Origin of the sequence: Tabrizicola sp. (genome assembly GCF_016793705.1) — a bacterium.
Lineage (GTDB): Bacteria > Pseudomonadota > Alphaproteobacteria > Rhodobacterales > Rhodobacteraceae > Tabrizicola.
Genome location: NZ_JAEULO010000001.1, coordinates 54,515 through 110,543, shown reverse-complemented (window position 1 = coordinate 110,543; position 56,029 = coordinate 54,515). Strand labels below are relative to the sequence as shown.

The 56,029-nt window shown below is 65.8% G+C and carries 54 protein-coding genes (2 of these 54 cut by a window edge); 33 read left to right on the top strand and 21 right to left on the bottom strand.

Annotated elements, in window-relative coordinates; genetic code table 11:
• Together JNJ68_RS00580 and JNJ68_RS00575 are read right to left on the bottom strand one after the other, a co-directional pair.
• On the bottom strand, positions 1-492 hold the 5' portion of the coding sequence (locus JNJ68_RS00580) for a PfkB family carbohydrate kinase (RefSeq protein ID WP_294977713.1). 12 nt of this gene lie to the left of the window's left edge; only the first 492 of its 504 coding nucleotides appear in the window; its start codon is at positions 490-492; the stop codon falls past the left edge of the window.
• Between the two features lie 102 nt (positions 493-594).
• Entirely contained in the window at positions 595-1,167 is a 573-nt protein-coding gene (locus JNJ68_RS00575) for a cupin domain-containing protein (RefSeq protein WP_294977711.1), read from the bottom strand.
• A gap of 164 nt (positions 1,168-1,331) precedes the next feature.
• Between JNJ68_RS00575 and JNJ68_RS00570 the strand changes: the two genes are divergently transcribed.
• From JNJ68_RS00570 to JNJ68_RS00550, 5 genes are all read left to right on the top strand, one after another.
• Positions 1,332-1,673 carry a cupin domain-containing protein gene (locus JNJ68_RS00570; RefSeq protein ID WP_294977709.1) on the top strand — a complete coding sequence of 114 codons (342 nt, stop codon included), beginning with the start codon at positions 1,332-1,334 and terminating at the stop codon, positions 1,671-1,673.
• 1 nt (position 1,674) lies between these two features.
• Complete coding sequence (locus JNJ68_RS00565) at positions 1,675-3,594, top strand: FAD-dependent oxidoreductase (RefSeq protein ID WP_294977708.1); 1,920 nt, start codon at positions 1,675-1,677, stop codon at positions 3,592-3,594.
• Positions 3,595-3,719: 125 nt separating this feature from the next.
• Positions 3,720-4,538, top strand: coding sequence for an enoyl-CoA hydratase-related protein (locus tag JNJ68_RS00560; protein ID WP_294977706.1), 819 nt, complete (start codon positions 3,720-3,722; stop codon positions 4,536-4,538).
• Positions 4,535-6,562: an acetate--CoA ligase family protein gene (locus tag JNJ68_RS00555; protein WP_294977704.1), complete on the top strand. Its 2,028-nt coding sequence runs from the start codon at positions 4,535-4,537 to the stop codon at positions 6,560-6,562. Before JNJ68_RS00560 ends, JNJ68_RS00555 begins: the two co-directional genes overlap by 4 nt.
• A gap of 1 nt (position 6,563) precedes the next feature.
• The gene (locus JNJ68_RS00550; protein WP_294977702.1) at positions 6,564-8,072 is read left to right on the top strand and encodes a carnitine 3-dehydrogenase; all 1,509 of its coding nucleotides are present in this window, start codon (positions 6,564-6,566) and stop codon (positions 8,070-8,072) included.
• Here JNJ68_RS00550 and JNJ68_RS00545 read toward each other — a convergent pair.
• The gene (locus tag JNJ68_RS00545; RefSeq protein ID WP_294977700.1) at positions 7,955-8,887 is read right to left on the bottom strand and encodes a LysR substrate-binding domain-containing protein; all 933 of its coding nucleotides are present in this window, start codon (positions 8,885-8,887) and stop codon (positions 7,955-7,957) included. The two genes, JNJ68_RS00550 and JNJ68_RS00545, sit on opposite strands and share 118 nt — an antisense overlap.
• A gap of 347 nt (positions 8,888-9,234) precedes the next feature.
• Positions 9,235-10,302, bottom strand: coding sequence for a LysR family transcriptional regulator (locus tag JNJ68_RS00540; RefSeq protein ID WP_294977698.1), 1,068 nt, complete (start codon positions 10,300-10,302; stop codon positions 9,235-9,237).
• On the opposite strand from JNJ68_RS00540, the gene JNJ68_RS00535 reads away from it, so the two are divergent.
• The 8 genes from JNJ68_RS00535 (at position 10,228) to JNJ68_RS00500 (ending at position 19,017) form a co-directional block, all read left to right on the top strand.
• Entirely contained in the window at positions 10,228-11,223 is a 996-nt protein-coding gene (locus JNJ68_RS00535) for an Ldh family oxidoreductase (RefSeq protein ID WP_294977696.1), read from the top strand. The genes JNJ68_RS00540 and JNJ68_RS00535 overlap by 75 nt on opposite strands.
• Before the next feature lie 117 nt (positions 11,224-11,340).
• Positions 11,341-12,333 (top strand): glycine betaine ABC transporter substrate-binding protein, encoded by a 993-nt coding sequence (locus tag JNJ68_RS00530; RefSeq protein ID WP_294977695.1) that lies wholly within the window; start codon positions 11,341-11,343, stop codon positions 12,331-12,333.
• 58 nt (positions 12,334-12,391) lie between these two features.
• Entirely contained in the window at positions 12,392-13,267 is an 876-nt protein-coding gene (locus tag JNJ68_RS00525) for a proline/glycine betaine ABC transporter permease (RefSeq protein ID WP_294977693.1), read from the top strand.
• Complete coding sequence (locus tag JNJ68_RS00520; RefSeq protein ID WP_294977691.1) at positions 13,267-14,286, top strand: betaine/proline/choline family ABC transporter ATP-binding protein; 1,020 nt, start codon at positions 13,267-13,269, stop codon at positions 14,284-14,286. Before JNJ68_RS00525 ends, JNJ68_RS00520 begins: the two co-directional genes overlap by 1 nt.
• A gap of 24 nt (positions 14,287-14,310) precedes the next feature.
• Positions 14,311-15,762: an aldehyde dehydrogenase family protein gene (locus JNJ68_RS00515; RefSeq protein ID WP_294977689.1), complete on the top strand. Its 1,452-nt coding sequence runs from the start codon at positions 14,311-14,313 to the stop codon at positions 15,760-15,762.
• Positions 15,759-16,766, top strand: a complete 1,008-nt coding sequence (locus JNJ68_RS00510) for a membrane dipeptidase (protein ID WP_294977687.1) — start codon at positions 15,759-15,761, stop codon at positions 16,764-16,766. The genes JNJ68_RS00515 and JNJ68_RS00510 overlap by 4 nt, the downstream gene beginning before the upstream one ends.
• Positions 16,763-18,427, top strand: coding sequence for a hypothetical protein (locus JNJ68_RS00505; protein WP_294977685.1), 1,665 nt, complete (start codon positions 16,763-16,765; stop codon positions 18,425-18,427). The genes JNJ68_RS00510 and JNJ68_RS00505 overlap by 4 nt, the downstream gene beginning before the upstream one ends.
• Positions 18,424-19,017: a DUF3726 domain-containing protein gene (locus tag JNJ68_RS00500; protein WP_294977683.1), complete on the top strand. Its 594-nt coding sequence runs from the start codon at positions 18,424-18,426 to the stop codon at positions 19,015-19,017. Before JNJ68_RS00505 ends, JNJ68_RS00500 begins: the two co-directional genes overlap by 4 nt.
• 377 nt (positions 19,018-19,394) lie before the next feature.
• Here JNJ68_RS00500 and JNJ68_RS00495 read toward each other — a convergent pair whose 3' ends face one another.
• Genes JNJ68_RS00495 through JNJ68_RS00480 form a run of 4 tightly spaced genes read right to left on the bottom strand, consistent with a single transcriptional unit; the run spans position 19,395 to position 24,095 of the window.
• Complete coding sequence (locus tag JNJ68_RS00495) at positions 19,395-20,852, bottom strand: FGGY family carbohydrate kinase (protein ID WP_294977682.1); 1,458 nt, start codon at positions 20,850-20,852, stop codon at positions 19,395-19,397.
• Positions 20,853-20,855: 3 nt separating this feature from the next.
• On the bottom strand, positions 20,856-21,809 hold the full coding sequence (locus JNJ68_RS00490; protein WP_294977680.1) for a transketolase C-terminal domain-containing protein: 954 nt from the start codon (positions 21,807-21,809) through the stop codon (positions 20,856-20,858).
• Positions 21,809-22,624: a transketolase gene (locus JNJ68_RS00485; RefSeq protein WP_294977677.1), complete on the bottom strand. Its 816-nt coding sequence runs from the start codon at positions 22,622-22,624 to the stop codon at positions 21,809-21,811. Before JNJ68_RS00485 ends, JNJ68_RS00490 begins: the two co-directional genes overlap by 1 nt.
• Before the next feature lie 4 nt (positions 22,625-22,628).
• On the bottom strand, positions 22,629-24,095 hold the full coding sequence (locus tag JNJ68_RS00480) for a fucose isomerase (RefSeq protein WP_294977676.1): 1,467 nt from the start codon (positions 24,093-24,095) through the stop codon (positions 22,629-22,631).
• Between the two features lie 289 nt (positions 24,096-24,384).
• Here JNJ68_RS00480 and JNJ68_RS00475 point away from each other — a divergent pair, with 289 nt between their 5' ends.
• The 12 genes from JNJ68_RS00475 to JNJ68_RS00420 all read left to right on the top strand — a co-directional run bounded on the left by JNJ68_RS00475 (position 24,385) and on the right by JNJ68_RS00420 (position 37,323).
• Complete coding sequence (locus JNJ68_RS00475; protein WP_294977674.1) at positions 24,385-25,332, top strand: D-ribose ABC transporter substrate-binding protein; 948 nt, start codon at positions 24,385-24,387, stop codon at positions 25,330-25,332.
• A 68-nt stretch (positions 25,333-25,400) separates the two neighbouring features.
• Positions 25,401-26,048 (top strand): DUF2291 domain-containing protein, encoded by a 648-nt coding sequence (locus JNJ68_RS00470; RefSeq protein WP_294977672.1) that lies wholly within the window; start codon positions 25,401-25,403, stop codon positions 26,046-26,048.
• Positions 26,045-27,571, top strand: a complete 1,527-nt coding sequence (locus tag JNJ68_RS00465; protein ID WP_294977670.1) for a sugar ABC transporter ATP-binding protein — start codon at positions 26,045-26,047, stop codon at positions 27,569-27,571. Before JNJ68_RS00470 ends, JNJ68_RS00465 begins: the two co-directional genes overlap by 4 nt.
• A complete protein-coding gene (locus tag JNJ68_RS00460; RefSeq protein ID WP_294977668.1) occupies positions 27,568-28,617 on the top strand; it encodes an ABC transporter permease in 1,050 nt (349 codons plus the stop codon). The genes JNJ68_RS00465 and JNJ68_RS00460 overlap by 4 nt, the downstream gene beginning before the upstream one ends.
• Before the next feature lie 67 nt (positions 28,618-28,684).
• Positions 28,685-29,494, top strand: a complete 810-nt coding sequence (locus JNJ68_RS00455) for a DeoR/GlpR family DNA-binding transcription regulator (RefSeq protein ID WP_294977667.1) — start codon at positions 28,685-28,687, stop codon at positions 29,492-29,494.
• A gap of 293 nt (positions 29,495-29,787) precedes the next feature.
• Positions 29,788-31,323: an altronate dehydratase family protein gene (locus JNJ68_RS00450; protein ID WP_294977666.1), complete on the top strand. Its 1,536-nt coding sequence runs from the start codon at positions 29,788-29,790 to the stop codon at positions 31,321-31,323.
• 224 nt (positions 31,324-31,547) lie between these two features.
• A complete protein-coding gene (locus tag JNJ68_RS00445; protein ID WP_294977664.1) occupies positions 31,548-32,756 on the top strand; it encodes an aromatic ring-hydroxylating dioxygenase subunit alpha in 1,209 nt (402 codons plus the stop codon).
• A 58-nt stretch (positions 32,757-32,814) separates the two neighbouring features.
• Entirely contained in the window at positions 32,815-33,918 is a 1,104-nt protein-coding gene (locus tag JNJ68_RS00440; RefSeq protein ID WP_294977662.1) for a polyamine ABC transporter substrate-binding protein, read from the top strand.
• Complete coding sequence (locus JNJ68_RS00435; protein WP_294977660.1) at positions 33,911-35,008, top strand: ABC transporter ATP-binding protein; 1,098 nt, start codon at positions 33,911-33,913, stop codon at positions 35,006-35,008. Before JNJ68_RS00440 ends, JNJ68_RS00435 begins: the two co-directional genes overlap by 8 nt.
• A gap of 1 nt (position 35,009) precedes the next feature.
• Positions 35,010-35,918: an ABC transporter permease gene (locus tag JNJ68_RS00430; protein WP_294977658.1), complete on the top strand. Its 909-nt coding sequence runs from the start codon at positions 35,010-35,012 to the stop codon at positions 35,916-35,918.
• Positions 35,915-36,754, top strand: a complete 840-nt coding sequence (locus JNJ68_RS00425) for an ABC transporter permease subunit (protein ID WP_294977657.1) — start codon at positions 35,915-35,917, stop codon at positions 36,752-36,754. Before JNJ68_RS00430 ends, JNJ68_RS00425 begins: the two co-directional genes overlap by 4 nt.
• Positions 36,751-37,323 carry a cupin domain-containing protein gene (locus JNJ68_RS00420; protein ID WP_294977655.1) on the top strand — a complete coding sequence of 191 codons (573 nt, stop codon included), beginning with the start codon at positions 36,751-36,753 and terminating at the stop codon, positions 37,321-37,323. Before JNJ68_RS00425 ends, JNJ68_RS00420 begins: the two co-directional genes overlap by 4 nt.
• 112 nt (positions 37,324-37,435) lie before the next feature.
• Here JNJ68_RS00420 and JNJ68_RS00415 read toward each other — a convergent pair whose 3' ends face one another.
• Complete coding sequence (locus JNJ68_RS00415; protein ID WP_294977653.1) at positions 37,436-38,899, bottom strand: bifunctional UDP-sugar hydrolase/5'-nucleotidase; 1,464 nt, start codon at positions 38,897-38,899, stop codon at positions 37,436-37,438.
• Positions 38,900-39,085: 186 nt separating this feature from the next.
• On the opposite strand from JNJ68_RS00415, the gene JNJ68_RS00410 reads away from it, so the two are divergent.
• Both JNJ68_RS00410 and JNJ68_RS00405 read left to right on the top strand, forming a co-directional pair.
• Positions 39,086-39,424, top strand: coding sequence for a DUF952 domain-containing protein (locus JNJ68_RS00410; protein WP_294977651.1), 339 nt, complete (start codon positions 39,086-39,088; stop codon positions 39,422-39,424).
• Positions 39,421-40,482 carry a quinone-dependent dihydroorotate dehydrogenase gene (locus JNJ68_RS00405; RefSeq protein WP_294977649.1) on the top strand — a complete coding sequence of 354 codons (1,062 nt, stop codon included), beginning with the start codon at positions 39,421-39,423 and terminating at the stop codon, positions 40,480-40,482. Before JNJ68_RS00410 ends, JNJ68_RS00405 begins: the two co-directional genes overlap by 4 nt.
• A 26-nt stretch (positions 40,483-40,508) precedes the next feature.
• On the opposite strand, the gene JNJ68_RS00400 is transcribed toward JNJ68_RS00405, so the two are convergent.
• The 5 genes from JNJ68_RS00400 to JNJ68_RS00380 form a co-directional block, all read right to left on the bottom strand.
• Positions 40,509-40,745, bottom strand: a complete 237-nt coding sequence (locus JNJ68_RS00400; RefSeq protein ID WP_294977648.1) for an Lrp/AsnC ligand binding domain-containing protein — start codon at positions 40,743-40,745, stop codon at positions 40,509-40,511.
• A gap of 55 nt (positions 40,746-40,800) precedes the next feature.
• The gene (locus JNJ68_RS00395) at positions 40,801-42,321 is read right to left on the bottom strand and encodes an AAA family ATPase (protein ID WP_294977646.1); all 1,521 of its coding nucleotides are present in this window, start codon (positions 42,319-42,321) and stop codon (positions 40,801-40,803) included.
• Between the two features lie 39 nt (positions 42,322-42,360).
• Positions 42,361-42,549: a hypothetical protein gene (locus JNJ68_RS00390; RefSeq protein WP_294977644.1), complete on the bottom strand. Its 189-nt coding sequence runs from the start codon at positions 42,547-42,549 to the stop codon at positions 42,361-42,363.
• A 122-nt stretch (positions 42,550-42,671) separates the two neighbouring features.
• Complete coding sequence (gene ccrA, locus JNJ68_RS00385; RefSeq protein ID WP_294977642.1) at positions 42,672-43,964, bottom strand: crotonyl-CoA carboxylase/reductase; 1,293 nt, start codon at positions 43,962-43,964, stop codon at positions 42,672-42,674.
• 108 nt (positions 43,965-44,072) lie between these two features.
• A complete protein-coding gene (locus tag JNJ68_RS00380) occupies positions 44,073-45,431 on the bottom strand; it encodes a 1-acyl-sn-glycerol-3-phosphate acyltransferase (protein ID WP_294977641.1) in 1,359 nt (452 codons plus the stop codon).
• Positions 45,432-45,612: 181 nt separating this feature from the next.
• Between JNJ68_RS00380 and JNJ68_RS00375 the strand changes: the two genes are divergently transcribed.
• The 4 genes from JNJ68_RS00375 (at position 45,613) to deoD (ending at position 49,817) form a co-directional block, all read left to right on the top strand.
• Positions 45,613-46,242 (top strand): hypothetical protein, encoded by a 630-nt coding sequence (locus tag JNJ68_RS00375; RefSeq protein WP_294977640.1) that lies wholly within the window; start codon positions 45,613-45,615, stop codon positions 46,240-46,242.
• A 122-nt stretch (positions 46,243-46,364) separates the two neighbouring features.
• The gene (locus JNJ68_RS00370) at positions 46,365-48,329 is read left to right on the top strand and encodes a methylmalonyl-CoA mutase family protein (protein WP_294977639.1); all 1,965 of its coding nucleotides are present in this window, start codon (positions 46,365-46,367) and stop codon (positions 48,327-48,329) included.
• A 150-nt stretch (positions 48,330-48,479) separates the two neighbouring features.
• Positions 48,480-48,839 (top strand): DUF6455 family protein, encoded by a 360-nt coding sequence (locus JNJ68_RS00365; RefSeq protein WP_294977637.1) that lies wholly within the window; start codon positions 48,480-48,482, stop codon positions 48,837-48,839.
• Between the two features lie 273 nt (positions 48,840-49,112).
• On the top strand, positions 49,113-49,817 hold the full coding sequence (deoD, locus tag JNJ68_RS00360; protein ID WP_294977635.1) for a purine-nucleoside phosphorylase: 705 nt from the start codon (positions 49,113-49,115) through the stop codon (positions 49,815-49,817).
• Positions 49,818-49,878: 61 nt separating this feature from the next.
• Here the strand turns inward: deoD and JNJ68_RS00355 are convergent, their stop codons facing one another.
• Complete coding sequence (locus tag JNJ68_RS00355) at positions 49,879-50,748, bottom strand: LysR family transcriptional regulator (RefSeq protein WP_294977633.1); 870 nt, start codon at positions 50,746-50,748, stop codon at positions 49,879-49,881.
• Between the two features lie 87 nt (positions 50,749-50,835).
• Between JNJ68_RS00355 and JNJ68_RS00350 the strand changes: the two genes are divergently transcribed.
• Both JNJ68_RS00350 and JNJ68_RS00345 read left to right on the top strand, forming a co-directional pair.
• Positions 50,836-52,155: an aminotransferase class I/II-fold pyridoxal phosphate-dependent enzyme gene (locus JNJ68_RS00350; protein WP_294977632.1), complete on the top strand. Its 1,320-nt coding sequence runs from the start codon at positions 50,836-50,838 to the stop codon at positions 52,153-52,155.
• Positions 52,156-52,204: 49 nt separating this feature from the next.
• Positions 52,205-53,188 carry an aldo/keto reductase gene (locus tag JNJ68_RS00345; protein WP_294977631.1) on the top strand — a complete coding sequence of 328 codons (984 nt, stop codon included), beginning with the start codon at positions 52,205-52,207 and terminating at the stop codon, positions 53,186-53,188.
• On the opposite strand, the gene JNJ68_RS00340 is transcribed toward JNJ68_RS00345, so the two are convergent.
• The 6 genes from JNJ68_RS00340 to sdhA all read right to left on the bottom strand — a co-directional run.
• Positions 53,179-54,045: a DUF1989 domain-containing protein gene (locus JNJ68_RS00340; RefSeq protein WP_294977629.1), complete on the bottom strand. Its 867-nt coding sequence runs from the start codon at positions 54,043-54,045 to the stop codon at positions 53,179-53,181. The genes JNJ68_RS00345 and JNJ68_RS00340 overlap by 10 nt on opposite strands.
• Before the next feature lie 71 nt (positions 54,046-54,116).
• Positions 54,117-54,332 carry a hypothetical protein gene (locus JNJ68_RS00335; RefSeq protein WP_294977628.1) on the bottom strand — a complete coding sequence of 72 codons (216 nt, stop codon included), beginning with the start codon at positions 54,330-54,332 and terminating at the stop codon, positions 54,117-54,119.
• 7 nt (positions 54,333-54,339) lie between these two features.
• Positions 54,340-55,116 (bottom strand): succinate dehydrogenase iron-sulfur subunit, encoded by a 777-nt coding sequence (locus JNJ68_RS00330; RefSeq protein ID WP_294977626.1) that lies wholly within the window; start codon positions 55,114-55,116, stop codon positions 54,340-54,342.
• Between the two features lie 79 nt (positions 55,117-55,195).
• On the bottom strand, positions 55,196-55,486 hold the full coding sequence (locus JNJ68_RS00325; RefSeq protein ID WP_294977624.1) for a hypothetical protein: 291 nt from the start codon (positions 55,484-55,486) through the stop codon (positions 55,196-55,198).
• Positions 55,487-55,490: 4 nt separating this feature from the next.
• Positions 55,491-55,802 carry a hypothetical protein gene (locus JNJ68_RS00320; RefSeq protein WP_294977622.1) on the bottom strand — a complete coding sequence of 104 codons (312 nt, stop codon included), beginning with the start codon at positions 55,800-55,802 and terminating at the stop codon, positions 55,491-55,493.
• Positions 55,803-55,807: 5 nt separating this feature from the next.
• On the bottom strand, positions 55,808-56,029 hold the 3' end of the coding sequence (gene sdhA, locus JNJ68_RS00315; RefSeq protein ID WP_294977621.1) for a succinate dehydrogenase flavoprotein subunit. 1,581 nt of this gene lie beyond the right edge of the window; 222 of the gene's 1,803 nt are visible here — the last part of the coding sequence; its start codon lies beyond the right edge, outside the window; it ends in the stop codon at positions 55,808-55,810.

Sequence of the window (56,029 nt, the reverse complement as noted above, 5' to 3'; positions counted from 1 at the left end):
TGCGAGCGGATAGCCCCATGCGCCTTCCCAACCGCAGGCTTTCGCTGCGCAGAAGGCGGCATATTGGAGAACCTCTTCCGGAGTATCTCCGCGCAGTCTCGCCACAAGGTAGCCAGCGATGAAGGCATCGCCTGCGCCCATGGTGTCGACCACCGTGGCGGGCACAATTGGCTGTTCGATGCGGGTCTGACCATTGGCCCAGACTGCCCCCTTGTCGCCGCGCGTCACGCAGACGGTGTCCGGTCCAAGGTCAAGGACCCGCGCGATCAGCTCCGACACTGCCGCATCGGCCAGGCCTGCTCCTGACAGGAAAGCCGTCGAGACATGCGGGCAAACCTGCGCCAGATAGGCCGGGTCGTGCAAAGTGGAGAAGTCGAACGACACCCCGCGCGCGGCGGCACGTATGCGGGGCAGTTCCGGTTCGAGATAGCTGAAGCAGCTGGAATGGACATGGCCCTTCGCCGCAATCAGCGCGAGGTCATCCTCGTCCATGGAACTGCCGTTTCAACAGTTTCCGTCGAAGTCGTTCCAATCCGACGGCGGCATGCGCGGCGCGCAAATGCTCTACATCCACCGTGAGACGGGTCCCGACACCTAGAACGCCGGGGGGCTGATGGCCCAGAGGATCACAGCCTCGACCGCGCCGGGGTTGCGGTAGCGGTGCGGTTCGGTTGAAGCAAAAGAGCAGCTGTCGCCAGTGTGGAGGTGAAAGTGGCGGTCGCCGACCCAAAGCTCCATCTCGCCCGCCATCACAAAGCCGACCTCGTCGCCCTTGTGGCTGTAGGCTTCCTTCGCGCCGCTGCCCGGAGGCAGACGGCAGAGGATCATCTCGACCTGGGCCGAAAGCTTGGGAGTCAGAAGTTCGTCGACGATGCCCGTGTCATAGTCGATCCGCAGGCGGTTGCGGGCGCGCACGACGTAGCCGCGCTCTTCCGCCGGAGGCTCGCCAGGACCGGAAAAGAACCATTGCACGGTCACGTCAAGGCTCGCCGCCAGCGCCACCAGTGCCGGGATCGACGGTTGGGCCAGGTCGCGCTCGATTTGGCTGATATAGCCGGGCGACAGGCGGCTCTTGGCGGCCAGATCGGCCAGGGTCATGCCGCGCCGCTTGCGCAAGCCGCGGATTCGGTCCCCAAGGATTGCGGCGGGGCTGTCGTCTTGTGGCACGCCTAGGCTCCGGTTCGGTCCTGGATATCTAGCGCCCCGCCGCTGGACGAAACAAGGACCGCCCGTCGATCCAGGCAGAAAAATTTGCCGAAAGTAAATAATCGTCTTGATTCTTTACTTTCAGAAATTTCATATGCCGAAAACTACAGTTCCCTGGAGGAGATATGTCTGGCATCGTTCAGTTCAAAGCTGCCGAGCGCCGCTTCGACGCCTATGGCGAAGGCGGGCAGATCGCGCGCCTTGTCGGGCCCGAGATCAGCTCCTCGATGGGGGCGGGAATCGCGAAGTTCGACGGCTGTTCCATCGCCTGGACGGTGCTTTATGACGAGCTGATCGTGACCTTGGAGGGCAATTTCCGCCTGTGCGTCGGCGAGACGGTCTATGATTGCGAGCCCGGCGATGTCCTCTGGGTGCCGGCCAATACGCCTTTGCGCTACGAAGGCGAGGGGGCGACGGTCTTCTATGCGCTCTCGCCGGTCGATTGGCGGGCAAGGGCGGGGCTGTAGGATGCTGTTCTCGCCGCTGACCATCCGGGGAAAGGTGATCCGCAACCGGATTCTGTCGACCGGGCATGACACAACCCTGCCGACGGATGGCACGGTGAACGAAGCGCTGATCGCCTATCATCGGGCGCGTGCCAAGGGGGGCGTCGGGCTGATCGTCACCCAGGTGGCGGGGGTGCATGAGACGGCGCGCTATACCTCGCACCTGCTGATGGCGACGGAAGACTCCTGCATCCCGGGCTTTCGCGCGTTGGCCGAGGCCGTCCATGCCGAGGGCGCGGTGATCATCAGCCAGCTGTTCCATCCGGGACGCGAGATCATGGAAAGCGCGGACGGGCTGTTGGCGGTGGCCTGGGCACCCTCGGTCGTGCCGAACGAGCGCTTTCACGTCATGCCACGTGAACTGGACGAGGGCATGATCGCCGAGATCGTGGCGGGCTATGCGGCCTCGGCCGCACGGCTGGCCAAGGCGGGGTTTGACGGGGTCGAATATGTGGCCTCGCATGGCTATCTCCCCGCGCAGTTCCTGAACCCCCGCGTCAATCTGCGGACCGATGCTTGGGGGCGGGACCGGACGAGGTTCCTGCGCGATTGTCTGCAGGCGATGCGGGCGGCTGTGCCGGAGAGCTTCATCATCGGCATGCGGATTTCGGCCGACGAGCGTGAAGAGGCGGGGCTGCAAGCCGACGAGGTCGACACTGCCTGCAAAACGCTTGAGCCCTATGTGGACTACCTGAATGTCACCCTCGGCACCTCGGCCACGCTGGGGGGCGCAGTGCATATCGCCCCGCCGATGGCTTTCGCCGCGGGCTATCTGGCCGAGGCTTCGGCACGGCTGAAGTGGGCCGTGGGTGTTCCGGTCTTTGTGGCAGGTCGGATCAATCAGCCGCAGGTGGCCGAGGCGATCCTCGCGGCGGGACAGGCCGACATGTGCGGCATGACCCGCGCACTGATCGCCGACCCGGAAATGCCCATGAAAGCGCAGGCCGGGCGGCTGGACGACATCCGTGCCTGCATTGGCTGCAACCAGGCCTGCATCGGGCACTTCCACCGCGGCCTGCCGATATCCTGCATCCAGCACCCCGAAACCGGGCGAGAGCTGAGGTTCGGCACCCTGTCCCCGGCGGTTCGGCGCAAGAAGGTCATGGTGGTCGGCGGAGGCCCCGCTGGCATGAAAGCGGCGGCGGTCGCGGCGGCACGCGGCCATGAAGTGACGCTGTACGAGGCCGAGGCGCAGCTGGGAGGCCAGGCGCGTCTGGCGCAACTTCTGCCAAGGCGCGCCGAGTTCGGCGGCATCGTCACCAACCTCTCGCGCGAGATGGAGCTGGCGCAGGTCCGGGTGAAACGCGGCATCCGCGTGACCCGCGAGACGGTGGCGGCAGAGGCCCCCGATGTCGTGATCCTCGCCACCGGCGCCGTGCCTTACGTGCCAGAGCTGCCCGAGGACGGCTCGGTGCAAATGCTGACGGCCTGGGGGGTGCTGCAAGGCGCCAAGACCGGGCGGCGCGTGCTGGTCGCCGATTGGCGCGCCGACTGGATCGGACCGGGCATCGCCGAGGCGCTGGTTCAGCAGGGCTGCAGCGTGACGCTTGCCCTGACCGCGCCGATGCTGGGCGGCCAGCTGCCGCTTTACGTCCGAGACGACATCGCCGCCCGCCTGCATGGCCTGGGCGTCACGGTCACGCCCTACGCAAGGCTTTACGGCGCGGCGGGGGGGATGGTCTACCTGCAGCACACTTCCAGCGGTGCCGCCATCGAGGTCGAGGCGGAAACGGTGGTGATGTGCCTCGGCCACCGCCCGGCCGATGACCTGCGCGCGCAGGTTGCCGACCTGGCCGAGGTGCTGACCATCGGCGACGCCATGGCTCCACGCACCGCCGAAGAAGCGGTCTACGACGGGTTGAAGGCCGCCGCCACACTCTGAAATCATGAGACAGCGTCATTGTATCATGCGGATTGACCGCATTGCCCTGACGCAGCTTCGCGCGGAAAATCCTGCCCAGACCACGAGAACCGGGGGTGCTTCCCCCTTTGTCCGAAGGCAGGATCATGAGCAGCGCCCAATTGAATGTCACCGTCGCCGGCCCGGTCATGGAAGTCTCCATGAACCGCCCGCCGGTCAATGCGATCAACCTCTCGCTCAGCCGCGAGATGTATGCTGCCTTCCGACGGCTGAATGACGACGCGGAGTTGCGGGTCGGCCTCCTTTCCAGCGCGGGGAATGCGAAGAACATCTTCTCGGCCGGTTGGGACCTGAAGGCCTTCGCGGCGGGGGAAAGCCGGGACGACGAAAACGGCTTTGACCTCGGCCCGGGGGGCCTTGGTGGGTTGCCGGAGTTTTTTGACCTTTACAAGCCGGTCGTCGTGGCCTTGGCGGGCGGTGCCATCGGCGGGGGCTTCGAACTGGCCTTGGGCGGCGATGTGATCGTCTGCGCCGAGGATGCGTATTTCTGGCTGCCCGAGATGAAGCGCGGTTTCCTGCCCGACGGCGGCGCGATCCAGAAGCTGCACCACCGCATCCCCTACAACGTGACGATGGACCTGATCCTGACAGGGCGGAAAATGTATGCCGAAGAGGCGAAGCATTGGGGCCTTGTGCGCGACGTGGTGCCGGTGGACCGCCTGATCGACCATGCCCGCGAGATCGCCGGAATGATCGCCGAAGGCGCGCCGATGGTGGCCCCGGCGCTGAAGGAATACATGCGGAAATATGCCCATGCCTCGGTCGAAGCCAGTCATGCAGCAACCCGCCGCGCCTGGGTCGGCAAAAGCGACATGCCGCATTACGAACGCATGATCCAATCCGATGACTTCACCGAAGGCTCCGTCGCCTTCACTGAGAAGCGTGCGCCGGAGTTCAAGGGATGAGCCGCCTTGTCCCGATGTTCGAGGCGCGCTCCATGGTCGTCGTGGGGGCCTCGGACCGCGAAGGGTCTTTCGGGGCCCGGCTGGCGCAAGCGACCTTGTCGGCAGGGTTCAAAGGCCAAGTCAGCTTCGTGAACCCGCGGGGCGGCGAGATCACGGGCCTGCCCGCGCTGCCCTCGCTGTCCGACCTGGACCACGCCCCGGACGTGGCGGTGCTGGGCGTCGGCGGGGCCAACCTGGAACGCGCTTTGCTAGGTGCCATCGACAAGGGCGCGAAATCGGCGGTGATCTTTGATGCCTGCCACGGGGACGGCTTGCTGGACCGCCTGAAATCCATCGCGGCAGAGGCCCGGATTCCGGTCTGCGGCGGCTCTGGCATGGGCTTCATCAACACAAGGTCGCGGGCCGTGGCAAGCTTCTATGATGCCGGCCATCTGAAACCCGGAGGTATCTCCCTGATTGCCCACTCCGGCAGCGTCTTCACGGTCCTGGGCATGAACGACCCGCGCTTTCGCTTCGACCTCATGGTCTCGCCGGGGCAGGAAATCGGCGCCACGATCGACGAATACATCGCCCATGCGGCGGGGCGGGCGACGACCAAGGCCATCGCCGTCTTCATGGAATCCGCCCGCAACCCGCAGGGCCTGATCGACGCGCTGAAGCTGGCGCGGGCGAAAGGCGTGCCGGTGGTGATCTGCAAGGTCGGCAGGACCGAGGAAAGTGCCCGGCTGGCGCGGTCCCATACCGGGGCTCTGGTGGGGTCGAACGCGGCCTATGCGGCGGTGTTCGAGGAGTGTGGGGCCATCGCGGTCGACACGGTGGACGAGCTGATGAACACCGCCCTGTTGTGCGCCTCGGGGCGCAAGCCAGGGCCGGGCGGGGTCGGCCTCGTCACCGACAGCGGCGGCTTGCGCGAAATGCAGGTCGACCTTGGCAGCGAGACGCAGACGCCCCTGGCGCGCCTGTCACCCGCGACCTTGACCGCCCTGCGCGCGGCTCTGCCGCCCGAACTGGAGCCTTCGAACCCGCAGGACTGCGCCGCCGACCTGACCGACGAATTTCCCAAGGTCTTCGAACGCGGGCTGAAGGTGCTTGCCGATGCGCCGGAGGTCTCGATGCTGGGGCTGGAGGCCGATTTCCGAGACGATTACGTCTATGAGCCAGGCCTTCTGGACCTTGCGAAGTCGCTGCCCACCCTGACCACCAAGCCCTGTTTTGTCTATTCCAGCTTCTGCCTTGCCCATAACCGGCGGCTTGCGGATGAGTTGGCGGACCTTGAGGTTCCCTATCTGAACGGCGCGACCACGATGATGACGGCGGTGCGCAAGGTGCAGGCCTGGGCCGATGCGCCCCAGTGGGAGGCGCCCGAGGTTGCGCCTTGGCCCGGCCAACTGCGCGCAAAACTGGACGAATTCGCCAGCCTTGAACTGTTGTGCGGCTTCGGCATGGCCACCGTGCAAAGTGTAGTTTGCCAGACGGCGGCGGCGGTTGCTGAAGCGGCCAGCACCCTGGGCTTCCCGCTGGTCCTGAAAACGGCCGAGGGCATCGACCACAAAAGCGATAGTGGCGGGGTGATCCTGAACCTCCGCGACATGGCCGGGCTCACGACCGCCTATGCCGACCTCTCGCGCCGTCTTGGGCCAAGTGTGATCGTTCAAACCATGGTCGAAAGGGGCATCGAGCTGACCTTCGGCTGCGTCATGGACCCGGATTTCGGGCCCTTGGTCATGGTCTCGCCGGGCGGTACGCTGGTCGAGCTTTTCGACGAACGCCAATGCGCCCGCGCGCCGTTTGGTGACGCTCAGGCCGAAGCTATGATCAGGCGGCTGAGGGTCTCCCGGCTGATCGACGGCGTTCGAGGCGATGCGCCCCGCGACATGGCGGCAGCTGCCCGCTCGCTTGCGGCTTTCTCACAGGCCTGCGCCGCACTGCGGAGCCGAGTCACCGAGATCGACGTCAACCCCGTCGTCGTCACCGCCTCGGGCGCCATTGCTGTCGACGCGCTGATCGTCACGAAGGAGGCGTAAAGTGCAAGTCGCCATCGTCGGTTGCGGCGTGATCGGCGCCGGTTGGGCCGCGCGCTTTCTCTTGAACGGCCACGACGTCCGCGCATGGGATCCGGCTCCCGAGGCCGAAACCCGTTTGCAAGCGGTGCTACAGAAGGCCCGCGCCAGCCTACCGGGCCTTTACGATCGCGCCTTGCCGCCGTCCGGCCAACTGCGATTCTGCGCGACCCTGGCCGAAGCGGTCCAGGGTGCCGATTGGGTTCAGGAAAGCGCCCCGGAGCGGTTGACGATCAAGCAGTCGCTCTTTGCCGGTATCGAGCCGCACATGACCGAGGGCGCGATCCTCGCCTCCTCGACCTCCAACATCATCCCGAGCAAGCTTCAGGCGCTCTGCCACCATCCCGAACGTCTGATCGTCGCCCATCCCTTCAACCCGGTCTACCTCGTGCCCCTGGTCGAGATTGTGGGGACCGACGTCACACCTTCCGAATTGCCCCTGCGCGCCGCCGAGATCATGCGCGGCATCGGCATGCATCCCCTTGTGATGGCGCGAGAAATCGAAGGCTTCATTGGCAACCGCCTGCAAGAGGCGATCTGGCGCGAGACGCTCTGGATGGTCAAGGACGGCATAGCCACGACCGCCCAGATCGACGAGGCGATCCTCTACGGCTTTGGCCTGCGCATGGCGCAGATGGGCCAGTTCGAGACCTATCGCCTATCCGGCGGCGAGGCCGGGATGGCGCATTTTCTGGCGCAGTTCGGCCCGACCCTGGCTGATCCGCTCACCCATCTGACCGACGTGCCTGCGCTGGATGCCAAGCTGATCGGCCGGATCACCACCCAGTCCGACGCGCAATCCGGCGGCCGAACGATTGCTCAGATGGAGCAGGCACGGGATCAAAACCTCGTCGCCCTGATCCGCGCCTTGAAGCCGCGACAGGCCGGCGCGGGCGCCGCCGTCAGGGCGCATGAGGTCAGATTGTCCCTTCCGCAAGACACCAATCTGCCTGTAACGGCGCGGCGGGTTATCCCCTCCACCTGGATCGACGCGAATGGCCATATGAACGAGGCTCATTATGTCGAGGTCGCCTCAAACGCCTCCGATACCCTGACGGAGCGCTGCGGCGTGACAGCGGAGTATATCGCGGGCGGCCACAGCCACTTCACCGCCGAAACCCATGTCCGCTATCTGGCCGAGTTGCTCGCTGGCGAAGAGATAACGGTTCGCACGCAGGTTTTGCATGGAAAGGGCAAGAAGACCCACCTGTTCCACCGCTTCATGAAGACCGATGGCACGCTTGCCGCGACGGTCGAGGTGATGATCCTGCATGTGGATTTGGCGACCCGCAGAGTCTGCGCGCCCCTGCCGCATGTCGCCAAGGCGCTTGAAACGTTGGAGCTTGCCCACGCCGCCTATCCCCCGCCGGATGGAGCCGGGCGGGCGATCGGCAAGGCCTGGACGGTCGCGAGCCAGTCGGCGAAAACCTCGGCGGCCGGCGAAAGCGCCCGGTCGTCGCGATGGACAAGATAGACGCCGCCCTGGACCTCGACCTTCTCGGGCAGGACCTCGACCAGCTGCCCTGCCTGCACGAACCCGGTCGCCGTGCCGATCCAGCCCAAAGCGACACCACCCCCGGCAAGGGCCGATTGCATCATCATCAAGTGGTTGTCATAGAGCGGCCCGGGGAGAGTCCTCGGTCGCTCGACCCCAAAATGATCGAACCACTGCTCCCAGTCATACCAGGCCTTGTCATCGGCCCTGGCGTGCAGAAGCTGCTGGCCCAAAAGGTCGGCAGCCCCCCGGATCGGCGCCGAGCGTGCAAGGTAGGTCGGGCTTGCGACTGGAACGATGGTCTCGCTGAACAGAAGCCGCGCGCTGCAGCCCTCCCAATCGCCCTTTCCGAAGCGGATCGAGAGGTCGATTTCACCCGACAGCGGGGGCAGGCCCTGATAGGCGGTGACCATGTTCACCACGATATCGGGCCGCAGGGCGTGGAAGTCCTTCAGCTTCGGCAGAAGCCAGAAGTTGGCATAGGCGAGGTTGCACGAGACCGTCAGCACATCGCCCCTCACGCGCTGCAACGCCTCCCCCTCCGCTCCGATCAGGTTCAACCCCGAGACCAGGGCAGCGACATAGCGCCGCCCCACCTCGGTCAGGGTCACCGGCCTGCTGCCGCGTTCGAACAGCCGGGTCGAGAGCATGGCCTCGGTCTCACCCACCAAATGACTGACAGCGGATTGCGTGATGTTCAACTCTGCTGCGGCTTTGGAGAAACTACCAAGCCGCGCTGTGGCCTCGATCGCCAACATCGCCCGAAGCGGCGGGATGTGCTTCCAGTATCTCATGAGCAGGATTCATAGGTGATCGGAAACGGTCGTCCAATCGAATTCTGGCAGGGCCACCAAATCCTGTCTGCAATCAAGCGACGCTTGCAGAGGCGGACACCCTCTCGCCCGAAGCCCGGCGACTGCTGACCACCAGTGAAAGACTGTCCGTCGCATCCTCCCGCGGGGCCTTCAGGTGGGCATTCGGAGCCGCACCGTTCGTCAAGACGGCACGCAATTGACCACAGCGGCGACTCGGCCAAAAGAGGAAAACCAGCATCCGACGAGGGCAGGGAGCCGACGGTCGCGAGCGAGCAATGGCCGTCCGCCATCGGTGGACGAGCAAGAGGTCACGGTGCGCTGGCGCGTCACGTCAGGGGTTGCAGTCCGAACTGTCCGGCTTGGGCGCGGGCGGCGGCGGCGAATTCGCTCCGGAACAGGCCCGTGACGGGACTGGGCACCCTGCCTGCGCGCCAGAAGATACCCACGGTCCTCAGGCATGCGGGATCACGCAGCGGGCGGGTGGTCAGCGAAGCGGCGAGGCTGACCGTTGCCAGCGCGGGCAAGAGAGTAATGCCCATCCCGGCGCTGACCATCGCGAGCAAGGACGTCACGTTGCGCACCGAAAAGCGGGCGTCGCGGGCAAGTCGCTGAAATTCCGGAGCGGGTAGCGCACGGGTGGCTTCGTTGATGATCAAAGGATGGCCTGTCAGGTCGGACCAGTCGAGAACGGCGCCCTTGTCCGCGAGCTGGCTGTCGGTTCGGCACACGAGTTTGAAGGGGTCGCAGAAGATCGGCTCACACTCCAGACCGGGCACATCCGGGGCGGTTCCGGCAATGCCAAGGTCAACCTGTCCGGTTTCGACCAAGAGACGCACGTCGGTGCTGTCGGTATCAACGAGATCAATGTCGAGATCGGGCCGCCCCTGAAGGAACCCTTGCAGGAACGGTGGCAAGAGCATCGTGGCGACCGAGGGGACCGAAGCGATGCGCAGTCGCCCGCTCCGCGCCTTTGACTGCGCCTCGATCCGTTCCATCGCACGGTCGTAGTCGCGCAACAGGACGACGGATTGATTGTAAAGAAACTTGCCCATCTCGGTCAGGCTGGATTTTCGGTCGGTCTCAAACAGAGGGCAACCAAGACGGTCTTCGATCTGCTTCAGCGTCATCGACAGCGCCGAGGGGGTCCGGAAGAGCTTTTCCGAAGCATCCTTGATGTTGCCGTGATCGGCGACCTCGACAAAGGCACGCAGGGCTTCCAGCCGGATCATCTTCAATCTCACTGATGTTTTTCTCAGAAATACTGTGTTGCGCTGAAATGCGCAAATGATGCTTCTGGGCGAAAAGGCGAGAGGACTGCCATGCAGATGACATTGGACGAGGTGGAGAGACTGGCGTTTCGGCTGCTTACCGATTGCGGAGCGAGCGAGACCCAAGCGGTGTCCGTCGCGCGGTCAATCCGGGCGGCGGAGCGCGACGGGATGCGGTCGCATGGGCTGCTCTATCTGCCGATCTATGGAGAGCATCTGCGTTGCGGCAAGGTCGATGGTCAGGCCCAGCCTCAGGTCCAGCGGTCGCGGGCGAGCGCTGTCGTGGTGGATGCAGCGAATGGTTTTGCCCATCCGGCCATTGATATGGGCCTGCCAACGCTGGTCGATGCCGCACGGGACCGGGGCATTGCGGCGATGACCGTGCGGCGGTCGTACAACTGCGGGCTTCTGGGCCACCATGCCGAGCGCCTGGCCCAGGCCGGGCTGATCGGATTGTGCTTCACCCACGCCCCTGCCTCGATCTCGCCTGTTGGCGGAAAGGTTCCCGTTATCGGGACCAACCCTTTCGCCATGGGCGTGCCTGACGGGCGCGGCGGGGCGCGGTTCGTGATCGACCAGTCTGCAAGTGTGGTCGCCAAGTCGGAAGTGCTGCTAAAGGCACGCAAGGGCGAACCGATCCCCGAAGGCTGGGCGCTGGATGCCGAGGGTCAGCCCACGACCGACGCTGAAGCCGCGCTCAAGGGCTCCATGCTGCCGGCGGGTGGCGTGAAAGGCTTTGGCATGGGGTTGATGGTCGAGGTTCTCGCTTCGGTCTTGGCTGGGGCCGTCGCAAGCCGCGAGGCGAGCCCGTTTTCCGGCCCGGCAGGGGGGCCGCCTGCAACAGGTCAATGCTTCATCGCGATCGAGCCGGGGGCCTTTGCCACGGGTTTTGTCGAGCGGATCGAGGGACTGGCCGAAGCGATCGCCGGGCAGGACGGAGCGCGGTTGCCGGGACAGCGACGGATGGCGGCACGGGCAAGGACAGAAACTTCGGGTGTCGAAGTGGACGAGGGGCTGATGGCGCGCGTTCGATTTCAGAAAAGCTGAAATCAATGTAATCCGTTATCATTTGATTGAAATCGAAGGAAAGAAGAACCTTCAACGAGATTGCCGCGCAAGACGGCGTCGCGCCACTGGAGGTATGCAATGACTGGAACAAAACGCTTGACTGCCCTTGCCGCGCTTATGGCTTCGGGCATGGCCATGGCCCAACCTGCCGGAGCGGGCGATTGTGGCTCGGCCGAGAATGTCACCATCGCCGAGATGACCTGGCTGTCCGCCGCTGCGCTGGCGCATGTGACTCAGAAGATCCTTGCGGCCGGCTATGGGTGCGACACCGAACTGGTTCCGGGCGACACGGTGCCAACTGCGACCTCGATGCTGACCCGTTCAACGCCGAGCATCGCGCCGGAGCTTTGGGTATCGACCGTTCAGGCGCAGTGGGACGAAATGCAGGCCAAGGGCAACGTCTACAAGGCGTCCGATATCTTCTCCGGCGGGGGTCAGGACGGTCTCTGGGTGCCGGACTACGTTCTGGAACAGCATCCCGAGATCAAGACGATCGAGGATCTTGCCGCAAACTGGGCGGTCTTCGAGGACAGCCAGAACCCAGGCAAGGGGCGGCTTTACAACGGTCCGCCCGGCTGGGCGAGCGAGGTGATCATCACCAACTACTACAAGGCGCTGAAGCTTGAGGACTCGTTCGAGCTGTTCTCGCCGGGATCGGGCGAAAACCTGAAGGCGTCGATCGCGCGGGCCGTCGCGCAGAACAAGCCCTGGGTGGGCTACTACTGGGGGCCGTCGGACGTTGTCGGCAAATTCAAGCTGGTCCGTCTGGGAATGCCCGAAAGTGACCGTGAAAAGTTCACCTGCCTGACGGACATCAACTGTGCCGATCCTCAGGTGACCGGATGGGCGGCGGGCGAAGTGGCCGTGGCCGTGGTGTCCGATCTGAAGGACAAGGCGCCGGACGTGGCGGAGTTTCTGTCGAAGATGCAGGTCCCGAACGACGAGATCAGCGCGGTCCTGGCCTGGGGCGACGACAACGGCGCGACGGCGGAAGAGGTCGCGACGCATTTCCTGAAGAACAACGAGGCGATCTGGACCGCATGGGTCCCGGCGGACGTGGCCGAGAAGGTCAGGGCAAGCCTCAACTGACACGAACCGTTGCCCGCCCCTCCCCTGGGGCGGCAACGCAATCTCAAGGATCAGCTCCATGACCTCTGGCTTCCCCGAAATCTGGGATACCCGCGCTTTCGGCCGTGCCCTTGACAGCGCCTTCAACGGTATCGTCGCTGAGTGGGGCGAGACGCTGGAGCTGATCTTTCTTCCCGTCCTGCGTTTCATCAGCGGGCTTGAGCACGGGCTTCAGTTTCTTCCCTGGTGGGTGGTGGTCATGGTCTTCTGCCTGGCCACCTGGGCTGCTGCACGGCGCTGGCAGCCGGTGGTGGCGGTGGCGGTCCTTCTGATCCTGCTTGGCCTCCTGGGCATCTGGAACGAGGCGATGGCGACGGTTGCACTGATGCTCGCCGCCACGATCCTCTCGGTGCTGATCGGCCTTCCCACCGGCATTGCCATGGCACGGTCGGACCGGTTCCGGCGCGGGATGCTGCCTGTGCTCGACATCATGCAGACCATGCCGATCTTCGTATACCTGATCCCCTTCGTGATGCTGTTCGGCCCCGGCAAGATCCCGGCCCTTCTTGCCACCATCGTCTTTGCCATCCCTCCGGTGATCCGACTCACCGACCTTGGCGTCCGGCAGGTCGATCCCGAGATCGTCGAGGCGAGCCGGGCCTTCGGCGCCTCTTCGCGGCAACAGCTCTGGACGGTCGAAGTGCCCCTGGCAATGCCGACGATCATGGCGGGCGTGAACCAGACAACGATGATGGCGCTCTCCATGGTGGTAATCGCCTCGATGATCGGGGCCGGTGGTCTTGGCTATCAGGTGTTGCAGGGCATTCAGCGGCTTGAGGTCAGCCGGGGCCTGATCGCGGGTCTGGGGATCGTCCTGCTGGCGATCATCTTCGACCGCATGGCACAATCCTACGGCCGCCGTGTGCAGGCCAATCTGCACCGGGAGGCCAAATGATGCGACCCGTCAAGATCCGCGTCGAATCGGTGTCGAAGGTCTTTGGTCGTGACCCGAAGGGTGCTCTGGCCAAGGTGAACGCCGGTATGGACAAGGCCAGTCTGCTGCAGGAAACCGAGCATGTGCTGGGTCTGCACCAGATCAACCTCGAGATTGCCGCTGGCGAAACCTTTGTCATCATGGGTCTGTCGGGCTCGGGCAAGAGCACGCTGATCCGCCATTTCAACCGCCTGATCGAGCCGACAGGCGGGCGCATCCTCTATGATGGCGAGGATATTCTCGGCTATGACGAAACCCGTCTGCGCGGCTTCCGGCGGCGCAAGGTGGCGATGGTCTTCCAGCGTTTCGCCCTGCTGCCGCATCGGACCGTGATCGAAAACGTCATGTATGGCCTTGTGCTGGACGGAATAGCGAAGGCAGCGGCACAGGAGCGGGCCGAGGCGCAGATTGCGCTGGTCGGGCTCTCGGGCTTCGAGTCCAGCTATCCCGCGCAGCTTTCCGGCGGAATGCAGCAGCGCGTCGGTCTGGCGCGTGCCTTGGCCACGGATGCCGAGGTCCTGCTCATGGACGAAGCTTTCTCCGCCCTGGATCCGCTGATCCGGCACGACATGCAGATGCAGCTGAAAGAACTTCAGGGGCGGCTGGGCAAGACCATCGTCTTCATCACCCACGACCTCGACGAGGCGCTGCTTCTGGGCGACCATATCGTTATCCTGAAGGACGGGACCGTGCGGCAGGTCGGCACCGGCGCCGACATCCTGCGTGCGCCTGCCGATGACTATGTCGCGCGCTTTGTTCGCGACGTGAACCGGGCGCGCATTCTGCTCTGCGGCGCCTTCGCCGATGCCGGGTTGATCCCGGCTCCGGGCGCGCCGGAGATAGCCGCCGAAGCGACGCTGGAAGCCGCCTTCGGCGCCTTTGCGGATGGCGTGGAAAGCATCGCTGTGCGCGGGGCCGATGGGCAGATCGCCGGTGCCTTGACACCTCGGAAAGTAATGGAAGCCTTGGCGCGGGCCTGACCGCAGCCGGAACAGGACGAAACCATGGGACTTGAGACGCGGAACTACATCGCCGGGGCCTGGCAGGGCGGAACGATGCAGATTGAAAACCGCAGTCCTTCGGACGTAGCGGATGTGATCGGCCAGTTTGTCCAGGGCTCTGCAGCGGATGTGGACGAGGCGGTCGCTGCGGCCCGGTCGGCGCAGCCGAAGTGGTGGGCGGCAGGTATCCAGAAGCGCCACGATGTCCTGATGCTGATCGGCACCGAACTGATGGCCCGCGCTGCCGAGATCGGCGCGCTCCTGTCGCGCGAGGAAGGCAAGCCGCTGGTCGAAGGCAAGGGCGAGGTCTACCGCGCCGGGCAGTTCTTCACCTGGTTTGCCGCCGAAGCGTTGCGCTTGCAGGGCGATCAGGCCGAAAGCGTGCGCCCGGGGGTAGAGATCGAGGTGCGCCGGGAACCGGCTGGTGTCGTGGCTCTGGTGACGCCGTGGAATTTCCCGATGGCGACGCCGGCCTGGAAGATCGCTCCCGCCCTCGCCTTTGGCAACGCGGTCGTCTGGAAGCCGGCCAATCTGACCCCGGCCTCGGCCGTCGCCCTGGCCGAGATCATTTCCCGCGCCGGACTGCCCGCGGGCGCCTTCAACCTCGTCATGGGGCCTGGTCGCGACGTGGGGGATCATCTGGTTGGTCATGCCGATATTGATGCGATCAGCTTCACCGGCTCGGTGGGGGTCGGGAGGGACATTGCCTCACGCGCCCTTGGAAACCGCGCCAAGCTACAGATGGAAATGGGGTCCAAGAACCCCATGCTGATCATGGACGACTGCGACCTCGATCTTGCGGTCTCCCATGCCGCCAACGCGGCCTTTGGCGGGACCGGGCAGAAATGCACGGCTGCCTCGCGGCTGATCGTCCACAGGAAAGTCCTGGACACGTTCACCGAGCGGCTCGTAAAGGCCGCCGAAGCGCTGCGTGTCGGGCATGCCCTGGCTGAGGGGACGCAGATTGGTCCCGTGGTGAGCGAGGGCCAACTGAACGCCAACCTCGATTGGATAGCGCGTGGGACCACAGAGGGTGCAGAGCTTCTGACCGGCGGCGTGCGGCTGGACCGGCCGACCGAGGGGTATTTCATGGCCCCTGCCGTCTTTTCCCGAACCCGGAACGACATGACGCTGAACCGCGAGGAAATGTTCGCACCGATCACCTGCATTATCCCGGCCGACAGTTACGCCGAGGCGCTCACCCTCGCCAATGACACGCCCTTCGGATTGACGGCAGGCATCATGACCCGCAGCCTGGCCCGCGCCGCACATTTCCGGGCCAACATGCGGTCGGGTTGTGTCATGGTGAACCTGCCGACGGCAGGCACGGATTATCACGTGCCGTTCGGCGGTCGGGGTATGTCGTCCTTCGGCCCGCGGGAGCAGGGGCGCTACGCCGCCGAGTTCTTCACCACGGTCAAGACCGCCTACATGGCGGCGGGGGAGCCGGAATGACCTACCTGATCGACGGGCTTCAGTATTCCAACTGGTCCGAACGCATCTTCCGCCAGCTGCGGGCGGGCGGGGTGGACGCGGTGCATGTCACGCTGGTCTACCACGAGAACTTCCGCGAAACGGTCGCGGTGGTCGAACGCTGGAACCGCTGGTTCGAACGCTGGCCAGAGCTGATCTTTCAAGCCTTTACTGCCGATGACCTTGCCCTTGCCAAGGCCACCGGGCGGACGGCAATCTTCTTCGGCGCGCAGAACCCCAGTTGCATCGAGGACGATATCGGTCTGGTCCAGGTGCTGCACCGGCTTGGCCTGCGCTTCATGCAGTTGAGCTACAACAACCAGTCGCTCCTCGCCTCCGGCTGCTACGAGGCTGAAGACACGGGCCTGACCCGCATGGGACGCGAGGTGGTGACCGAAATGAACCGTGTCGGGATGGTCGTGGACATGAGCCACTCCGGTGAGCGCTCGACGCTGGCGGCGGTGGAGCATTCCGCGCGGCCGATTGCGGTGACGCACGCCAATCCGGCCTCCTGGCATCCGGCGCGGCGCAACAAGTCCGATGCGGTGATCAGCGCCCTGGCGGAAACCGGCGGGATGCTGGGCTTTTCGCTGTACCCCCATCACCTGAACGGCGGCAGCGCCTGCGAGCTGTCCGATTATTGCACCATGATCGCGCGGACCGCCGAACGGTTCGGCACCGAGTTCCTTGGCATCGGCACCGACCTTTGTCAGGACCAGCCCGACAGCGTGGTCGAATGGATGCGCACCGGGCGCTGGACCAAATCGGTGGATTTCGGCGAAGGCAGCAAGGACGCGCCGGGGTTTCCGGCCATGCCCAACTGGTTCCGCGACGCGCGCGATTTCGGGAATCTGCGGGGCGGGCTGCGCTCCGTCGGGTTTTCCGACGCCGAAGTGGCCGCAATGCTGGGCGGAAACTGGGCGCGCTTTTTCGCGGCGTCCTTCGGGCCGGAGATGCGGGGTGAGGTGGAAAGGGCTGCGGAATGAGCATGGTCGAACGGACCCGGAAAACGGCAGAGGCCGTCCTGCGCGACCCAGACCTGGTCATGCGCCTGTCGCGGATGGGATCGGCCCATCCGATGCGGCTTTCCTTCCTGCGCGTGATGCTCCGCCGCGTCGTGCGCGAGGGTTGGCGCTTTGACCGCCCGATTTGGGACATCGATGATCGGGGCGTTGGCTGTGCCGTTTATCGGGCCCGGGGGCCGGAACGCACCTACAGCCTTGTCGCCTTTGCACATGATCTACCCGATGAGATGCGATCCGACAGGGTGATCGCCACGGCCTGGGATGCAACCTTTGCGCTTGTCGATGGCGACGTCACGCCGGACGATCTTGACCGCCTGGCCGACAACGTGCCGCTGCAGGAGGCCGGGCGGATCAGCGGGAAAGAGCTTTCGCTCAGCCGGGCCAATCGGTCGGTCCGGCTGTTCGCCCATATGGTCGACCGGCTTTCCCGAGGCGAGCAGCCCGATGCCGCCGAGATCGACGCAGTCGGCTATCTGATGCGGACCACCGCCGTCTACGGCTCGGGCAAGTTCGGGGCCGCAGACCGGGAGGACATCTGTGAGCGGCCGGAACTCAAGGCTCCGTTTCAGGCCGAGATGCTCTCGGTCTGGCTGACCCGCGCGTTTACCGTAGATATCGCCGAACACCTTGCCCGTGTCCGGGGCGGTGCGTCGGCAGCGCGACTGGACCCGGATCTTCGGCGGCGCCTGGGCGTGGGCAATTCCACCGGTCTTGGCATGGCCCCGTTTCTTGTCCGTCATCCGGCCCTGCTGAACGCATGGATGACCGCACGCGAAACAGCCCTGGCGCGGGTCCGCGCGCTGCCCGATGCCACCCCGGCAGAGCTTGCAACTCTCCGCGACGCCCTGGAAGCGGCGCGACAGAATGCGCATCTGTGGCGCAGCGAACACCGGGCGCAGGCAGCGAAGCTCGCCGAACTGCGCGGCGATCTTGCGCAACTGACCGATCACCTTCGTGACGGTTGGGATCCAGGGGCGCCGCAGCCCTGGAACGCCTTGTGGCTTTGGGGCGAGGCACAGCTGAGCGAGGAAGGGCAGGAATGCCTGCTGGCGCTGCTTCTTGAACCGCATGGCGCCATCGTCGACGATCTGGAGGACAGTCTCGACGCGGACGAAACCGCCCGCTTTGCCCTGGACGCCGCGATGACGGTCGGCCGACTGCGCGCGCTGATTGCGGAAGACTATCGCTGGACAAGCCGGTTCGACTTCACCGACCCGGCGCAGTCGGCGCGCTTCTGGTATGTGTCTGAAGACAAGCTGGAGCCTCGTCTGGGCGACCGGCGGGCCGAAGCCGGAGAAGAAAGAGAGCAACCGCTTGGGATCGCCCAATCCGTCTCGGCACTGTCCGACGCCCTGACGGGCTGGCTGGACACAGACCGCCTCGCACGGTTTCTGCTGGCGCGGCCGGAACATCGCCACACGGTCCGGCGCATCCAGATGCTGCACGAAATGCCATATGCAGAGATACGCGACAACCTGTTGGATGCCGGGATGCTGCCGATCGACATCCTGCGGTGCAAGCTGGCCTTCTTTGGCGCGACACGGTTTGATCCCCGGTCCGACCGTTGGGTGCGGATCAGCCTCTTTCAGGGCATGCCCTACCCGGACGAGTTGGGCGCATGACCGAAACTGTCACTTTGGCACTGTCGGAGTTGCGCAGCCTGATCACCAAGTCCGCGCGCGGAGCGGGCCTCAGCTGGGGTCAGGCGGAAGAGGCCGGATGGGCCGCCGAATGGCTCGCCCGGCGCGAACTGCCTGCCGCGGACTGGGCAGTGGTCTGGCTCGCGGCGCGCGTGGACGGCGCAGTCAGCCCGGTGGAAGTGGGCGCTTCATTGGCCGACGAATTCTCAACCACTTCTGCGATCACGGGCGAGGCGTTGCCGGACGGTCTGACCGCACCAGGATACCTCCTGCCCTTCCTGCACCGGATTGCCCAAGCTGGCTCTACGCTTCAGATTGCCTCCACGACGGGCCGTGTCGCATCCGTATCGAGCGCGGGCGATGTGGCGTTTGGCCCATCCTGGCAGTCACAATCAGACGGTTGGCACCTCTGCGAAGCTGGCGACGCACCATCGCAGTCGCGCCCTGCGGCTCGGCCCAGGGTGTCGCGGTTGACGCTTGAGCGTCTTGAAACTCTCGCGCTTCGGACAACGGTGCCGCCATCGGTGACTTCCCGTCTGGACGCTGGCGCGACGGACGGAGACAACGACTGACACTTCTGTTGAAGAAGGACAGTCCGAAAGCGGGCATTTGCTCTGTCCAGTCCGGCGGCTGATTTGCCAAACCCGGCGGGTTTTTCCGCCAGTTCCCTTCGGCGAGACCCCCTTCCTCAGAACGGGCTCTCGTCGTCGCGGTTGACCAGTTCGGGGCGAGGCCGGCGCCCCAGGCGGGGGCATCCCTCTGGGCATGCCCTTCGCTGCGACGTCCGTGAATGGCCGCTTTGGGCCGACAGAGACGACGTCGCGAAGGGCGGAAAGCAGACGGACGCACATGCGGCGCAGCCACGCCACGTCCCCGACGGCGGTGCGGATGCCTGTTCCCCTGTCGATCGCTGTCGTCACCTGGGCGGCAGCCCGACCCGGCCGCGCAACTACGGCAACGGTGAACTCTTGGATTGGCGGACTGCGGCGGCCCAGCTCTTTCGGATCTGGGTCCGCGCACCAGCGCTCATCCGCGGCGCAAAATGCTGGATCTTGGCGGACGGCACAAGGACGTGGTCCATCTTGGCCATGGCCATGCCTGCCACGCCAAAGGCGCCGATCTCTTCGACCGCGGCGGCGTGGACAGGGCGGTCGATCAGGTCGGCCTGCAACTGCATCAGGAAGCCGTTGCCCGAAGCCCCGCCATCTGCGCTGAGGCTTGCAAGCGGCTGGGCGATATCGGCTTCCATCGCTTCCAGTACATCGGCGATCTGAAGGGCGATGGCTTCAAAGGTCGCCCGGGCCAGGTGGGCGGGCGTAGTGGCATGCGTCATCCCGGCGATCGTACCGCGCGCGGCATCGGACCAGTGCGGGGCGCCAAGACCTGCAAGGGCGGGGACGAGGGTGACTCCGCCCGCGTCCGGGACAGTCTGGGCGAGGTCGGACAGGGCCGCGGCATCGGGCAGGCCGAGAAGGCGCGCCATGAAGGCGGCGGCCTGGGCCGACACGGTGATGTTGCCTTCAAGCGCATGGGCGGTGCCGTGCCGGTCGGTCCAGGCGATGGTGCCGGACAGGCCGTGGCGCGAGGACGTGCGCGCGGGGGTCAGTGTCATCAGGCTGGAGCCTGTGCCATAGGTCGCCTTCACCGCGCCCGTATTGCGGATGCCGTGGCCGTAAAGGGCGGCGTGGCTGTCGCCCAGCATGGCCTGGATCGGCACGCCTGCGGGAAGGGCGGTCGCCCCGACGGCGGTCACGCCGAAGCGGGTGTCTGAAGGCAGCGGCAGCGGCAGACAGGTCGTGTCGGCGCCAAAGATCGCCGCGAGCTCGGGCGAGAAGACCAGCGTTTCGGTGTCGAACAGCTGGGTCCGCGAGGCGTTGGAATGATCGGTTGCAAAGACCGTCCCGCCCGTGAGGTTCCACAGAAGCCAGGCATCGACAGTGCCGGCGCGCAGGCGACCCCGTGCCAGCAGGTCACGGGCGGCAGGCACGTTGTCCAACACCCAAGCCAGCTTCCCGGCGGGGAACAGCGGATTGATTCCAAGGCCCGTGCGGGCGATGACGAAGGGGTCGTGCCCTTCGGCGATCAGGCGGGCGGACGCATCGGCGGTGCGGCGGCATTGCCAGATCGGCGCCGGGCAGAGCGGCCGCGAGGTCGCCGCGTCCCAGACGACCAGAGTCTCGCGCTGGTTGGCAATGCCGATCGCGTCGGGGAGGCCCGCCTCGGCAACCACCTCGGCGATGACCGCCTGGACCGAGGCCCAGATCGCCGCGGCCGATTGCTCGGCCCAGCCGGGATGCGGATAGTCGGTGGTCAGGGGCGCGGAGGCACGGGCCAGGATCGCGCCGCCATCATCGATCACCATGGCCTTGGTGTTGGTCGTGCCCTGGTCGATAGCAAGGACACGCATGGCTCAACCCTTGCGGCCAAGCGCGCGGTGGGCCGCCGCCGCGATCCCCTCGGGCGTGAGGCCATATTCCCTGAACAGCCAGTCGACCGGGCCGGTGGGAAGGAAACCGGGGAAGCCGACACGTTCGACCGGAACCGGCCTGTGGCTGGCGGTGAACTCGGCCACCGCGCCGCCAAGGCCGCCGTGGATATTGGCTTCCTCGACCGTGACGATGGCGCCGGTCGCGGCAGCCTGGTGCAGAGCCTCTTCGTCCAGCGGGTTGATGGTGGCGAAGTTGAGGACGCGGCATGCGATGCCTTCTACGGCCAGCCGGTCGGCGGCCCGAGCGGCAAGATGGACTGTGGTGCCGCAGGCAATGATCGTCAGGTCGCGGCCATCGCGCACGGTTTCGGCCTTGCCCGGCCGGAAGACGCGCTTCGGAACATCGAGATCGGGAACCGGCATCCGGCTGAGGCGCAGGTAGACCGGACCATCATGCTGGGCGGCCCATTTCACCGCCTCGGCAGTTTCCCAGGCGTCGGCCGGGACGATGACCGTCAGGTTGAGCGGACGGAGCCAGGCAAAATCCTCGATGGAATGGTGGGTTGCGCCCAATTCGCCATAGGCCACGCCCGAGGACTGGCCCACCAGCTTCACGTTGAAATTGGCATAGGCGATGTCGGCCTTGACCTGTTCCAGCGCGCGACCGGTCAGGAAGCAGGAGGCGGCCGAGACGAAGGGGATGCGACCGCCGTTCGCCAGCCCCGCGCCGACGCCGATCATGACCTGTTCGGCAATGCCGACATTGACCAGCCGGTCGGGAAATTTCTTCTGGAAGCTGTTCAGCTTGGACGATCCGACCGAGTCATTGACCACCGCGACGATGCGGGGGTCGGCTTCGGCCAGCTGTTCCAGGGTCGAGACCCAGATGTTCCGGCAATCCTGGAACCCGGTGGCGGTGGGGGCGGCATGGGCCATCAGACGAGTTCCTTCATCGCTTGGGCATATTGCGCATCGTTCGGCACGCCGTGGTGCCAGGAGGCGACGTTTTCCATGAAGGAGACGCCCTTGCCCTTGGTGGTGTTGGCGATCACGCAGCGGGGCCTGTCGCCGGGGGCTGCGGACAGAAGGGAGAGGAGGGCGGCATGGTCATGGCCGTCCACCTCATGCACGTCGAAGCCGAAGGCGCGGTACTTGTCGTCGAGCGGGTCGAGGCCCGAGGTCTCTTCCGTGCCCGCGCCCTGTTGCAGGCGGTTGCGGTCGATGATCAGGGTCAGGTTCGCCAGCTTGCGGTGGCCGCAGACCATCGCGGCCTCCCAGTTGGACCCTTCCTGCTGCTCGCCGTCGCCGGTCAGGACGAAGGTGCGGTAGCTGGCACCGGTCAGCTGGCCCGCGATGGCGATGCCGGTGGCGACCGGGAAGCCGTGGCCAAGGGGGCCGGTGTTGGTCTCGATCCCTGGCAGGTAGTTGCGGTTCGGGTGGCCGTTCAGGAGCGACTTCGGCTGCATGTAGGTGGGGAGCCAGTCCTCGGGGAAATAGCCCGCCGCGCACAGGGTGGCATAGAGGGCGCCGGTGGCATGGCCCTTGGACATGACGAAACGGTCGCGGTCGGCCCAGTCAGGGCGTTTCGGGTCGTAGTTCAGGACACCGAAGTAGAGTGTGGCGAGGATGTCCATCGCCGAAAAATCGCCGCCGGGGTGGCCCAGCTGTGCGCGGTGGACCATGGTGAAGGCGGTACGGCGCATCCAGAGCGCCTTGTCCCGGATCAGGGAAAGCTTGTCGTTGGTCAGCATGTTGTCAGAACCTGTTCGGGAAAGTCAGTTGGGGTTCAGGCTCGCCACCGTGATGGTAAATCGGCCAGCCGAGGTAGCGGGTGACGGCCTCGTTCACCACGTCGGCGTGGTGGCCCCGAACCATGGCGACGTGATGCTCGAACCCATTCTGGGTTACGAAGCGGAGGAGTTTCCGCAGGCCCTGGACGCGGGTGGTGGCGATGCCGCCGTCCATCGCGAAGGGGTGGTCGGTGAACTCACCCTCGCCGAGGTAGCACTTGACGGTGCCGCGCCGGTCGTCGGTGGAGAGGCGGAAATAGGTCATCGGGCCGGGCTTCACCTTGCCTTTGACCGCGCCGAAGCATTTCGAGCGGCCGATGGTTTCGCCGAGCACGTCAAGCTCGCCCACTTCGGGCGTGTCGCCGATGAAGGACTTGGGGTAGTTGCCGCAGTGGGTGCAGACGCAGAGGTCTTCCTCGTAGGCGTAGTTGTTGTTCCAGTCGAGGATCGCGGGGGGCGCACCGGAGGCCAGCGCGAGGGCGTACATGGACAGGGCGCCCATGATGTCGACCTCGCACGCGCTTGGCATCAGATCTTCACCCATCATCGACATGGTCAGACAGGTTGCGCAACCGAAGTTGTCCTGCAGGGACCGCCAGCACTGGATGGCGGAGGCGTCGCAGCCGTTCTCCTCGATCCAGCGGTTGACGGCGAGAGTCCAGCGGGCCTGCTTCTCGATCTGCGAGGGCTGGATATGGGCGGGAATCTTTCCGTAGCCTTTCACCTTTTCCAGCGTGGCGAGGAGGGCCGGATCGTCGGTCTTGATGGCACTGGCGGCGCCCATCATTTCGGACAGGTCCACCGTGACGACGGTCACGCCAGCCGCCTGGAGCAGTTTTTCCGAATAGCGCATGGTCTGGAACGCGCCGGTACGCGCGCCGATGGACCCCAGGCGCGCGCCGCGCAGGCCGCGAACGGTGCGGCAGACGCGGGCGAACCGGTCAAGGTCGGCCCCGAATTCCTCGCCCCAGGTGTCGCAGGTGTGGCTGGTGGTTTCCGTGAAGGGAACACCGTATTGCCAGAAGTTGTTGGTGACGCTGATCTTGCCGCAGAAGGCGTCGCGGCGGTCCTTGACCGAGACCTTCGACACCTCATCGTTCGAGCCTTGCAGCAGGATTGGCACATTCAGTTTCGCCCGGTTGACCAGTTCCGCGACCGCGATCTCGTCACCGAAGTTCGGCAGGCAAATCACCAGCCCGTCGATCCTTTCGGCGTTCTCGCGGAAATGGCGGGCGTAAAGGTCGGCGTCGGCGATGCTTTGCACCGCGCCATTGGCCGTCGCTTCGAAGGGCAGAGTGACGGCGTCGATGCCAAGACGGGCAAACTGCGCCAGCACGTCCTCGCGCGCGGCTTTGCAGGGTGCGGGGCTGAAAAAGGCCCTGCTGCCGATGACGACGCCCAAGGTGATCTTGCGCCGGAAGATGGTGCTCATGGGTTCCTCCCCTACCTGCGGACGCTCCTCAGCCTCCGCCGGGTAATTTCGAATGTTTTCGATTATTGTCGCATTATCTCGACTCGTGACATGAAGCAAGAGATTCCGTGCCAGCGCGGGCCTGAGCGGGACTCTCTTGCTCTCAGTTGGATTGTTGTCCGCGCTGGCACGATGCCGCAAGCGCAAAGATCGAAAGTAATAGAAAGTATTTGACAACGATGCGCCGGAAACGGATGCATATATCGTAGCGAATCGAATCGTATCGATATCGTTTGAAAGGGAGGACATCATGATTCTGAACCGCCGCCAATTGGTCGGGGGGCTGGCTGTCGCTGTCGCGGGCATCCTGCCGACGCTTTCCTTCGCGCAAGGCAAGGGCACCATCGCCATCATCACCCCCAGCCACGACAACCCGTTCTTCAAGGCGGAAGCCGACGGCGCTGCCGCGAAAGCCGTCGAGCTTGGCTATGAAGTTATGGTGCTGGTGCACGATGATGACGCGAACAAGCAGAACGAGCTGTTCGACAGCGCCATTGCTGCGGGCGTCAAGGCCATCATCCTGGACAACGCAGGTGCCGATGCTTCGGTCGCCGCCGTGCAGAAGGCCAAGGACGCGGGCATCCCGTCTTTCCTGATCGACCGCGAGATCACCGCGACCGGCGTGGCAGTCAGCCAGATCGTGTCGAACAACTACCAGGGCGCGCAGCTGGGCGCGGAAGAGTTCGTCAAGCTGATGGGCGAAGCGGGCGAGTACGCCGAGCTGATCGGCAAGGAATCCGACACCAACGCAGGCATCCGGTCGAAGGGTTATCACGACGTGATCGACCAGTATCCGGACCTGAAGATGGTCGCCAGCCAGACCGCCAACTGGTCGCAGACCGAGGCCTATTCGGTGATGGAATCGATGCTGCAGGCCAACCCCGGAATCAAGGGCGTGATCTCGGGCAACGACACCATGGCGATGGGCGCCTGGGCCGCGCTGGAAGCGGCGGGCCGGACCGACGTGATTGTTGTGGGCTTTGACGGATCGAACGACGTGCGCGATTCCATCCTGAAGGGCGGGATCAAGGCCACCGTGCTGCAACCGGCCTATGCCCAGGCGCAGATGGCGGTCGAACAGGCCGACACGTTCATCGCGGGCGGGGCGACCGGCGTGGAAGAGAAGCAGCTGATGGACTGCGTACTGATCAACGCGGACAATGCGTCGAAGCTGGAAACCTTCGCGCTGAGCGCCTGATCCACCTGGCCGACATCCCGGCGCGCGCGGCTCCGATCGCGCGCCGGGTATTCCATTGGAAGATCGCCATGACATCTGTTCCTGTCGCGCTGGCCCTGATCGCCGCGCTGGCCCTGTCGGGCTGCAAGATCGTGAAGACCGTCGCCGAGGGCGAAGGCAACACGGCTGTCGCCGCCGGTGAAGCCGGGGATGACGCGCGGATCGCGGCGCTTCTGGACAAGACCTACGACGCCGAGCTTCTGCCGCTGATCGCCGAGAAGGCACTGCCGGTGGCCGATCTGCGGGCGGCGATCGTCGGGGACCTGGAGGCTGCGGGGGCCGCGCATGGCAACAAGGGGTCGGGCGAAGGTGCGGCCTGGAACTTCGCGGTGAAAGGCGAGGGTGTGGTGGTCGAGGCCAACCTTACCTCCCGCGCGCGGAAGGCGATGCTGGACACCGACGGCGATGGCAAGGCGGACCTGACATTGCAACTGGGGCCGGTGATCAAGGGCTCGTCCCTGCGCGACGTGGCGCCGTTCTACCGCTTCGGCGATTTCCGTGATCAGATCGAATTTGCCAAGCTGGCCCGCGCCTTGAATGACCGCGCCACGGCGGCGCTGGTGGTGCCCAAGGGGGAACTGGTCGGCAAGACGGTGAGCTTCACCGGAACGGTAGACCTGAAGGCCGCGACGGATGCCTGGCAGGTGACTGTCGTCACCCTGACGGTCACGCCATGACGGATCATCCCATCGGCCTGTCGATCCGGGGCGGCGTGAAGGTCTATCCCGGCACCCGCGCGCTCAAGGGCGTGGACTTCGACCTGCGGATGGGCGCGGTCAACGTGCTGGTGGGCGAGAACGGAGCGGGCAAGTCGACGCTGATGAAGGTCATCGCCGGGGTGGAAAGCCTGACCGAAGGCCGGATCGAGATGGAAGGCCGCGAGGCCCACTTCCGCACCAAGGCCGATGCGGTGAAGGCGGGGATCGGAATCGTCTTCCAGGAGCTGAACCTGTTCCCCAACATGACGGTGGCAGAGAACATCTTCATTGGTCACGAGCCGGTGCGCGGCAGAGTGGACATCGACCAGGCGGCGCAGGCCAGCGCGACGGCGGCGCTGATGGCGCGGCTTGAGCAGGACATCGCGCCCGACACGCCGCTGGATCACCTGCGCGTCGGGCAGCAGCAGATCGTCGAGATCGCCAAGGCTCTGTCGCAGCACGCGCGCATCCTGATCCTGGACGAGCCCACCAGCGCCCTTTCGGCGGCCGAGGTTGAGGTGCTGTTCCGCGTCATCGCCGAACTGAAATCGCAGGGTGTCGGCATCGTCTACATCAGCCACCGCCTCGATGAACTGATCCGCGTCGGCGACTACATCACCGTGCTGCGCGACGGCGAGATCACCGGCGCACGGCCGATGGCGGGGGTGGACATCCCCTGGATCGTGCGGGCGATGATCGGCGAAAAGACCAAGGAATTTCCGCGCACCCATGTGGCGGCTTTCGGGGAAGAGGTGTTCCGGGCCGAGGATGTGACCCTGCCCCGGGCCGGCGGGGGCTTTGCGGTCGATCACGTCAGCCTGTCGGTACGGAAAGGCGAGATCGTCGGGCTTTACGGGTTGATGGGCGCGGGTCGAACCGAGTTCCTGGAGTGCGTGATGGCGCAGCATCCGGGATCGGGCGGACGGATGTTCGTTGATGGCGCCCCACTTGTGGAACGCGAGGTGGCAGGACGGATCGCAAGGGGTATCGCGCTGATCCCCGAGGACCGGAAACGTGACGGGCTGGTGCAGATCATGGCGATCCGCGAGAACCTGACGCTGTCTTCCCTGGGGCTGTTCACGAAGGGCTTCCACCTGAACCTGAAAGCCGAAGCGGCGAAGGCGGTGGAGTTCGTGAAGCGGTTGACGATCAAGATCGCAAGCCCGGAGAACCCGGTGTCCAGCCTATCGGGCGGCAACCAGCAGAAAGTGGTGATCGGCAAGGCACTGATGACCTCGCCGAAGATCCTGCTCATGGACGAACCCTCGCGCGGGATCGACATCGGCGCCAAGGCCGAGGTGTTCCGCACGATGCGGGACCTCGCGGCGCAGGGGCTGGGGATCTTGTTCGTGACCTCGGACCTCGACGAGGTGCTGGCGCTGTCTGACCGCATCCTTGTCATGGCGAACGGGCGGATCTCCGGGGAATTCCCGGCGGGGACCGAAGCCGCCACCGTGATCGCCGCCGCGACCCCGCATACCCGAAAGGACCAAGCCGCATGACGACTGCAACCGCCCATCCCTCGCAGACCTGGCTGCTTCTGGTCCTGCGCCTGCGCACCTTCGTCGCGCTGATCCTGGTGCTGGCCTATTTCTCGGTCATGGCGCCGAACTTCCTGTCGGCGGCCAACGCGGTCATCGTGTCGAAACACGTGGCGCTGAACGCCTTCCTCGCCATCGGGATGACCTTCGTCATCATCACCGGCGGGATCGACCTTTCGGTCGGCTCCATCGTCGGGCTTTGCGCGATGGTGGCAGGCTGGCTGGTCCTGAACGGGGTGGATACAGGGTTGGGCTGGACGGTCTGGTTCAACACACTCGAGATCGTGGGGATCACGCTCTTGGTGGGCATCGGCGTGGGTTTCATCAACGGCATCCTGATCACAAGGCTGAACGTGGCCCCGTTCATCGCGACGCTCGGCACGCTCTACATCGCCCGTGGCGCGGCGCTCCTGTCGTCGGGCGGGCGGACCTTCCCGAACCTCGGCGGGACCGACGAGATGGGCACGGCGAGCTTCCCTTTCATCGGCACCGGCAGCGTGCTGGGCCTGCCGGTGATGATCTGGCTTCTGGTCGCGGTGGCGCTGGGGGCGCATTACCTGTCGCGGCGGACGCCGCTCGGTCGGCACATCTATGCCGTCGGCGGCAACGAGCGGGGTGCCGCGCTGTCGGGCGTGAAGGTGAACCGGGTGAAAATGTTCGTCTACATGTTCTCGGGCTTCTGCGCCGCGCTGGTGGGGATCATCATCGCCAGCCAGTTGCAGGCGGCCCACCCCGCCACCGGCGAGACCTTCGAATTGAACGCCATCGCCGCCGCAGTGCTGGGCGGCACGTCGATGTCAGGAGGGCGGGGGCGCATCTTCGGCACGATCATCGGCGCCTTCGTGATCGGCATCCTGTCGGACGGACTGATCATGATGGGCGTCTCCAGCTTCTGGCAGACGGTGATCAAGGGCGTGGTGATCGTGCTGGCCGTGGTCATCGACCAGGCGCAAAGCCGGTTGCAGGCCCGGGTCGCGCTGGCGCAGGAGGCCGCGGCCAGCCGTTGACACCGTTGGTTTTTCGGTTTCGTTCCGTTACGCTAAGGTTCGATCACTTTCACTTCGGGGATGACCCTTGCTGAAACCGAAAGCCGATACCGCCCGGCAGGAACCCGTGACGGGCCTTCTCTCGGAACCCCGCAGGCGGCGGATACTGGACTGGATTCAGGAGGAAGGCTCGGCCCGAGTGCGCGAGCTGGCGGTGGCTTTTCAGGTCAGCGAGGCGACAATCCGGCAGGATCTGGAGCGGCTGGAGCAGGAAGGCCAGATCACCCGCGAACATGGTGGGGCGTTCCTGAATACGGTGCCGGCGCAGGTCGGCACGATGACGCTGCACCACCAGGACAACATGGAGCAGAAGCGCCGGATCGGGGCGATGGCGGCAGATCTGGTCAAGGATGGCGAGACGATCATCCTCGATGCCGGCACCACGACGACGGAGATCGCGCTGCGGCTGGTGGCGCGGCGCAACCTGACGGTGATCACCAATGCGCTGAATATCGCGATCATCCTGGGCGCGGTGCCGGGCAATGCGGTCCACATGCCGGGCGGCCAGTTCAAGGCGCCGACACTGAGCCTGTCTGGCGACAAGTCGGTGGAATACTTCCGCAACATATTTGCCGGCAAGCTGTTCCTTGCCACCGCCGGTGTCGCGCTGGACGCGGGGCTGACCTACCCGTCCTTCGCCGACCTGCAACTGAAGGAAGCGATGATCAAGGCGGCGAGCCGGGTCTATCTGGTGGCGGATTCGACCAAGATCAACAAATCCAGCTTCACCCGGCTGGGGTCGCTGGAGATGATCCATTCCTTCATCACCGACAGCGGGATTTCGGAACCCGACGCGAGCGCCTTCCGCGCCCGCGGCATCGAGATGCTGATCGCCTAGTCCGCCCTGGCGATCGAGGACCTTGGGGCCTGGCGTGTCAAATGGAACAAGAGCAGTCCCCGAAATGTGCGAAGGACAGATAGCTGCATTCACCGCAGGACTGGCGGCCAGCGAAGCGCAAAGCCGTCGCCCCGACAGGCGGCGCATCGCCATGACGCCCCGCAACAGAAAGACTCTCAAGCAATCGACCACGCCGGAACAAGAGAGGTTCTTCCGCCGGCGCAGGGATTGCGCTTGACGGGGCCGCCCCGGCCTGCCCCTCTGTCTGCATCGAAGGACACCGGGCCCCCGCCATGCCGCTTGACGAAGTCCCCGCCGCGCTTCTTCTCAACCCGGCCGACGATGTCGCCGTCGCCCGCCGCCGCATCACCAGGGGCGAACCGACGGGGCTGGCGGGCCTGACCGCGAACCAGTTGATCCCGCGCGGGCACAAGGTGGCGGTGCGGGCGATCGCCGCGGGCGCGGCCCTGCGCAAGTTCGGTCAGGTGATCGGAGTTTCCACCCAGGACATCTCGGCGGGCGATCACGTCCACCTGCACAATCTTGCCATGTCGGAAAGCGGCGCGGGGCACCAGTTCGCGGTCGAGACCGTGGCGACAGGGATGCTGCCCCCAGACCACTGCCGCAGCTTCATGGGTTACGACCGCGGTGCGGGCGGCGTCGGCACCCGCAACTATATCGGGATTGTCACCACGGTGAACTGCTCGGCCACCGTGTCGCGCTATATCGCCGACCACTTCAACCGCATGGGCGGGCTTGACGGGTTCGACAACGTCGATGGCGTGGTCGCCCTGACCCACGGCCTTGGCTGCGCGATCAGCGCGGGGTCCGAGAGCTACCGCACCCTGACCCGCACCCTGCAGGGCTATGCCCGCCACCCGAACTTCGGCGGGATCGTCATGGTGGGCCTCGGCTGCGAGACGAACCAGATCCAGCCGATCCTGGAGCACTACAGGCTGGAGGAAGGCGAGCGCTTCCGCACGCTGAACATCCAGGCCACGGGCGGCACCCGCAGGACCATCGACGCCGCCTGCGGCATGATCCGCGAGATGCTGCCCGTCGCGAACGCAGCGCGGCGGACCCAGCAGCCGCTGTCCGGCCTGAAGGTCGCGCTGGAATGCGGCGGATCGGACGGCTATTCCGGGATCACCGCGAACCCGGCGCTGGGGGTTGCCTCGGACCTGATCGTGCGGAACGGCGGGACCAGCTGCCTGGCCGAGACGCCTGAGATCTACGGGGCCGAGCACCTGCTGACCCGCCGCGCCGTGACGCCCGAGGTCGGGCACAAGCTTATGCAGCGGATCGACTGGTGGCGCGATTACACGGCGAGGAACGGGGCCGAGTTGAACAACAATCCCAGCTACGGCAACAAGCAGGGCGGGCTGACCACCATCCTGGAGAAGTCGCTGGGCGCGGTCGCCAAGGGTGGGTCCATGCCGCTGACGGCGGTCTACGAATATGCCGAGATCATCGACCAGCCGGGCTTCGTCTTCATGGACACACCGGGCTATGACCCGGTCGCGGTGACGGGCCAGGTGGCGGGCGGCTGCAACGTCGTCTGCTTCACCACCGGGCGCGGCTCGGTCTCGGGCTGGAAACCGGCGCCGACGATCAAGATCGCCACCAATACCGAGATGTTCGACCACATGCGCGAGGACATGGATATCGATACCGGCGGGATCGCCACCGGGACCGAGACCATCAAAAGCGCAGGCGAAAGGATATTCGAGCACATCCTTGCGGTAGCCTCGGGCGAAAGGACCCTCAGCGAAGAGTTCGACTACGGCGACAACGAATTCGTCCCCTGGCAGATCGGCGCGATCCTCTAGCGCCTGTCCCTTTCAAAGGGAAGCATTGGACAGGCTCCGCCTCCGCCAGACGGCGCGGACAGAGCAGTCAGGCCGCTCGCGTCAGGGCAGCCCCCGTCCGCATCGAAGGCAAGGCGGCGCACGAATCTGATTGACACCTCAGTCAGTCGGTTAAGATACTGCTACCAGACCGCGCGGCATGCCCTAGGGCTGCCGGACCGGAATGCGCTACGAACGAGGCCGGAATGACCATAGCCCTGCCGTTCCACACCGAACCCACACCCAACAGCTGGGACCGTGGCGGCCTGCCCGCCTGGACCTATCATTCGGATGCGGTCCTCGCGCTTGAGCGCAGCAGCGTCTTCCTGACCCATTGGCAGGTCGTGGGCCATGTCGGCGACCTGCCCAGGGTCGGTGACTGGCTGACCTTCGACATCCTGGGCGAGCGCGCCGTGGTCATGCGCGGGCAGGACGGGGAGGTGCGCGCCTTCCACAACCTCTGCCGCCACCGGGGCGCGCGGGTGGTGGACGGGGCGCAGGGCAGCTGCCGGGGGTCCATCGTCTGCCCGTTCCACGGCTGGGTCTACAACCTCGACGGCACGTTGCGCGGGGCGTCGCGGCCGGAAAGCTTCGGCGGAATCGAGCGCGAGCGCTTCGGCCTGAAGCCGATCGAGATGGAAATCTTCCACGGCTTCATCTTCCTGCGCTTCGAGCCCGGGCCGCAGCCGCCGGTGGCCGACCTCCTCGCCCCCTTCGCGGCCGACTTCGCCTCCTACCGCAGCGAAGCGCTGGTCTCGGACGGCCCGTCGCGCTGGATCACCGAACTGCCGGTAAACTGGAAATCGGTGCGCGACGTCGACAACGAGGGCTATCATGTCCCCCTGGCGCATCCCGGATTGCAGGACCTTTACGGTCGCGACTACCAGGATCACCAGCTGGCGGGCGGCATCAACTTCTCGCGCGGGGCCTTCGGCGACCGGCCGGGCCGCACCTGGTCGGTGCGGAACTACGTCAATCTGTCGGAAGACCCTGAAGGCCTGTTGCCCCACCTTCAGAAGGCCTGGACCTACTATGGCCTCTTCCCTGCCACCGTCTTCGCCTTCACGCCCGAAGGTGCGCAATTCTACCACGAGGTTCCCCTCTCGGCGGGCAAGACCCGACTGACGGGTCGGCTCTACCGCCATGCCGACGAGACCCGGCGGCAGCGGCTGGCGCGCTACCTTGCCAACCGGATCGACCGCGACACTTCGGCGGAAGACCAGCAGCTGACGATCTGGTCGAACGAATCGATGGCCAGCCGCGCCTTCGACGGCTTCCACCTGTCAGACCTGGAATATGGGCTGCGCGCCCATCACGACCGGCTGCGCGACCTGATCCCGGTCATGGCCCTGCGCGAACCGCCGCCGGAAGCAGATATCGCCCGGCGCAACGCCGAGCTTCTGGACAGAAGCTGACGTCGGCATCACCATGACCAGAGCGCCCGGCAGAGGCGCGACCAACGGAGGAATGCCCATGACCCTGAACCGCCGCTCCGCCCTGCTTGGCCTTGGGGCCGGGCTTGCCGCGCCCTGGGTGCGCCCGTCCTGGGCCCAAGGAGGCTCTGTCTTCGTCTACAACTGGGCCGATTATATAGGCGAGACGACTCTGGAGGATTTCACCAGCGAAACCGGCATCGAGGTCGTCTACGACCTTTATGCCAGCAGCGAGGAGGCGCAGGCCAAGATGCTGGCGGGCGCCACCGGCTATGACGTGGTGCTGCAATCCGGGCTTACGCTGCCGATGTTCGTGAAGGCCGGGGTCTACCAGAAGCTCGACCGGTCGAAGCTGCCGGGCTGGGCCAACCTCGACCCAGATATCCTGAAGATCGTCGAAGGCTTCGATCCGGGACACGAATATGGCGCGCCCTATACCTGGGGTTCGGTCGGAATGACCTACAACCTAGGCCTGGTGAAAGAGTTTCTGCCCGACGCCGATCTGGAATCGCTCGACACCGTCTTCAAGCCGGAGAATGCCGCGAAGCTGGCCGAGTGCGGGTTGTCGATCCTCGATAGCCCGACCGACTTCGGCTACATGGCGCTGCGCTACCTCGGCATCGACTCCGACACCGCGACCGACGCCGACTATCGCAAGCTGGTCGATCTGATTGCGCCCATCCGCCCGTATATCTCGACCTTCGACAACACCAATTACCTGACGACGCTGCCCAATGGCGAGGTCTGCGCCGTGAACAGCTGGTCGGGCGACTATGGCGTCGCCAAGGCGCGCGCGGCCGAGGCGGGGATCGACATCGACCTGGCCTATTTCGTGCCGAAAACCGGGGCCCCCGCCTGGTTCGATCTGTGGTGCATGCCCGCCGACGCCGCCAATGTCGACAACGGCCACAAGTTCATCGACTTCCTGCTGCGGCCCGACGTGATCGCGAAATGCACCGATTTCACCGGCTATGCCAATGCAAACAAGGCGGCGACGCCGCTGGTCGATCCGTCGATCTCGGGCGACCCGGCGGTCTATCCCGATGCCGAGACGCTGAAGCGCCTCTACACCCCGAAGCCGCAGACGCCCGAACAGGAAGAGCAGCTGACCCGCATCTGGACCGAGATCAAGACAGGTGGCTGACACTGCCTTTCTGCGGATCGAGGGCGTGTCGAAGACCTTCGGCACGTTCCATGCCGTGCGCGACGTGACGCTTTCGGTCGCGCAGGGTGAAATCTTCGCACTGCTCGGCGGCTCGGGCTGCGGCAAGACCACGCTTCTGCGGATGCTGGCGGGGTTCGAGGAGCCGACGGCGGGCCGCATTTATCTCGACGGCAAGGACATGGCCGGGGTGCCGCCCTGGCTGCGGCCCGTGCACATGATGTTCCAGTCCTATGCGCTGTTCCCGCACATGACGGTGGAGACGAATGTCGCCTACGGGCTGAAGCATGAGCCGATGAGTAAGGCCGAGCGTGCCGACCGGGTGCGCGAGATGCTGGACCTGGTGCAGCTGACGCAGTTCGCCAAGCGCAAGCCGCACCAGATTTCCGGCGGGCAGCGACAGCGGGTGGCCTTGGCCCGGGCGCTGGCGCGACAGCCGAAGCTGCTCCTCCTGGACGAACCTCTGGCGGCACTGGACAAGAAGCTGCGCGAACATACCCAGTTCGAGCTGATGTCGATCCAGGAACGCACTGGCGTCACCTTCATCGTCGTGACCCACGACCAGGAAGAGGCGATGACGCTGGCCGACCGGATCGCGGTGATGGACAAGGGCGAGGTGCGCCAGGTCGGCAGCCCGACCGAGGTCTACGAATTCCCGGCCAACCGCTTCGTGGCATCCTTCATCGGCTCGATCACCACTTTCGCCGCGACCGTCGTGGGCCGGGAGGATGGCCAGTTGCGCCTGAAAGTGGCGGATTTCGGGACCGAGGTGCTGGCGCGCGACGTAGCCGGCATCACCGAGGGGCAGGCGGTGACGCTGGCGCTTAGGCCCGAGAAGATCACCATCTCGCAGGCACGCCCCGAGGCCGCCAACGTGGTGGAAGGGGTGGTGAAGGACCTGGCCTATTTCGGCAAGGACAGCCTCTACCGCATCACCCTGCCCTCGGGCGCGCTGGTGCAGGTCCATGCCGTGAATGCCCGCCGGGGGGACGAGGCGGCGCGCGTCGCCGACTGGGACGACAAGGTCTGGCTTTCCTTCGAGCCCGGCGCCGCCATCGTGCTGGGGGACTGACATGGCACGGCTGAAAGCCTGGTTCGACCGCAGCGGCTGGTCCGATCTGATCGTCGGGCTGCCCTATCTCTGGCTGGTGCTCTTCTTCCTGCTGCCCTTCCTGATCGTCGTCGCCATGTCGGTCGCGACCAAGACGCCGACCGCCCCGCCCTTCTCCTTCGGCGGCGAACACCCCTGGATCAACCTCGGCGGCTATGCCCGGCTCTTCGGCGATGCGCTTTATGTCCGGGCCTTCCTGATCTCGCTGATGAATGCCGCGACGGCGACCTTCTTCTGCCTGCTCATCGGCTATCCGATGGCGCTGGCGCTGACGCGGGTGTCGAAAAGCTGGCGCAACATCCTGCTGATGCTGGTGATCCTGCCGTTCTGGACCTCGTTTCTGCTGCGGGTCTACGCCTGGATGGGGCTGATGGGCAAATCCAGCTGGTTCAACGCCGCGCTGACGGATGTCTGGAACTGGATCGTGCCCATCGACTGGGCGGTGAAGTCGCTGCCGATGATGCATTCGAACTTCGCCGTCGTGCTGGTCATGGTCTACACCTACCTGCCCTTCATGATCCTGCCGCTTTACGCCAGCCTCGAGCGGCTGGACCCCACGCTGGACGAAGCAGCGCTCGACCTCGGCTCGCGCCCCTGGCAGGTGTTCCTGGACGTCACCCTGCCGCAGTCGATCCCCGGCATCATCGCGGGGGGACTTCTGGTCTTCATCCCGGCGGCGGGCGAGCTGGTGATCCCCTCGCTGGTCGGCGACGCCGCCGCCCCGATGATCGGGCGGGTGATCTCGGACGAATTCTCCTCGGCCCGCGACTGGCCGATGGCCTCGGCGGTGGCGGTGGCGCTTCTGGCGCTGATGGTCATCCCGACGATGCTCTACAGCCACTACCAGGCGCGGGCGGAGGGCACGAAATGAAGCGCCGCCCGACCTTCCTGCTGTCGATGCTGGCCTTCGGCTTTGCCTTCTTCTACGTGCCGATCCTGTCGATGATCGTCTATTCCTTCAACGCCTCGCGGCTGGCGACCGTCTGGGGCGGGTTCTCGACGAAATGGTATGCCGCGCTCTGGTCCAACACCAAGGTGATCGAGGCGCTGATGCTGTCGCTGAAGATCGCCCTCGTCTCTGCCACCATCGCCACCATCCTCGGCACCCTGGCCGGGATCGCCCTGGTGCGGATGGGCAAGTTCCGGGGCCGGACGCTGTTCAGTGGCCTCGTCACCGCGCCGCTGATCATGCCCGAGGTGATCACCGGCGTCTCCTCGCTGATCTTCTTCCTCCTGCTGGCGCAATGGATCGGCTGGCCCGCGCAGCGCGGCTTCACTACCATCACGCTCGCGCACATCACCTTCTCGATGGTCTTCGTCACCACCATCGTCCAGGCCCGCCTCTTGCAGTTCGACCGCGCCATCGAGGAAGCGGCGATGGACCTCGGCTCCCGCCCCTGGCAGGTGCTGTTCGATATCACTCTGCCGGTGATTTCCCCCGCCATCCTGTCCGGCTGGCTCCTGGCCTTCACCATCTCGCTTGACGATGTGGTGATCACCTCCTTCACCACCGGGCCGGGATCGACCACCCTGCCGCTCCTGATCTGGTCCAAGGTCAAGTTGGGCGTGACGCCCGACATCAATGCACTGGCCACCCTTATGGTGCTGGCCGTCGGCTTGGGCGTCGTCGTCGCCGGAATCATCATGAACCGGACCGAGGCACGCAGGCTGGCCGACGAACGGCTTGCCTACCGGACGAACGGATGAGCGCGCTTCTGGGCATACCGCTTGGCGGGAAGGGCTCGGGCCGCGACCGCTATGGCCGCGCGATGACCCTCTATGTCCGGGGTCAGCTCAGCCCCGCGCAGTTGGAGGTCTATCGCGTCGCCGCCGCGCATGACCGCCTGCACCCGGACCTGTTCTTCGCCGACCGCAACCTTCCCCCGCCCGACGCGCCCGCAGATGGAGACCCACCGATGACCTTTGCCCCGGAAGACCGCAAGATCGCCAACATCCACGACGCCGAGTTCCGGCCTTTCGTCTATCCCGACGGCCAGGCCTTCGGCGACGATATCCTGCAACTCGACAGCGACATGCCGCTGGGCGAGGGCTTCCACGTCTATCGGATGCCCGCGGGGATGACGACGCGTCGCCATATCCACAACGGCCACGAGCAATTCCTGATCATCGAGGGCCAACTGATCGAGGATGACGGCAAGGTTCTGGGCCCCGGCGATCTGGTGTTCTACCGCGACGGGACCGAACATCATTCCTACACGCCGAACGGCTGCCTGCTGGCCGTGCATATCGCCGGGCCGGAAATCTCGACGCGCTGACGACGGCCCGTCGTCCGGCGCCATGTCGACGCCCGCACCTGGTGCGACATCGCCCCTCCCTGCTGACACGGCGCGGGAAGGGGCGACGTCATCGACGAGCAGACCCCAGAGGCTACTGGCCCAGCTTCTTGATCCGGCCCTCGACGGCGATCTTCACCGTCCCCAGCTTCTCGACATAGGCCATAACATCATTCGCTACCAGCTGCCCGGTCGGACCATCCGTCAGGATTCGCCCGCCCCCCAAGGCCGCAAAGCCATCGCCGCCGCCGAGGATGTAGTCGTTGACCGCGACCTTATACAGCTTGTCGGCCTCAAGCGGCGCGCCACCGACCATCACTTCGCTGACCCTGCTGCCCGGTTCCGCCGCCGCATCGAAGGCAAAGGTCAACCCCGACACCTGCGCGAAGCGGCCTGCGCCCTTTTCCACCTGGCTCACCCCGTTTTCCAGCGCCAGCAGCACCTGAGACCCCGGCAGTTCCGTCACCACCGTGGTATTGCCGAACGGCAGTTCCGTCAGGATATCCCGCCGGGTCAGCTTGCGACCCGCGTCATAGGTGGTGTCACCCCGGATGCCGCCCCCGTTCATCAGCGCGATATCCGCCCCGGTCGCATCGCGCAGTGCGTCGGTGATCAGGTTGCCCATCGTCGACTCTTCTGCCCGCACCACGTTGCGGCGGCTGTCGAGTGGGGTTTCGAGCGTGCCGATCTCGACATCCAGCGTCTGATCCATCTTCGCCCGCAACGCATCCGCCATCGCCGCCGTCTCCGGGTCCGGTGCCACCGTCGCCGTGTCGATGAAACGGAAGGTCGGCGTCCAGCTGATCTCGCGCGTGCCGTCGTCCTTCACCGTGATCTCGACCGTCAGGTCCACCGGAGTCAGATACTGCCCGTCGACGCTGGTTTCCACATAGGCCGTTATCCCATCATAGGCCGTGGCATAGGAATGGTCGTCGCCCGACAGGATCACATCGAAAGCATGGCTGGCAATCAGCTTGCGGTCGTTCTCCATGTTGGTCTGCACGACCCCCACCACCAGATCCGCCCCGTCCTCGATCGCCTTTTCCGCCGCCGCGATCCCGCTGTCGACCGTCGGCAGGAACTTCAGGCTGCCCGTCGAACTCACCTCGGGCGAGGTATCCTGCGCCACCGGGATCAATGCGATCTTCAGCCCTGCCACCTCTTTCATCATCACTCCGCCCAGGCCTTCCACCGGGCTGCCGTCGGCGTTGGTGATGTTGATCGCGGCCCATGGGTATTTCGACGCTTTCATCTTCTCGGTGAAATTTTCCGGCCCGAAGTCGTATTCATGGTTCCCCGGCACCGCCAGGTCGAAGGGGACCAGGTTGGTGAAGTCGATGGTGTTCTGCCCCATGTCGAAGCCCGAGGCGAGCGAGGGCGACAGCATGTCACCGTTGAAGAGATAGAGCGTGTTCGGATTCGCCGCGCGTTCCGCCTTCGCCACCGCATTCAGCCGGGCAAAGCCGCCACGACCGTCCTCCTCCTCGAAGTTGTAGACGTCACCCACGCCCAGCAGCGTCAGCTTCACGGTTTCGGCACCTGCCGGGGCAGCTGTCATGGCGGCAAGAACGGCCCATCTGGATAGTCCACGCATCGCTACTCTCTCCCAAGTTTGGCTATCGGATGACCGAACCATGCGCCCGACCGGGCACCGGTGTCAAAGCAACATCACCTCGGCCGGTGTCAGGCCGATGACACGTCGCAAGCCATTGCCAGGTTCCTTCTCCTTCGCTATTCGGCCCCCATGCTGATCCTCAAGATCTTCCGCCGCCCCGAATGGGATGCCTTCCGTGCCGCTGGGGAAACTCTTGGCGCGCCGGTCGATCTGGCCGACGGCTACATCCACTTCTCCACCCCCGCCCAGGTGACGGAAACCGCGGCGAAATGGTTCGCCACCGAAAGCGACCTCGTGCTGGTGGCCTTCGACGAGGCCCGCCTCGGCCCGGCCCTGAAATGGGAACCATCGCGCGGCGGCGAGCTTTTCCCGCATCTCTACCGACCGCTGCGGCTGGAGGAGGTGGTCTGGGACAAGTCCCTGCCCTTGGGCGCCACCGGCCACATCTTCCCCGAGGGCCTGCTGTGAGCCGTCTGGAAACGGCCGGCCTCGCGCTTCTGCACCGCATCGACCCCGAGCGCGCCCATGCGCTCTCGCTCCTGGCGCTCCGTTCCGGCCTCGCCCCCCTGCCCGGCCCGGTCGACCTGCCCCGGCTGCACACGACGCTCGCCGGGATGCCGCTCCTGAACCCCGTGGGCCTGGCAGCGGGCTACGACAAGAACGCCACGGCCATCGCTCCGCTGTCCAGCGCGGGCTTCGGCTTCATCGAGGTCGGCGCCGCCACCCCCTTGGCCCAACCCGGCAACCCCCGTCCACGCCTCTTCCGGCTGACCGAGGATCGTGCGGCGATCAACCGCTTCGGCTTCAACAACTTGGGCATGGTGGCAATCTCGGCCCGCCTGGTCCGACGCCGGCGTGGCCCGGTGCCGGTCGGCCTGAACCTCGGCGCAAACAAGACCTCGGAAAACCGTGCCGCCGATTTTGCCAAGGTGCTTGCCACCTGCGGCCCGCATGTCGACTTCGCCACGGTCAATGTCAGCTCGCCGAACACCGAACGCCTGCGCGACCTGCAAGGCGCCGCCGCCCTTGCCGCACTTTTGAAAGGGGTGATCGAGGCGCGCGCCGCCCTGCCCACCCCAATCCCGGTCTTCTTGAAGATCGCCCCCGACCTGACCCGGGACGACCTCGCCCAGATCGCCGAGGTGGCGCTTGCCTCCGGCATCTCTGGAATCATTGCCACCAATACCACGCTCTCACGCGAAGGTTTGAAATCTGCAAATCGGGAAGAAATGGGCGGCCTTTCCGGCGCGCCGTTGTTCGAAAAGTCCACCCGTGTGCTTGCGCAGCTTTCGCAGCTGACCCACGGCCTGATGCCGCTTATCGGCGTCGGCGGCATCAGCAGCGCCGAGCAGGCCTACCAGAAGATCCGCGCCGGAGCTTCGGCGGTGCAGTTTTACACCGCGATGGTCTACCAGGGCATCTCGCTGGCGGCCGAAATCGCCCACGGCCTCGACGCCCTCCTTGCCCGCGACGGCTTCGAGACTGTCGCAATGGCGGTCGGCTCTGGCCGCAGCGCCTGGCTCTGAGCCAGGAACCAGTTCTTCTTGGCCGATCAGAACGCCTTGAAGGTCATCGTGGTCAGCGTCCGCTGGATGCCTGGAATGTCGAACAACCGCGAGGACAGGTAATGCCCGGTATCCTCGCCCTCGGGGATATAGACCTTGGCGATCAGGTCATAGTCGCCGCTGGTCGAATACAGCTCGCTCACCACTTCCCGGTCCCAGATCGCATTGGCGACCTCGTAGGTCTGGCCGGGGGTGCAGCGGAACTGGACGAAAACCAAAGCCATCGGGGCCTCCATTCTTGGACCGGACTCTAGCCCGCCGGACCGGCAAGGAAAAGCCTCACTCCTGGCCCAGGGCCAAGGGCGACGGCTCGCGCTTCAGGTCCTCCACCGACAACGGCGCCGAGGGGCGTGCCAGGCGGTTCCGCACCACCCAGTACAGCCGGTGCTGCGCCCGGGTGATCGCCACATAGGCCAGCCGCTTCCAGAGCGGCACACCAGCCTCGGACCGCCCCGATTGCGCGGCGGCGTATAGGTCGGGCGCGAAGACCTGCACCTCCTCCCACTGCGACCCTTGCGCCTTGTGGATCGTCACCGCCGCGCCGTGCAGGAAGGCCGCGCCCATCCCGGCCGCATGGGGGATGAAGGGCTCCTCCTCGTCAGGCCTCTCGATCTTGATGATACTGGCCGCGCTGACCTGCGGCTCCTCGGCCCCCACCACATGCAGCCGGGCAAAGCCCTGCCGGTTGCCCTCGCCCAGATAGATCACCTGCGCGCCCTTGATCAGGCCCCGCGCCTCAAGATCGATGCGCTTCTTCCTGTGCTTCAGTGGCAGTTCGATCCCGTCGCAGATCAGCGGCTCGCCCGGCAGAAGCTGATCCTCCGGCGCGCCATAGGCATTGCGGAACGCCTGGATCAGCCGCACCCGGGTGACATTGCGCCAGACCAGCACCGGCGAGCGCGCCATCAGCGCCGCCTCGACCCGTTCCGCCCAGACCACCCGGTTGTCGGCGCGGGACCTTTCCTGGACCAGCGCCTCGAAGTCCTCGAATCCGATCCGCTCGTCCCCCAGCGCGTGCGCCAGGTCCAGGATCGGGTTGTCCTCGCTCTGCCGGTGGATGCGATGCAGGATCAGCTTCCGCCCTTCGGACAGCTTGTCGAACACCATCTCGCCCGATTGCCCAACCGGGGCCAACTGCGCAGGATCGCCGAACAGGACCAGCGTCGGGAAAATCTCGCGCAGGTCCTCGAACTGCCGCTCATCCAGCATCGAGCTTTCGTCGACGAAGCCCACGTCCAGCGGCTCTTCCCGCCGCTTCCAGCCCTTGATGAAGTCGCTACCCTTCAGCCCCGCCGCCGCCAGTGCCCCCGGAATGCTCGCAACCTGCTGGTAGAAGGCATAGGCCCGATCCAGCGCCACCTCGGTCAGTCCTTCGACCGTCGGCCGCGTCCCCGTCCCCGCCAGCCATTCGGCGATCTTCTCGTATTCCGGGTCATAGACCGGGGTATAGAGGATGCGGTGGATCGTCGTCGCCGGCACCCCCCGCAGCCGCAGCACCGATGCCGCCTTGTTCGTCGGTGCCAGGATCGCCAGCGTCCGGCGATCCTTCCGCCTGCGGCCCTCGTAATCGCCCGAGACCACCTCGACCCCCGCGGCTTTCAGCCCGCGATACAGCTCCGCAAGCAGCATCGTCTTGCCCGACCCGGCCTTGCCCACCACCGCCAGGACGCTCGTCCGCCCCTCGGCCATCGGGGTAAGTTCCCCCTCGGCCAGGTCGATCCCCGCACCCAGGAACGCGACCGCCAGCCGGTCATAGGCCTCGGCCTGGTCGTCGGAAAAGGTCAGCGCGGGGGCCTGCATCCTGCGATCATAGCCCCTGCTCGGCCCAAGCGGTAGCGGTCAGTGGATCCTGCGCCCTTTGGCTGGCGGGGCTTGCGGCGGCTCGTCCGGCCCCTCGTCAGAATGGGCAATCTCGCTCCGCGCCTCTTCGATCGTTTCCGACACCTTGGCCGCCAGCCGGGGCAGGCCGTTCCGGGTCGCATAGGCAAGAAGATCCGACAACACGTCGAAGACCCAGTCGTGGCGCATGAAGTCCCTCGGCCAGAAATCCGTGCCGCCCGGGGTCAGGTCCTTGCGTGGCCTGAACCCATGGCAACTCACTTAAGCACAGATATCCGAACGATGGGTGAATTGGTTGTTAAAGGTAGAACTTAGCTCAATTTACTCGCCTCAAGCGTGTCCTCGAAGGTCCGCAATCCGGTGCGCGGCGCCTGCACCAGCACCGCCATGTTGCCGGGCTTGTGCTGGTTCTTCCACATCAGCGTATGCGCCCGCGGAATCTCGGCCCAGGGGAAGACCTCGGACATGCAGGGGTCGAGCCTGCGCTCGCACATCAGCTTGTTTGCCGCCGCCGCCTGCTTCAGATGCGCGAAATGGCTGCCCTGCAGGCGCTTCTGGTGCATCCACATATACCGCACGTCGAAGGTGCAGTTGAAGCCGCTGGTCCCGGCGCAAATCACCACCATGCCGCCCTTCTTGCACACCAGCGACGACACCGGGAAGGTCGCCTCGCCGGGATGCTCGAACACCATGTCGACGTTCACCCCCTTGCCGGTGATGTCCCAGATCGCCTTGCCGAACTTGCGCGCCTCTTTCAGCCAGGCATTGTATTCCTCGCTGTTCACCTTCGGCAGCTGACCCCAGCACTTGAACTCGTTGCGATTGATCACGCCCTTCGCGCCCAGCGACATGACGAAGTCGCGCTTCGATTCGTCGCTGATCACTCCGATCGCATTCGCCCCCGCGGTGTTGATCAGCTGGATGGCATAGGAGCCAAGCCCCCCCGACGAACCCCAGACCAGCACGTTCTGCCCCGGCTGCAGGTCATGCGGTGCGTGGCCGAAGAGCATCCGATAGGCCGTCGCCAGCGTCAGCGTGTAGCAGGCCGATTCCTCCCAGGTCAGGTGCTTCGGGCGCGGCATCAGCTGCTGCGCCTGCACCCGGGTGAACTGGCTGAACGACCCGTCCGGCGTCTCATACCCCCAGATGCGCTGGCTGGGCGAGAACATCGGGTCGCCGCCGTTGCACTCCTCGTCGTCGCCGTCGTCCTGATTGCAGTGGATCACCACCTCATCGCCGACCTTCCAGCGCTTCACCTTGTCGCCCACCGCCCAGACGATACCCGCGGCATCCGAGCCTGCGATGTGATAGGCCGCCTTGTGTCCGTCGAAAGGCGAGATCGGCTGCCCGAGGCCCGCCCAGACGCCGTTGTAGTTGACGCCTGCCGCCATCACCAGGACCAGAACCTCGTGGCTGTCGATGGCCCAGGTATCGACCACCTCCTGCACCATGGCCTGCTCCGGGGCGCCATGGCGCTCGCGGCGGATCGCCCAGGCATACATCTGCTTCGGCACATGACCCATCGGGGGCATCTCGCCCAGCTCGTACAGATCCTTCTTCGGCGCGTCGTAGATCAGGGGTGCGGTTTGCGTGTCCAAAGCCAACATGAGCCTCCAAGCCAGATGCCGCGCCGCAGAATCGCCGCGCTCTTGCCCGCAGATAAACCCCCATCGCGCAACTTTGCAATAGTCTGATCGGGTATTCTTGAAATTTTATGTCTGCGGCGTCGCAGCGACACCGATGTCCGGCACCGAGGCGGCATAGAACGCAAGAAGCGCGCGCTCCGCTGCCACCGGCTGCAACCCCTCGCTCACCAGCCCGCGCCGGATCAGCGGCGCCAGCCCCTCGTCCAGTGCCGCGCCCAGGCCCTGCGGCGGCAGCTTCAGCACCGCCCCAGCAGCCGTCAGGCCCCCGACCAGCGCTTCGACCCGCGCCAGCAGCTCGTCCCGGCTCGCCGTCCCCTCGCCCAGCGCCTTCGCCACCAGCGGCACCGGCAGCACCGGCACCACTGCCGCAATCGCCGCCATCAACCGCTCGCCCAGCGCCTCGACCGTGCCCCCCGCCGCCAGATGATCGCGCAAGCTGACCGGCGCCCCGAACCCCGCCGCCGCCGTCCCGAATCCCTTCGTCCGCCCCCGGAATCGCGCCCACAGGAAGCGCAGCGCGTGCAGCGCCACCCAGAGCGGCCGGTTCCTGAACCGCCGCGTGCCCGACTGCGCCGCCTCGACCAGCACCCGGTCCTCCAGCACCCGGTCATAGGCCAGCCCCACCGGCACAAAGACCACGTCGCGCGACAGGGGCGTCCAGCCCTCGACGATATAGCTGATCAGCCCCAGCTTCGCCGGTCCCACCCGCCCGTCCAGCGACAGCCCCCCTTCCGGGAACATCGCCTGCGTCGTGCCCTCCTCGGTCGCCATCTGCACATAGCGCGCCAGCACCTTGCGATAGAGCGCATTCCGGCTGCCCCGCCGGATGAAATAGGCCCCCATCGACCGGATCAGCGCCGACAGCGGCCAGACCCGCGCCCATTCCCCCACCGCGTAACTTACGGCAGATCGCCCGGCGACCAGCCATGTCACCAGCACATAGTCGACGTTCGACCGATGGTTCATCACGAAGATCACCGTGGCCTTCGGGTCGATCCGCTCCAGCGCCCGGTCGACCTTGCCGACCCGCACCCGGAACAGCAGCCGCGAAAGCCATTTCGCCGCCCGCGTGCCGAAGCCGAAATAGACCGTCGCCGAAAACCCGGGCACGATCTCGCGCGCATAGCGATGCGCCTCCTCGAAGGCGACCTCCCCCGGCACCCCGGTTTCCGCCGCATGGAGCATCGCCGCCTCGACCACCTTCTGGTCATAGGCCAGCCGCGCCACCATGTCCGACCTTTGCGCCAGCTTGAACAGGTCGATCTTCCGGTCCAGCCGCGCGTTCAACCGCGACAGCGCCTTCTCGGCCCGGCGGCGAAAGAACCAGCGCACCGAGGGGAACAGGAAATGCAGGACGAAAGAGGTCACCGCGAAGGCGATGATCAGCAGGAACAGCCAGAGCGGCAGTTCGACCGTTCTCATCATGCGGTGTGGACACCCTCCGTTTGGTCTCCAAGGCTTAGCGGAACGCCGCCCGCCCCGCCACCGCGATGATCTTTGGCGGGGATCGCCTGCTCACCAAGGCGTGACAAAAGGATGCGGCGCGGGCTGTGTTACCCTGCGCCCGCCGGTGCTGGTCCCGGCAGAAACATGGAGGAAACGGCAGATGAGGTTCGCAACCATCACCCTCGCGTGCGGCGTCGCGCTGGCCGCCACCGCCGCGCAGGCGCAGGATCCCGGCATGAGCTTCTTCGTCACCAGCACGAATCCCGGCAGCGGCGGCAACCTGGGCGGTCTTGCCGGGGCCGACGCCCATTGCGCCGCGCTGGCCGAGGCTGCCGGTATTACCGGCAAGACCTGGCGGGCCTATCTCTCGACCTCGACCGAGAACGCCCGAGACCGCATCGGCGCCGGTCCCTGGGTCAACGCCGCCGGCGTGACCATCGCCGACAGCGTCGACGCGCTGCACGGGCCGGACAACGCCCTCACCAAGGACACCGCGCTGAACGAGAAGGGCGAGGTGGTGAACGGTCGCGGCGACGAGCCGAACCGCCACGACATGCTGACCGGCTCGCTGCCCGACGGCACCGTGGCCACCGGGCAGACCTGCGAGGACTGGACCAGCGATGCCGTCGAGGCCGCCGGAATGGTCGGCCACCACGACCGCATGGGCCTCGACGACTCGGATGCGGCGAAATCCTGGAACTCGTCGCACGCCTCGCGCGGCGGCTGCGGAATGGAAGCCCTGCGCGGCACCGGCGGCGACGGGCTGTTCTACTGCTTCGCCGCGAACTGAGGCCACCCTGGCCGGGATCGCGGACTCCCGGCCCCGAATTTTTTGCAGTGCAGCATCTGGACGCGCAAGTTTATTCCGAATAGGTTGCCTTCACGGGAATTATCTTGCCTGAAGGTGCCGCGATGACCCAGCCGACCAAGGACCAGCCCTGGCTCTTCCGTACCTATGCCGGCCACTCCACCGCCGCCGCCTCGAACGCGCTCTATCGCAGCAACCTCGCCAAGGGTCAGACCGGCCTCTCCGTCGCCTTCGACCTGCCCACGCAGACCGGCTATGACAGCGACGATCCCCGCGCGCGGGGCGAGGTTGGCAAGGTCGGCGTCCCCGTCGCCCATCTCGGCGACATGCGCACGCTGTTCCGTGACATTCCGCTGGAGCAGATGAACACCTCGATGACGATCAACGCCACCGCCCCCTGGCTTCTGGCGCTGTATATCGCCGTGGCCGAGGAACAGGGCGCCGACATCGCCGCCCTGCAAGGCACCGTGCAGAACGACATCATCAAGGAATACCTCTCGCGCGGCACCTACATCCTGCCGCCCGAACCCTCGCTTCGGCTCATCACCGACGTCGCCGCCTATACCGGCAAGCACCTGCCGAAGTGGAACCCGATGAACGTGTGCAGCTACCACCTGCAAGAGGCCGGGGCCACGCCGGAGCAAGAGCTGGCCTTCGCGCTGGCGACTGCCTGCGCTGTGCTCGATGATCTGAAAGTGAAAGTTCCAGCGGCAGATTTCCCCTCAATGGCGGGGAGAATGTCCTTTTTTGTCAATGCCGGCATCCGTTTCGTGACCGAGCTGTGCAAGATGCGCGCCTTCACCGCCCTCTGGGACGAGCTTCTGGAAACCCGCTACGGCATCACCGACGCCCGCTTCCGCCGTTTCCGCTACGGGGTCCAGGTCAACTCGCTCGGCCTCACCGAACAGCAGCCAGAGAACAACGTCTACCGCATCCTCCTGGAAATGCTGGCCGTCACGCTGTCGAAGAACGCCCGCGCCCGTGCCGTCCAGCTGCCCGCCTGGAACGAGGCGCTTGGCCTGCCCCGTCCCTTCGACCAGCAATGGTCGCTGCGGATGCAGCAGATCCTGGCCTATGAGACCGACCTTCTGGAATACGACGACCTCTTCGACGGCAACCCCGCCGTGGACCGCAAGGTCGAAAGCCTCAAGCGTGGCGCGCTTGAGGAACTTGCCCATATCGATGCGATGGGGGGTGCGGTCGCCGCCATCGCCTACATGAAGTCCCGCCTGGTCGAAGCCAATGCCGAACGCCTCGCGAAGATCGAATCCGGCGAGACCAGCGTCGTCGGCGTCAACCGCTTCACCACCACCGAACCCTCGCCGCTCGCCACCGGCGACGGCGCGATCATGACGGCCGACCCCAAGGCCGAGGCCGACCAATGCGCCCGCCTCGCCGACTGGCGCGCAAGCCGCGACCCGGCGAAGGTCGCCGAAGCCCTCGCCGCACTGCGGCAGGCCGCCCGGTCGGGCGAGAATATCATGCCCGCCTCCATCGCCTGCGCAAAGGCCGGCGTCACCACCGGCGAATGGGGCGGCACGATGCGCCAACTCTACGGCGAATACCGCGCCCCGACCGGCGTCTCCCGCAACCCCTCGAACCGCACCGAAGGCCTGGAGCCCGTCCGCGACGCCGTGGCTGCCGTGGCGACAAAGCTCGGCCGCCCGCTCCGCCTTCTCCTCGGCAAGCCCGGCCTCGACGGTCATTCCAACGGCGCCGAGCAGATCGCCGCCCGTGCCCGCGACTGCGGGATCGAGATCACCTACGACGGCATCCGCCTGACTCCGCAGGAAATCGTCGCCGCCGCCGCCGAAAAGGCCCCCGATGTGATCGGCCTTTCCATCCTCTCCGGCAGCCACCTTCCGCTCATCCGCGAAACGCTGGACCTGATGCAAGAGGCGGGCCTCAGCCAACCCCTCGTCGTCGGAGGCATCATCCCCGACGACGATGCGAAGACCCTGAAAGCGATGGGCGTGGCCCAGGTCTACACGCCGAAGGATTTCCAGCTGAACCGCATCATGCTCGACCTCGTGACACTGGCCGATCCGGCCCAGGTCGCCGCTGAATAGATCGCCCGCCTTTCGCTCCTTGCGCGCAGTGCGTTGATGGAAATCCCTCAACGAGAGTGACCTGCCACCCCAAAAGGCTTGACGTAAATCAAGGCCCATGGGCCCGATCCGGGCCTATCCTGGTGGCACACAGCCCAGCCGGAGCCCGCCATGTTCCACCGCATCCGCAACCTCATCGACCGCCTGCACGCGGTGCAAGAAGTCAACGCGCTGTCCGATCAGGAGCTTGATGACATCGGGATGAGCCGGGAGCAGGTCATCGGCTTCCTGAACATGCCGCGCGACATCAGCGAACGTGTCACGGCAATGGGCCGCATCTTCGGCATCTCCGAGCTGGAGCTGAAGCGCGATCACCTGCAATGGATCGACCTCCTCACCGTCTGCGGCCATTGCGCCGACCGTGGTGCCTGCGCGCGCGTGCTGGCCAAGGGGGACGCCGCCCGACCGTCCGAAGCGCATTTCTGCGGCAACCGCGCGAGCTTCAGCACCCTCGCCGCGCAAGGGCATTAAGCTACCTCGAGCCCCCTTCAGGCGCGGGCCGCAATCCGACCCGTGAGCGTGCGGGGTCGGCGTCGATCCGCCTCATGCGGCTCGGTGGCAGCGCAAGTCCAGCACCACCAACGTTTCCGCTCTTGCCCGTCGCAAGCGCGCGCCGCATTAATGTCGCAGGCCGCTCGCTTGTCTACAGGCAGACAAGGCCACGGAACAGTGCAGTTGGACCGGAAGAAGTACGGGAACGCAGGGCGCGCGCGCAAACCCTGACTCCCGCAGGGGGACGCGGACATGACCTTTCACATCGGCGCCAAGCCCGGGGACATCGCTGAAACCGTGCTTCTGCCCGGCGACCCCTACCGCGCCCGCTGGGCTGCGCAGACCTTTCTCAAGGACGCCGTCCTGGTGAACGAGGTCCGCGGGATGCTGGGCTACACCGGCATCTGGAACGGCCACCGCGTCACCATCCACGGCTCGGGCATGGGGATGCCCTCGCTCTCGATCTATGCCAACGAACTGATCCGCGACTATGGCGCAAGAACGCTGATCCGCATCGGCTCTGCAGGAGCCTTGCCCACGCATGTCAAGGTCCGCGACGTGATCCTCGCACAGACCGCCTCCACCATCGGCTCCCCCTCGCGGACCATCTTCAAGGAGCTGAACTTCGCCCCCTGCGCGGATTTCGGCCTGCTGTCCAAGGCCTACGCGGCCGCCACCGCGAAGGGCACCCCCGTCCATGTCGGCGGCATCTACTCCTCTGACACCTTCTACGACGAACGCCCGGACCTGTCCGAACAACTGCTCCGCCACGGCTGCCTGGGGGTCGAGATGGAAGCGGCCGAGCTTTACATGGTCGCCGCACGTCACGGCGCCCGGGCGCTTGCGGTCCTCACCGTGTCCGACCACATCACCACGGGCGAGGCGCTGCCCGCCGACCAGCGCGAACGCAGCTTCGGCTCCATGATCGAGATCGCGCTGGAAGCGGCCTCCGGCTAGGCCAGAGGGCCAAAGCGCGGGACAAGCCCAGGAATTTTCTAGAAAACTCCTGGATCTTTTGCTATTGCCCAGTCCCGACCAGAAACTCCGCCACCAGCACCGCCGCACTTCCCGGCTGCATCGGGCGGGCGGACCACAGCCGGAATCCCTCCATCAGCCTGACTCTTTGCGGAAACGGCGCGACAAGCGCACCCCGTTCCAGGTGCCCGGCGACCAGCGGCCCGTGCCCCATCAGCACGCCGGCACCGTTCACCGCCTCTTCCACCGCCAGCGCATAAAGCGAGAAGACCGGCCCCCGCACCGCCACCTTGACACCGACCGCCTCCAACCAGACCTCCCAGTCCCGGTCCCAGGCCGTATCCGACAGGCAGGGCAGTCCGGACAGGTCGTCCAGCCGCGCCAACCGCGCCGCCAAACCCGGGGAACACACGGGAAACAGCGCATCCTCAGCCACCAGCCTGCCACCGCTTTCCGCCGGAAACAGGCTCAGGTCATGCAGGCTGCGCTTCAGGTTCGGCGGGGCCTCAAGCGCGGTGATGGAAACCGAAATCTCCGGCGCCGCCGCCCTCAGCGCCGGGAGCCGGGGCGAGAGCCACAGCTGCGCAATCGCGGGCAAGGTGGCGATATGCACCTCCTGCGGCAGCGCCAACGCGCGCAACCGCGCCTCCGCCCCGGCCAGCGCATCGAATGCCCCGGTCAGTTCCTCCACCGCCGCCAGCCCCAGACCCGTCAGCCGCACCCCCCGCGCCTGCCGCTCGAACAATGCGGCCCCCAGCCGGTCCTCCAGGGCCTTCACATGCGCCGTCACCGCTCCGGGCGTCACCCCCAGTTCTGCCGCCGCGAGCGTGAAAGCCCCGGTCCGCGCCGCCGCCTCGAAGGCACGCAGCGCGTTCAGTGGCAACCGGGTCAGGGGTGGCGGGGCGACGGGCATGGCTCAACTTTCCTGACCCTAATTTTCCGCAGAACTGATTTGTGCGCAAGCCCGGCGCTGGCTAGGCTTCCTCGAAAGGAGACCGCCATGCCCCATCTCGCTCCCCGCCCCTGGGTTCCCACCGCCTGCGAAACCTACATCCAGCGCCTCGCCGCCGATGCTGGCAAAGCATCGGCCAGCGTTTCCGGGCGGCTTGACGCCCTCATCGCGAAGAACCGAGAGATCCACGATCAGGACTGCTTCAACCTGAACCCCGCGACCAATGTGATGAACCCGAAGGCCGAGGCAGCGCTGGCCTCCGGCATCGGTTCGCGCCCCTCGCTTGGCTATCCCGGCGACAAGTACGAGATGGGACTGGAAGCCATCGAGGAAATCGAAGTCATCGCCGCCGAACTCGCTGCCGAGGTGTTCCACGCGCGCTATGCCGAAATCCGCGTCGCATCGGGCGCGCTCGCCAATCTCTACGGCTTCATGGCGCTGGCGAAACCCGGTGACAGCATCATCGCGCCGCCCGGCACCATCGGCGGCCACGTCACCCATCACGCTGCCGGATGCGCGGGCCTCTACGGGCTGACCACCCACCCCGCCCCCATCGACGCCGATGGCTACACCGTTGATCTGGCGGCGCTTCACGACTTGGCCCACGCGGTCCGCCCGAAGATCATCACCGTCGGCGGCAGTCTGAACCTCTTCCCGCATCCGGTGGCCGAGGTCCGCAAGATCGCCGATCAGGTCGGCGCCAAGGTCCTGTTTGACGCCGCCCACCAGTGCGGGATGATCGCGGGCGAAGCCTTTCCCGACCCCCTGGCCGAAGGGGCGCATCTGATGACGATGAGCACCTACAAGTCGCTCGGCGGCCCCGCCGGCGGCCTGATCGTCACCAACGAAGCCGAAATCGCGCAACGCCTTGATGCGATTGCCTTCCCCGGCCTGACCGCCAACTTCGACGCCGCCAAGTCCGCCGCGCTGGCCTATACCTTCCTCGATTGGCGCGACCACGGGGCCGCCTACGCCAAGGCGATGGTCGACCTTTCCCGCGCGCTGGCCGGAGAACTGACGAAACTCGGCCTCCCGGTCTTCGCCGCCGATCGCGGCGCCACCACCTCGCACCAGTTCGCCGTCGAGGCCGCAGCCTTCGGCGGCGGTCAGGCGGCCTCCAAGACCCTCCGCAAGGCCGGTTTCCTGGCCTGCGGCATCGGCCTGCCCATCGCCGAGGTTGCGGGGGATCTCAACGGGCTGCGCATCGGCACGCCCGAGCTTGTCCGTCGTGGCGTCACCCCCGCCGACGCCCCGGCGCTCGCCGCCCTGATCGCCGAGGGCCTGCGTTCCAACGCCCCGGAAACCGTCGCCCCGCGCACCAAGGCGTTGCGCGCCCGCTTCCAGGGCCTGCACTTCGTCAACGCTTGACCATTACCGCCGCGTCCCGTCTTCTGCCGCCAAACGGCAGGAGACGGCGATGCGGCAGCGGCAGCTTGGCAAGAACGGACCCCAGGTCTCGGCCCTCGGCCTGGGCTGCCTCTCGTTCGGCGGCATGTTCGGCCCGACGACCGAGGCCGAATCGCTCCGCGCCCTCGACGCCGCCTGGGATGTTGGGATCACCTTCCTCGACACCGCCAACCGTTATGGCGAGGGCATCAGCGAAACCGTCATCGGCCAATGGCTCAAGACCTCTCGCCACCGCCCCCACATCGCCACCAAGGCCGCCTTCTCCGACGACCCCGCCCGCCGCATCGACAACCGCCCCGACCACCTGCGCGCCGAACTCGAAGGCTCGCTGCAGCGTCTTGGGGTCGACCATGTCACGCTCTTCTACGCCCATCGCCATGACCCGCAGGTTCCGGCGGAAGACCTTGCGGGCACGATGCAACGCCTTCACGAAGAAGGCAAAATCCTCGGCTACGGCCTGTCGGAAATCGGCCCCTACACGCTGGAACGCTGCCATGCCATCCACCCTGTCATGGCCGTCCAGAACGAATACTCGCTCTGGACAAGGCAGCCCGAGCTTGGCCTGATCCAGCGCTGCGCCAGCCTGGGCGTCGCCTTTGTCCCCTTTTCTCCCCTCGCCCGCGGCGCCTTCGGCACGCCGATGGCCGATCCCGCCACCTTCGCACCGAAGGAATTCCGCACCCGCATCCCGCGCTTCCACCCCGAGAACTGGCCGCACAACAAGGCGAGCCTCGACGCCTTCCACGCCTATGCCCATCAGCGCGGCCGGACCCCCGCCGCCCTCGCCCTCGCCTGGCTCCTCGACCGCGCGCCGCATATCCTCCCGATCCCCGGCACCCGCACGGCAGACCACCTGCGCGCCTGGGCCATGGCCCCCGAGATCGACCTCACTGACGACGACCGCGACGAAATCGACCGCCTCCTTCCCATCGGCTGGGCCTGGGGCGACCGCTACGACGACCACCAGGCCGCGACGGTGGAACGCTACTCCTGACCGTGGCTCCGGTCGTAAGCATTCGGTCCCGGTGACACCCACCCGACCGGAGGCGCCTTGGGCCGGAAGACCTGCACCTTGAGCGGATGGCAGGCCGCCACGTCCGAGGAATGCTCCGCCGAACAGTCTCCGCCCGGACAGGCCGAGAGCGCGCCCAGAAGGTCGATCTCCGCCATGAATTCCAGATGGTCGCCCGGCCGCACGGGCGAGGCCTTCATGAAATACTGCCCGGTCTCCCGTGTGAAGCCGGTGCACATGAAGACATTCAGCACGTCATGCACATGCAACTCCGCCGCCTTCGCGGGCAGGCCCCAATGGTCGGCCACCGCCCGCGTCAGGTTGGAATGGCAGCAGTGGTGATACTGCTCGCCCCCCGACAAGAGCGCATGGGTATAGGGATCGCAGCGCGTGCCGATCACGTCATGCACCGACCCGCCGAAAGCATCGAAGCCGTACCAGTCCAGCGTATCGTCGGTGATCGTCGCCATCGGCCTTAAATGGGGCAGGCAGGACCACATCCGGTCCCCGGTCGACAGGTGCGTGCCATGCAGCGCCCGCGTCTTGCCCGAGAAGAACCGCTCGCCAAGGTTCTCCGCCGCGAAGAGGTTCAGATCGCCCACCTGCGGGCCTTCCACGCTGACGATGCGAAAAAACCAGCCCGCCGGAACCTCGAACGTCCTCGCCTCGCGCGGCGGCACCAGCACCTCCGCCACCAGACTCCACCCCTCCCGCGCCGCGCGGTAGGCGGCGAGGTCAGGGCGTGGCAGGCCTTCCACCGGGTAGCAGATCACCGGGCGAATGCCCTTGCGGTCGGCGGCATCGACAGGGGCGGGGTGTTCGGGTCGTTCCAGCTTCATGCCCCGCAGGCTTGCCGGAATCCCGACCGCCCGCAAGCGCCGATTTCTTTGAAGAAATCGGATCGGAGCCTTCATAGGCTCCGCGTCTCTGCCTGGCGCTCAGCCCGCAGGCAATCCCTCGGCTCGGCCCCCCGCGCCGTCGCCCCGCAGGCCACGCAGCGCCAGAAGTCGGGCGCCACGCTCCGGTCCAGCCGCCAGCGGCAGTCGCGGGTCAGCGTGGAGTTGCGCCGGCTGATCCAGAGATACAGAAAGACCGCGACACCCAGGGCCAGCAGAAGCAGCGGCACGGACGGCTCACACCACCCGGTCCAGCATCTGCTTCTTGATCTCGGCAATCGCTTTCGCCGGGTTCAGCCCCTTGGGGCAGGTCTTGGCGCAGTTCATGATCGTGTGGCAGCGGTACAGCTTGAACGGGTCTTCCAGCATGTCCAGCCGCTCGCCCGTCGCCTCGTCGCGGCTGTCGACGATCCAGCGATAGGCGTGCAGCAGCGCAGCGGGGCCAAGGTAGCGGTCAGAGTTCCACCAATACGACGGGCAGGCGGTGGAGCAAGATGCGCACATCACGCATTCATACAAGCCGTCCAGCTTTTTCCGGTCCTCGATCGACTGCCGCCATTCCTTCGCCGGGCGGTTGGTCTTCGTCTCCAGCCAAGGCATGATGCTGGCGTGCTGGGCGTAGAAATGCGTGAGGTCCGGGATCAGGTCCTTGATCACCGCCATATGCGGCAGCGGATAGATCTTCACGTCGCCCTTGATCTCGTCCAGCCCGTAGATGCAGGCCAAAGTGTTGATCCCGTCAATGTTCATCGCGCAGGATCCGCAGATGCCCTCACGGCAGGACCGGCGGAAGGTCAGCGTCGGGTCAATCTCGTTCTTGATCTTGATCAGCGCGTCCAGCACCATCGGGCCGCACTGGTCCATGTCGATGAAATAGGTGTCGACCCGCGGATTCTCGCCGTCATCCGGGTTCCAGCGGTAGATCTGGAACTTGCGCACGTTCTTGCTTTCCGGCTTCGGCCAGGTCTTGCCGGTGCGGATCTTGGAATTCTTCGGCAGGGTGAACTGGACCATGGGTCAACCTTTCCTGGTCGTCTTGAAAGATGTCCGGCGTTCGGATGCGACCGATGCAAGGCGCGGTAGCTTACCCATCTCAGCCCCTCCAGTCCGACCGCATGTACAGCGGCCGGCTCGGCGGCTGGCCCGCCTTGGACATGACGCAGCTCTCGTAGACCGCCGAAGGGTCCTTGCGCAGAAGATAGTCCGAGCTGACGTCCAGCTCGATCGCCGCCACGCTGCCTTCCGAGGTTGCGCCGATCCAGACCTCGCCCCGCGGCTTGCTGGCCAGGCGGGCACGTTCGAAGCACTGGTTCTCGGCCTGGGCCAGACTCATCGGGCCGCAGGCGGCCAGGGCAAGCAGGGCGGGAAGGGTCAGGCGCAGCATCGGATCACCGGACCGGAGGAACGCCATTCGCCGCGAAGCAGGCCTGCGCCGCGGGGCGCAGCGCGATCTCGCGGATCGTGGCCTTGGTCGAGGTCCCGGCCTCCACCCCCACGTCGCGGGCCAGCAGCTCCAGCTCGCTCTGGCTTGCCGCATCAAGGATGCATTTCGTCGCCAGCCGCGCCGGTTCGGCCGGCATGTTGATGTTCGCGACGGGGAAGACCACCGTATGCGCCGTCCGCTTCAGAGCGCTGTCCACCACTTCGGCCGGGTCGCACCCTGCCACCGTCATCACCGCCACCAGGGAAAGAACTGCCATCCGCATCAGAACTTCCTTTCCGCCGGGGCGATCTTGGCCAGCGCGATCCCGCCCTCAGCCTCGGTGGTCAGAGGCTCGGTATGGACCGGCCGGTAGTCAAGCCTGACCCTGTCGCCATCGACCCAGGCCAGCGAATGTTTGCGCCAGTTGGCATCGTCGCGCTGCGGATGATCCTCATGCGCGTGTGCGCCCCGGCTTTCGGTCCGGGCATGGGCGGCGTAGATCGT

Bases quoted from the DNA above. Each gene is read 5' to 3' on its own strand.
- JNJ68_RS00570 (WP_294977709.1), top strand. From the start codon at position 1,332: ATGTCTGGCATCGTTCAGTTCAAAGCTGCCGAGCGCCGCTTCGACGCC.
- JNJ68_RS00565 (WP_294977708.1), top strand. From the start codon at position 1,675: ATGCTGTTCTCGCCGCTGACCATCCGGGGAAAGGTGATCCGCAACCGG.
- JNJ68_RS00560 (WP_294977706.1), top strand. From the start codon at position 3,720: ATGAGCAGCGCCCAATTGAATGTCACCGTCGCCGGCCCGGTCATGGAA.
- JNJ68_RS00555 (WP_294977704.1), top strand. From the start codon at position 4,535: ATGAGCCGCCTTGTCCCGATGTTCGAGGCGCGCTCCATGGTCGTCGTG.
- JNJ68_RS00545 (WP_294977700.1), bottom strand. From the start codon at position 8,887: ATGAGATACTGGAAGCACATCCCGCCGCTTCGGGCGATGTTGGCGATC.
- JNJ68_RS00535 (WP_294977696.1), top strand. From the start codon at position 10,228: ATGCAGATGACATTGGACGAGGTGGAGAGACTGGCGTTTCGGCTGCTT.
- JNJ68_RS00525 (WP_294977693.1), top strand. From the start codon at position 12,392: ATGACCTCTGGCTTCCCCGAAATCTGGGATACCCGCGCTTTCGGCCGT.
- JNJ68_RS00520 (WP_294977691.1), top strand. From the start codon at position 13,267: ATGCGACCCGTCAAGATCCGCGTCGAATCGGTGTCGAAGGTCTTTGGT.
- JNJ68_RS00515 (WP_294977689.1), top strand. From the start codon at position 14,311: ATGGGACTTGAGACGCGGAACTACATCGCCGGGGCCTGGCAGGGCGGA.
- JNJ68_RS00510 (WP_294977687.1), top strand. From the start codon at position 15,759: ATGACCTACCTGATCGACGGGCTTCAGTATTCCAACTGGTCCGAACGC.
- JNJ68_RS00505 (WP_294977685.1), top strand. From the start codon at position 16,763: ATGAGCATGGTCGAACGGACCCGGAAAACGGCAGAGGCCGTCCTGCGC.
- JNJ68_RS00500 (WP_294977683.1), top strand. From the start codon at position 18,424: ATGACCGAAACTGTCACTTTGGCACTGTCGGAGTTGCGCAGCCTGATC.
- JNJ68_RS00495 (WP_294977682.1), bottom strand. From the start codon at position 20,852: ATGCGTGTCCTTGCTATCGACCAGGGCACGACCAACACCAAGGCCATG.
- JNJ68_RS00490 (WP_294977680.1), bottom strand. From the start codon at position 21,809: ATGGCCCATGCCGCCCCCACCGCCACCGGGTTCCAGGATTGCCGGAAC.
- JNJ68_RS00485 (WP_294977677.1), bottom strand. From the start codon at position 22,624: ATGCTGACCAACGACAAGCTTTCCCTGATCCGGGACAAGGCGCTCTGG.
- JNJ68_RS00480 (WP_294977676.1), bottom strand. From the start codon at position 24,095: ATGAGCACCATCTTCCGGCGCAAGATCACCTTGGGCGTCGTCATCGGC.
- JNJ68_RS00475 (WP_294977674.1), top strand. From the start codon at position 24,385: ATGATTCTGAACCGCCGCCAATTGGTCGGGGGGCTGGCTGTCGCTGTC.
- JNJ68_RS00470 (WP_294977672.1), top strand. From the start codon at position 25,401: ATGACATCTGTTCCTGTCGCGCTGGCCCTGATCGCCGCGCTGGCCCTG.
- JNJ68_RS00465 (WP_294977670.1), top strand. From the start codon at position 26,045: ATGACGGATCATCCCATCGGCCTGTCGATCCGGGGCGGCGTGAAGGTC.
- JNJ68_RS00460 (WP_294977668.1), top strand. From the start codon at position 27,568: ATGACGACTGCAACCGCCCATCCCTCGCAGACCTGGCTGCTTCTGGTC.
- JNJ68_RS00450 (WP_294977666.1), top strand. From the start codon at position 29,788: ATGCCGCTTGACGAAGTCCCCGCCGCGCTTCTTCTCAACCCGGCCGAC.
- JNJ68_RS00445 (WP_294977664.1), top strand. From the start codon at position 31,548: ATGACCATAGCCCTGCCGTTCCACACCGAACCCACACCCAACAGCTGG.
- JNJ68_RS00440 (WP_294977662.1), top strand. From the start codon at position 32,815: ATGACCCTGAACCGCCGCTCCGCCCTGCTTGGCCTTGGGGCCGGGCTT.
- JNJ68_RS00430 (WP_294977658.1), top strand. From the start codon at position 35,010: ATGGCACGGCTGAAAGCCTGGTTCGACCGCAGCGGCTGGTCCGATCTG.
- JNJ68_RS00425 (WP_294977657.1), top strand. From the start codon at position 35,915: ATGAAGCGCCGCCCGACCTTCCTGCTGTCGATGCTGGCCTTCGGCTTT.
- JNJ68_RS00420 (WP_294977655.1), top strand. From the start codon at position 36,751: ATGAGCGCGCTTCTGGGCATACCGCTTGGCGGGAAGGGCTCGGGCCGC.
- JNJ68_RS00415 (WP_294977653.1), bottom strand. From the start codon at position 38,899: ATGACAGCTGCCCCGGCAGGTGCCGAAACCGTGAAGCTGACGCTGCTG.
- JNJ68_RS00410 (WP_294977651.1), top strand. From the start codon at position 39,086: ATGCTGATCCTCAAGATCTTCCGCCGCCCCGAATGGGATGCCTTCCGT.
- JNJ68_RS00400 (WP_294977648.1), bottom strand. From the start codon at position 40,745: ATGGCTTTGGTTTTCGTCCAGTTCCGCTGCACCCCCGGCCAGACCTAC.
- JNJ68_RS00395 (WP_294977646.1), bottom strand. From the start codon at position 42,321: ATGCAGGCCCCCGCGCTGACCTTTTCCGACGACCAGGCCGAGGCCTAT.
- JNJ68_RS00390 (WP_294977644.1), bottom strand. From the start codon at position 42,549: ATGCGCCACGACTGGGTCTTCGACGTGTTGTCGGATCTTCTTGCCTAT.
- JNJ68_RS00380 (WP_294977641.1), bottom strand. From the start codon at position 45,431: ATGATGAGAACGGTCGAACTGCCGCTCTGGCTGTTCCTGCTGATCATC.
- JNJ68_RS00375 (WP_294977640.1), top strand. From the start codon at position 45,613: ATGAGGTTCGCAACCATCACCCTCGCGTGCGGCGTCGCGCTGGCCGCC.
- JNJ68_RS00370 (WP_294977639.1), top strand. From the start codon at position 46,365: ATGACCCAGCCGACCAAGGACCAGCCCTGGCTCTTCCGTACCTATGCC.
- JNJ68_RS00365 (WP_294977637.1), top strand. From the start codon at position 48,480: ATGTTCCACCGCATCCGCAACCTCATCGACCGCCTGCACGCGGTGCAA.
- deoD (WP_294977635.1), top strand. From the start codon at position 49,113: ATGACCTTTCACATCGGCGCCAAGCCCGGGGACATCGCTGAAACCGTG.
- JNJ68_RS00355 (WP_294977633.1), bottom strand. From the start codon at position 50,748: ATGCCCGTCGCCCCGCCACCCCTGACCCGGTTGCCACTGAACGCGCTG.
- JNJ68_RS00350 (WP_294977632.1), top strand. From the start codon at position 50,836: ATGCCCCATCTCGCTCCCCGCCCCTGGGTTCCCACCGCCTGCGAAACC.
- JNJ68_RS00345 (WP_294977631.1), top strand. From the start codon at position 52,205: ATGCGGCAGCGGCAGCTTGGCAAGAACGGACCCCAGGTCTCGGCCCTC.
- JNJ68_RS00340 (WP_294977629.1), bottom strand. From the start codon at position 54,045: ATGAAGCTGGAACGACCCGAACACCCCGCCCCTGTCGATGCCGCCGAC.
- JNJ68_RS00330 (WP_294977626.1), bottom strand. From the start codon at position 55,116: ATGGTCCAGTTCACCCTGCCGAAGAATTCCAAGATCCGCACCGGCAAG.
- JNJ68_RS00325 (WP_294977624.1), bottom strand. From the start codon at position 55,486: ATGCTGCGCCTGACCCTTCCCGCCCTGCTTGCCCTGGCCGCCTGCGGC.
- JNJ68_RS00320 (WP_294977622.1), bottom strand. From the start codon at position 55,802: ATGGCAGTTCTTTCCCTGGTGGCGGTGATGACGGTGGCAGGGTGCGAC.